This is a genomic window from Anaerosporobacter faecicola, assembly GCF_012070565.1.
GTDB classification, from domain to species: Bacteria; Bacillota; Clostridia; order Lachnospirales; family Lachnospiraceae; genus Anaerosporobacter; species Anaerosporobacter faecicola.
In genome coordinates, this window is the sequence record NZ_JAAQRO010000034.1 from 1 (window position 1) to 57,671 (window position 57,671).

At 37.3% G+C, this 57,671-nt stretch carries 46 protein-coding genes and 1 tRNA gene (1 of these 47 running past the window's edge); 32 read left to right on the top strand and 15 right to left on the bottom strand.

What is annotated here, in order from left to right; all coding sequences use genetic code 11:
- Nucleotides 1-145: 145 nt before the first annotated feature.
- The 8 genes from HBB17_RS15100 (at nucleotide 146) to HBB17_RS15135 (ending at nucleotide 12,844) form a co-directional block, all read left to right on the top strand.
- Nucleotides 146-1,045 carry a LysR family transcriptional regulator gene (locus HBB17_RS15100; protein ID WP_167958348.1) on the top strand — a complete coding sequence of 300 codons (900 nt, stop codon included), beginning with the start codon at nucleotides 146-148 and terminating at the stop codon, nucleotides 1,043-1,045.
- A 127-nt stretch (nucleotides 1,046-1,172) separates the two neighbouring features.
- On the top strand, nucleotides 1,173-2,390 hold the full coding sequence (locus HBB17_RS15105) for a peptidylprolyl isomerase (protein WP_167958349.1): 1,218 nt from the start codon (nucleotides 1,173-1,175) through the stop codon (nucleotides 2,388-2,390).
- A 534-nt stretch (nucleotides 2,391-2,924) separates the two neighbouring features.
- Nucleotides 2,925-6,683, top strand: a complete 3,759-nt coding sequence (locus HBB17_RS15110; RefSeq protein WP_167958350.1) for a phosphoribosylformylglycinamidine synthase — start codon at nucleotides 2,925-2,927, stop codon at nucleotides 6,681-6,683.
- A 226-nt stretch (nucleotides 6,684-6,909) separates the two neighbouring features.
- Nucleotides 6,910-7,869 carry a D-alanyl-D-alanine carboxypeptidase family protein gene (locus tag HBB17_RS15115; protein WP_167958351.1) on the top strand — a complete coding sequence of 320 codons (960 nt, stop codon included), beginning with the start codon at nucleotides 6,910-6,912 and terminating at the stop codon, nucleotides 7,867-7,869.
- Between the two features lie 386 nt (nucleotides 7,870-8,255).
- Entirely contained in the window at nucleotides 8,256-9,110 is an 855-nt protein-coding gene (locus tag HBB17_RS15120; protein ID WP_167958352.1) for an AraC family transcriptional regulator, read from the top strand.
- Between the two features lie 30 nt (nucleotides 9,111-9,140).
- Entirely contained in the window at nucleotides 9,141-9,893 is a 753-nt protein-coding gene (locus HBB17_RS15125; RefSeq protein ID WP_167958353.1) for a nitroreductase family protein, read from the top strand.
- A gap of 311 nt (nucleotides 9,894-10,204) precedes the next feature.
- Nucleotides 10,205-10,792 carry a hypothetical protein gene (locus tag HBB17_RS15130; RefSeq protein WP_167958354.1) on the top strand — a complete coding sequence of 196 codons (588 nt, stop codon included), beginning with the start codon at nucleotides 10,205-10,207 and terminating at the stop codon, nucleotides 10,790-10,792.
- Nucleotides 10,793-10,801: 9 nt separating this feature from the next.
- Nucleotides 10,802-12,844 carry a methyl-accepting chemotaxis protein gene (locus HBB17_RS15135; protein WP_167958355.1) on the top strand — a complete coding sequence of 681 codons (2,043 nt, stop codon included), beginning with the start codon at nucleotides 10,802-10,804 and terminating at the stop codon, nucleotides 12,842-12,844.
- Nucleotides 12,845-13,056: 212 nt separating this feature from the next.
- On the opposite strand, the gene HBB17_RS15140 is transcribed toward HBB17_RS15135, so the two are convergent.
- Nucleotides 13,057-14,364, bottom strand: a complete 1,308-nt coding sequence (locus HBB17_RS15140; protein ID WP_167958356.1) for an LCP family protein — start codon at nucleotides 14,362-14,364, stop codon at nucleotides 13,057-13,059.
- 397 nt (nucleotides 14,365-14,761) lie between these two features.
- Here HBB17_RS15140 and HBB17_RS15145 point away from each other — a divergent pair, with 397 nt between their 5' ends.
- The 3 genes from HBB17_RS15145 to HBB17_RS15155 all read left to right on the top strand — a co-directional run bounded on the left by HBB17_RS15145 (nucleotide 14,762) and on the right by HBB17_RS15155 (nucleotide 17,807).
- Entirely contained in the window at nucleotides 14,762-15,343 is a 582-nt protein-coding gene (locus HBB17_RS15145; RefSeq protein WP_167958357.1) for a helix-turn-helix domain-containing protein, read from the top strand.
- Nucleotides 15,344-15,475: 132 nt separating this feature from the next.
- Complete coding sequence (locus HBB17_RS15150; RefSeq protein WP_167958358.1) at nucleotides 15,476-16,309, top strand: AraC family transcriptional regulator; 834 nt, start codon at nucleotides 15,476-15,478, stop codon at nucleotides 16,307-16,309.
- A 169-nt stretch (nucleotides 16,310-16,478) separates the two neighbouring features.
- Nucleotides 16,479-17,807 carry an MATE family efflux transporter gene (locus HBB17_RS15155; RefSeq protein ID WP_167958359.1) on the top strand — a complete coding sequence of 443 codons (1,329 nt, stop codon included), beginning with the start codon at nucleotides 16,479-16,481 and terminating at the stop codon, nucleotides 17,805-17,807.
- 68 nt (nucleotides 17,808-17,875) lie between these two features.
- On the opposite strand, the gene HBB17_RS15160 is transcribed toward HBB17_RS15155, so the two are convergent.
- Nucleotides 17,876-18,637 (bottom strand): MerR family transcriptional regulator, encoded by a 762-nt coding sequence (locus HBB17_RS15160; RefSeq protein ID WP_167958360.1) that lies wholly within the window; start codon nucleotides 18,635-18,637, stop codon nucleotides 17,876-17,878.
- Between the two features lie 285 nt (nucleotides 18,638-18,922).
- Here HBB17_RS15160 and HBB17_RS15165 point away from each other — a divergent pair, with 285 nt between their 5' ends.
- On the top strand, nucleotides 18,923-19,510 hold the full coding sequence (locus HBB17_RS15165) for a hypothetical protein (RefSeq protein WP_167958361.1): 588 nt from the start codon (nucleotides 18,923-18,925) through the stop codon (nucleotides 19,508-19,510).
- A gap of 138 nt (nucleotides 19,511-19,648) precedes the next feature.
- Here HBB17_RS15165 and HBB17_RS15170 read toward each other — a convergent pair whose 3' ends face one another.
- The 3 genes from HBB17_RS15170 to HBB17_RS15180 form a co-directional block, all read right to left on the bottom strand.
- Complete coding sequence (locus HBB17_RS15170) at nucleotides 19,649-20,365, bottom strand: sulfite exporter TauE/SafE family protein (protein WP_167958362.1); 717 nt, start codon at nucleotides 20,363-20,365, stop codon at nucleotides 19,649-19,651.
- A 204-nt stretch (nucleotides 20,366-20,569) separates the two neighbouring features.
- Nucleotides 20,570-21,724, bottom strand: coding sequence for a tyrosine/phenylalanine carboxypeptidase domain-containing protein (locus tag HBB17_RS15175; RefSeq protein ID WP_167958363.1), 1,155 nt, complete (start codon nucleotides 21,722-21,724; stop codon nucleotides 20,570-20,572).
- Nucleotides 21,675-22,493, bottom strand: coding sequence for a hypothetical protein (locus tag HBB17_RS15180; RefSeq protein ID WP_167958364.1), 819 nt, complete (start codon nucleotides 22,491-22,493; stop codon nucleotides 21,675-21,677). Before HBB17_RS15180 ends, HBB17_RS15175 begins: the two co-directional genes overlap by 50 nt.
- Nucleotides 22,494-22,836: 343 nt before the next feature.
- Here HBB17_RS15180 and HBB17_RS15185 point away from each other — a divergent pair, with 343 nt between their 5' ends.
- On the top strand, nucleotides 22,837-23,385 hold the full coding sequence (locus HBB17_RS15185; RefSeq protein ID WP_167958365.1) for a LemA family protein: 549 nt from the start codon (nucleotides 22,837-22,839) through the stop codon (nucleotides 23,383-23,385).
- Nucleotides 23,385-25,796 (top strand): DUF2207 family protein, encoded by a 2,412-nt coding sequence (locus HBB17_RS15190; protein ID WP_167958366.1) that lies wholly within the window; start codon nucleotides 23,385-23,387, stop codon nucleotides 25,794-25,796. Before HBB17_RS15185 ends, HBB17_RS15190 begins: the two co-directional genes overlap by 1 nt.
- Nucleotides 25,797-25,923: 127 nt before the next feature.
- On the opposite strand, the gene HBB17_RS15195 is transcribed toward HBB17_RS15190, so the two are convergent.
- Nucleotides 25,924-26,736 (bottom strand): class I SAM-dependent methyltransferase, encoded by an 813-nt coding sequence (locus tag HBB17_RS15195; RefSeq protein ID WP_167958367.1) that lies wholly within the window; start codon nucleotides 26,734-26,736, stop codon nucleotides 25,924-25,926.
- A 291-nt stretch (nucleotides 26,737-27,027) separates the two neighbouring features.
- On the bottom strand, nucleotides 27,028-27,483 hold the full coding sequence (locus HBB17_RS15200; protein WP_167958368.1) for a GNAT family N-acetyltransferase: 456 nt from the start codon (nucleotides 27,481-27,483) through the stop codon (nucleotides 27,028-27,030).
- Nucleotides 27,484-28,122: 639 nt separating this feature from the next.
- Between HBB17_RS15200 and HBB17_RS15205 the strand changes: the two genes are divergently transcribed.
- Nucleotides 28,123-28,563, top strand: a complete 441-nt coding sequence (locus HBB17_RS15205; RefSeq protein WP_167958369.1) for a GNAT family N-acetyltransferase — start codon at nucleotides 28,123-28,125, stop codon at nucleotides 28,561-28,563.
- 157 nt (nucleotides 28,564-28,720) lie between these two features.
- Here the strand turns inward: HBB17_RS15205 and HBB17_RS15210 are convergent, their stop codons facing one another.
- The 5 genes from HBB17_RS15210 to HBB17_RS15230 form a co-directional block, all read right to left on the bottom strand.
- Nucleotides 28,721-29,449: a metallophosphoesterase family protein gene (locus tag HBB17_RS15210; RefSeq protein ID WP_167958370.1), complete on the bottom strand. Its 729-nt coding sequence runs from the start codon at nucleotides 29,447-29,449 to the stop codon at nucleotides 28,721-28,723.
- 78 nt (nucleotides 29,450-29,527) lie between these two features.
- The gene (locus tag HBB17_RS15215) at nucleotides 29,528-30,013 is read right to left on the bottom strand and encodes a CPBP family intramembrane glutamic endopeptidase (protein WP_167958371.1); all 486 of its coding nucleotides are present in this window, start codon (nucleotides 30,011-30,013) and stop codon (nucleotides 29,528-29,530) included.
- A 486-nt stretch (nucleotides 30,014-30,499) separates the two neighbouring features.
- Nucleotides 30,500-30,571: transfer RNA gene (locus HBB17_RS15220), tRNA-Gly, on the bottom strand.
- A 280-nt stretch (nucleotides 30,572-30,851) separates the two neighbouring features.
- Nucleotides 30,852-31,559 carry an ABC transporter ATP-binding protein gene (locus tag HBB17_RS15225; RefSeq protein WP_167958372.1) on the bottom strand — a complete coding sequence of 236 codons (708 nt, stop codon included), beginning with the start codon at nucleotides 31,557-31,559 and terminating at the stop codon, nucleotides 30,852-30,854.
- 28 nt (nucleotides 31,560-31,587) lie between these two features.
- Nucleotides 31,588-34,092, bottom strand: a complete 2,505-nt coding sequence (locus tag HBB17_RS15230; RefSeq protein WP_167958373.1) for an ABC transporter permease — start codon at nucleotides 34,090-34,092, stop codon at nucleotides 31,588-31,590.
- Nucleotides 34,093-34,666: 574 nt separating this feature from the next.
- Between HBB17_RS15230 and HBB17_RS15235 the strand changes: the two genes are divergently transcribed.
- The 3 genes from HBB17_RS15235 (at nucleotide 34,667) to HBB17_RS15245 (ending at nucleotide 38,080) form a co-directional block, all read left to right on the top strand.
- The gene (locus HBB17_RS15235) at nucleotides 34,667-35,962 is read left to right on the top strand and encodes an MFS transporter (RefSeq protein WP_167958374.1); all 1,296 of its coding nucleotides are present in this window, start codon (nucleotides 34,667-34,669) and stop codon (nucleotides 35,960-35,962) included.
- A gap of 229 nt (nucleotides 35,963-36,191) precedes the next feature.
- On the top strand, nucleotides 36,192-36,860 hold the full coding sequence (locus tag HBB17_RS15240; protein ID WP_167958375.1) for a flavodoxin family protein: 669 nt from the start codon (nucleotides 36,192-36,194) through the stop codon (nucleotides 36,858-36,860).
- A gap of 167 nt (nucleotides 36,861-37,027) precedes the next feature.
- Nucleotides 37,028-38,080 (top strand): BtrH N-terminal domain-containing protein, encoded by a 1,053-nt coding sequence (locus tag HBB17_RS15245; protein ID WP_167958376.1) that lies wholly within the window; start codon nucleotides 37,028-37,030, stop codon nucleotides 38,078-38,080.
- Between the two features lie 372 nt (nucleotides 38,081-38,452).
- Here HBB17_RS15245 and HBB17_RS15250 read toward each other — a convergent pair whose 3' ends face one another.
- The gene (locus tag HBB17_RS15250) at nucleotides 38,453-38,920 is read right to left on the bottom strand and encodes a VOC family protein (protein ID WP_167958377.1); all 468 of its coding nucleotides are present in this window, start codon (nucleotides 38,918-38,920) and stop codon (nucleotides 38,453-38,455) included.
- A gap of 272 nt (nucleotides 38,921-39,192) precedes the next feature.
- On the opposite strand from HBB17_RS15250, the gene HBB17_RS15255 reads away from it, so the two are divergent.
- The 7 genes from HBB17_RS15255 (at nucleotide 39,193) to HBB17_RS15285 (ending at nucleotide 47,551) form a co-directional block, all read left to right on the top strand.
- Entirely contained in the window at nucleotides 39,193-40,209 is a 1,017-nt protein-coding gene (locus HBB17_RS15255) for a glycoside hydrolase family 25 protein (protein ID WP_238483768.1), read from the top strand.
- 111 nt (nucleotides 40,210-40,320) lie between these two features.
- Nucleotides 40,321-42,459 carry a VWA domain-containing protein gene (locus HBB17_RS15260; RefSeq protein WP_167958412.1) on the top strand — a complete coding sequence of 713 codons (2,139 nt, stop codon included), beginning with the start codon at nucleotides 40,321-40,323 and terminating at the stop codon, nucleotides 42,457-42,459.
- A 75-nt stretch (nucleotides 42,460-42,534) separates the two neighbouring features.
- Nucleotides 42,535-44,880 carry an excinuclease ABC subunit UvrA gene (locus HBB17_RS15265; protein WP_167958378.1) on the top strand — a complete coding sequence of 782 codons (2,346 nt, stop codon included), beginning with the start codon at nucleotides 42,535-42,537 and terminating at the stop codon, nucleotides 44,878-44,880.
- Nucleotides 44,874-45,818 (top strand): serine hydrolase domain-containing protein, encoded by a 945-nt coding sequence (locus tag HBB17_RS15270; RefSeq protein ID WP_167958379.1) that lies wholly within the window; start codon nucleotides 44,874-44,876, stop codon nucleotides 45,816-45,818. Before HBB17_RS15265 ends, HBB17_RS15270 begins: the two co-directional genes overlap by 7 nt.
- Nucleotides 45,819-45,859: 41 nt before the next feature.
- The gene (locus tag HBB17_RS15275) at nucleotides 45,860-46,657 is read left to right on the top strand and encodes a GNAT family N-acetyltransferase (protein ID WP_167958380.1); all 798 of its coding nucleotides are present in this window, start codon (nucleotides 45,860-45,862) and stop codon (nucleotides 46,655-46,657) included.
- A 54-nt stretch (nucleotides 46,658-46,711) separates the two neighbouring features.
- Nucleotides 46,712-47,302, top strand: a complete 591-nt coding sequence (locus HBB17_RS15280; RefSeq protein WP_167958381.1) for a DJ-1/PfpI family protein — start codon at nucleotides 46,712-46,714, stop codon at nucleotides 47,300-47,302.
- Between the two features lie 54 nt (nucleotides 47,303-47,356).
- Nucleotides 47,357-47,551 (top strand): hypothetical protein, encoded by a 195-nt coding sequence (locus tag HBB17_RS15285; RefSeq protein WP_167958382.1) that lies wholly within the window; start codon nucleotides 47,357-47,359, stop codon nucleotides 47,549-47,551.
- An 83-nt stretch (nucleotides 47,552-47,634) separates the two neighbouring features.
- Here the strand turns inward: HBB17_RS15285 and HBB17_RS15290 are convergent, their stop codons facing one another.
- Entirely contained in the window at nucleotides 47,635-48,471 is an 837-nt protein-coding gene (locus HBB17_RS15290; protein WP_167958383.1) for a helix-turn-helix domain-containing protein, read from the bottom strand.
- A 334-nt stretch (nucleotides 48,472-48,805) separates the two neighbouring features.
- Between HBB17_RS15290 and HBB17_RS15295 the strand changes: the two genes are divergently transcribed.
- From HBB17_RS15295 to HBB17_RS15325, 7 genes are all read left to right on the top strand, one after another.
- On the top strand, nucleotides 48,806-51,208 hold the full coding sequence (locus HBB17_RS15295; protein ID WP_167958384.1) for a glycoside hydrolase family 3 protein: 2,403 nt from the start codon (nucleotides 48,806-48,808) through the stop codon (nucleotides 51,206-51,208).
- Between the two features lie 554 nt (nucleotides 51,209-51,762).
- On the top strand, nucleotides 51,763-52,332 hold the full coding sequence (locus HBB17_RS15300; RefSeq protein WP_167958385.1) for a TetR/AcrR family transcriptional regulator: 570 nt from the start codon (nucleotides 51,763-51,765) through the stop codon (nucleotides 52,330-52,332).
- Between the two features lie 173 nt (nucleotides 52,333-52,505).
- On the top strand, nucleotides 52,506-53,156 hold the full coding sequence (locus tag HBB17_RS15305) for a nitroreductase family protein (RefSeq protein ID WP_167958386.1): 651 nt from the start codon (nucleotides 52,506-52,508) through the stop codon (nucleotides 53,154-53,156).
- A gap of 190 nt (nucleotides 53,157-53,346) precedes the next feature.
- Complete coding sequence (locus tag HBB17_RS15310) at nucleotides 53,347-54,135, top strand: ABC transporter ATP-binding protein (protein ID WP_167958387.1); 789 nt, start codon at nucleotides 53,347-53,349, stop codon at nucleotides 54,133-54,135.
- A gap of 27 nt (nucleotides 54,136-54,162) precedes the next feature.
- On the top strand, nucleotides 54,163-54,966 hold the full coding sequence (locus HBB17_RS15315) for an ABC transporter permease (RefSeq protein ID WP_167958388.1): 804 nt from the start codon (nucleotides 54,163-54,165) through the stop codon (nucleotides 54,964-54,966).
- Nucleotides 54,967-54,970: 4 nt separating this feature from the next.
- Entirely contained in the window at nucleotides 54,971-55,768 is a 798-nt protein-coding gene (locus HBB17_RS15320) for an ABC transporter permease (RefSeq protein WP_167958389.1), read from the top strand.
- An 83-nt stretch (nucleotides 55,769-55,851) separates the two neighbouring features.
- Entirely contained in the window at nucleotides 55,852-56,625 is a 774-nt protein-coding gene (locus tag HBB17_RS15325; RefSeq protein WP_167958390.1) for a nucleotidyltransferase domain-containing protein, read from the top strand.
- A 212-nt stretch (nucleotides 56,626-56,837) separates the two neighbouring features.
- Here the strand turns inward: HBB17_RS15325 and HBB17_RS15330 are convergent, their stop codons facing one another.
- Nucleotides 56,838-57,671 carry the 3' portion of a trans-sulfuration enzyme family protein gene (locus HBB17_RS15330; protein ID WP_167958391.1) on the bottom strand. 348 nt of this gene lie beyond the right edge of the window, so the window shows 834 of its 1,182 coding nt (coding positions 349-1,182); its start codon lies off the right edge, out of view — the gene reads right to left on this strand; it ends in the stop codon at nucleotides 56,838-56,840.

The window sequence follows — 57,671 nt, forward strand, 5'->3', positions numbered from 1 at the left end:
AGGAGTCATATGTTAACGTTAGAAATACCGAAGGGATTTCTAACGTCTATTGTAAAAGATGGAAGAATAAAAAAGAAATTCCGAAGGAATTTCAAGGACTTACACGAAGTGGAAGTCCGAACTCCGACAGAAAGGTAAATGTGATATGGATATTAATTACGAATTATATAAAGTCTTTTATTTTGTGGGTAAAACATTAAGCTTTTCAGAAGCTTCCAAGGAATTGTTCATCTCTCAATCTGCAGTTAGCCAATCAATCAAGGTATTGGAAAAGAGATTGAACCAGACGTTGTTTATTCGGAGTACGAAACGTGTTAAATTAACAAAGGAAGGCGAGATGCTTTTTAAGCATATAGAACCAGCGATTAATTTAATTAGCCGAGGGGAAAGTCAGATTATGGAGGCTGGAACTTTGAACGGGGGACAACTTCGAATCGGTGCCAGTGATACAATCTGTCGATATTATCTTGTTCCATTTCTAAATGATTTTCATCAGAAATATCCGAAAGTGCATATTAAGGTTACAAATGGGACATCGTTGCAATGCGTGGAGCTACTAGAAACCAATCAAGTGGATCTAATCGTTGTGAATTCACCAAATAGCCGTTTGAATAGCATTAATAATGTAACAGAAGTAGGGACATTTCGCGATGTATTTATCGCCAATAAGAATTATTTTCCTACGGTGGACCGTGAGATGACATTGACCGATCTGAGAAATTACCCAATTCTTATGTTGGACAAACATTCTACCACAAGTGAATTCCTTCATAGTTTGTTCTTGCAACAATCCATTGATTTAGCGCCTGCAATTGAACTAAACAGCAATGATTTATTGATTGACATGGCAAGGATTGGATTAGGAGTAGCATTTGTACCAGATTATTGTGTGAATAATCTGAAACATCAAGACAATGATGATATGATCATACTCAATATGAAAGAAGAATTGCCAATGAGAAAATTGGTTGCAGCGTATAGTAATCAAATACCATTGACGGCAGCATCCCAGTATTTTTTGGATCAATTAGCAGGTCAGGAATAAAAAGTGTAGATTTTGTGAATTTCGGTAATCAACTTGACGAAAGAGTTAAAGTTATATAGAATGTTCTTTGAACTAACATAAGAAACAGAAAGTTGTTTCATTAATAAGATCATATGGAGGAAATAAAGTGAATAAGTTAAAGAAGGTAATGTCTCTAGTACTTATGGTTATACTTGTATGTAGTATGGCCCTTACTGGATGTAGTAAGAAAAAATCAGATTCAAACAATACAAATGAAAGTACAGTTGATACAAGCATAAAATATAAAAAAGAGGATTTAGCGTTAACCATTGATGATGAGAAATTAACAATGGCAGACATGCTTTACTATATCTATTCTTATGAATCACAGATCAGCTATATGGATCAGATGTATCAGTACTATTTCGGAACAGGATACTGGGATATGGAAATCGAAGAAGGTAAAACAATCCGTGATGACTCCAAAGAACAAGCTATGGACACAGCAATTCGTTATGAAGTGTTATACCGTGAAGCCATTAAGAAAGATTATAAATTAACAGATGACGAAATCAAAGAAATTGAAACGAATACTGCTTCTATCATGGAACAAATGTCAGAGGAAGATAAAAAGTTAACAGGATTTACAGAAGAATCTGTTAATGAAATCCAAAAGAAATGGGCAATCACTGACAAATACTATGGTGATTTAATTGATTCCTTTGATATTGATGATGATGCAATCAAAGCAGGTATTGATAAAGAACAGTACAAAGAATACAGTACAGAGTATATCTATGTAACAACTGTATCAAAAGACGAAGAAGGTAACGCAACTCCATTATCTGATGATGAAGTAAAAGCTGCGAAAGAAAAGATTGATGCAATCTATGAAAAAGTAAAAGATAGCAAGAACTTAGAAGATGGTATTGAAGATGGGGATACAAGTGTAGATTACACGGATCTTTCTTTCTTACCAAATGATGAGAATGAACAAACAAACAAGACCTATATGGAAGAAGCCATGAAGCTTAAAAATGGTGAGATAAGTGGTGTTGTTGAAACAGATGAAGGATATTATATTATTAAGATGGTAGATGACAGTGCAACAACAAGCTATGATGAAGCAGTTGATACTGCAATTCAAGAAGCTGAAGAAGCACGTTTTGAAGAAGAGTTCAAGACAATTAAAGCTGCTTACAAAGTAGAAGTGAATGATAAGATCTGGGATAAAGTTGTTATGGGAAATAACACAATCTTACCTACAACAGAAGAAACTACAACAGAAGATGCAGGAACAAGTGATATATCCTTATCACCTGATACTGCTTTAGATGATGGAGAAGAAGCAGATACAACTACAGAGGAATCTGGAACAAACTAGTTAGATGAAATTTTGTAATGAGATCCTGTAAGTTGAATGGAGCGTATAATGGATTATAATATCACGTTCCTTTTGTAGACAGGAGATAGAAGAGAACTCTCTATAGGTGGTAGAATTTGAGAACAGAATTCTACACCATATAGGGGGTTCTTTTTCATATAGTTGCTCATCAAACTAAATCCTGTATTACATGAGATAAGCTAATGCTTGTGCAAATTAACGAAAGAAAGTTTTACTAAGGGCTTTTGACACCCTAATCATAATAGGAAAGTCCTCCAACTTACCTATTGTATAACCCTCCGTGGGGATGCGCACTCACACATGAGGTAGATGTCAGCAGAAGCTGCTGTGCTCGGCGCGGAGAACAAAGTGTAAATATTTTAGCTGATAAATGAGTTTTTCTATAAGGAAACCTAATTAGTAAATTGAATTATATTAATTTTATTTATAAAACACGGTATGGTATAATGAGTTTAACGGTAACGATTGCAGAATACTGTAGGATACAGTTAGATCAGAAAGGTTAGGTAAGCGATGAGTAACGTAAAGAGAATCTATGTTGAAAAGAAAGCACCATACGCAGTCAGAGCAAAAGAATTAAAAGAAGAGATTAAGAGTTATCTTGGAATTAAGGGATTAACAGAAGTTCGTGTATTAATCCGTTATGATATTGAGAATTTATCAGAAAAGACATATAACAAAGCATTAGGAATTGTATTTTCAGAGCCACCAGTGGATTACTTATATGAAGAAGAATTTGAGAAAAATGCAGAAGATAAAGTATTTTCTGTTGAATATCTGCCAGGACAATTCGATCAAAGAGCAGATTCTGCAGAACAATGCGTGAAGTTATTAAATGAAAAAGAAGAACCAATCATACGTTCTGCTACTACATATGTATTATCAGGAACGATTACGGAAGAGGAATTTGATCGAATCAAAGCATACTGTATCAATCCAGTAGATTCAAGAGAGAATAACGGAGCAAAACCAGAAACGTTAGTAGCGAAGTTTGATGAACCAGCAGATGTGATTATATTTGATGGTTTTGCAACGATGGAAGAAGATAAATTAAATGAATTATATAGCTCACTAAATCTAGCGATGACATTTAAGGATTTCCTTCATATTCAAAAGTATTTTAGAAAGGAAGAAAAAAGAGATCCTTCTATGACAGAAATCCGTGTATTGGATACGTACTGGTCCGATCACTGTCGTCATACAACATTCCTTACGGAATTAAAGGATGTAGAATTTGAAGATGGCTACTATAAAGCACCAATCGTAGCTTCTTATAACCAATATACAAAGGATCGTGCAGTCATCTATAAAGGAAGAGATGATAAGTACATTTCTTTAATGGATATTGCGTTATTAGCAATGAAAAAGCTTCGTGCAGATGGCAAATTAGAAGATATGGAAGTATCTGATGAAATCAACGCTTGTTCTATTATCGTACCAGTTGAAATCGATGGTAAGGAAGAAGAATGGTTGGTATTCTTTAAGAATGAAACACATAACCACCCAACAGAGATTGAACCTTTTGGTGGAGCAGCAACTTGTCTTGGTGGAGCAATTCGTGATCCATTATCAGGAAGAGGATATGTATACCAAGCAATGCGTGTAACAGGTGCAGCAGATCCAACCGTATCTTTAAAGGAAACATTAGAAGGAAAACTTGCACAGAGAAAGATCGTTACAGGTGCTGCTAAAGGATATAGCTCTTATGGAAACCAGATCGGATTAGCAACAGGACTTGTTGACGAAGTATATCATCCAAATTACGTTGCAAAGAGAATGGAGATTGGTGCTGTTATGGGTGCTGCTCCAAGAAGAAATGTAATTCGTGAGAATTCTGATCCAGGTGATATTATCATCTTATTAGGTGGAAGAACAGGACGTGATGGTTGTGGTGGAGCAACAGGTTCTTCTAAGGCACATACAACAAGCTCTATTGATACTTGTGGTGCGGAAGTTCAAAAAGGAAATGCTCCTACCGAAAGAAAGATTCAACGTCTATTCCGCCGTGAAGAAGTAAGTAGCATTATTAAAAAATGTAATGACTTTGGTGCAGGTGGTGTTTCTGTAGCAATCGGTGAATTAGCAGATGGATTACACATCTTTATGGATAAAGTACCTAAGAAATATGCTGGTCTTGATGGAACAGAATTATCAATCTCCGAATCACAGGAAAGAATGGCAGTTGTAGTAGATAAAAAAGATGTCGACAAGATGTTAGCATTTGCAGCAGAAGAAAACTTAGAAGCAGTAGAAGTTGCAGTTGTTACAGAAGAACCAAGACTTGTTATGATCTGGAGAGACAAAGAAATCGTTAATATCAGCCGTGCATTCCTCGATACCAATGGTGCGCATCAGGAAGCAAAAGCAATTGTTACCATGCCTTCCAAAGAGGATAACTTCTTACAAAAAGAAGTAACGGTAACGAATATGAAAGAAACATGGTTAAATCTTCTTCATGATCTTAATGTATGTTCGAAAAAAGGTCTTGTTGAGATGTTCGACAGTTCCATTGGTGCTGCAACAGTAACCATGCCTTATGGTGGTAAATACCAGTTAACGCCAATTCAAACGATGATCGCCAAACTTCCTGTATTAAAAGGAAAATGTGATACGGTAACAATGATGAGCTATGGATTTGATCCATATCTATCAAGCTGGAGTCCATACCATGGTTCTATCTACGCAATTATATCTTCCGTTGCTAAGATTGTTGCATGTGGTGGTGATTACTCCAAGATTCGTTTCACATTCCAAGAGTATTTCAGAAGATTAGGAACAGATCCAAAACGTTGGGGCGAACCAATGGCAGCTTTATTAGGTGCATATGAAGCGCAGATGAAACTTGGATTACCTTCCATCGGTGGTAAAGATAGTATGTCTGGTACATTTAATGATATTGATGTACCTCCAACATTAGTTTCCTTTGCAGTAGATGTAGCAAAACAACAAGATATCATTACTCCTGAATTCAAGAAAGCAGGAAGCAAGATCGTAAAATTCAATATAGCAAAAGATGAATATGATCTTCCTGTATTCGAACAAGTAATGGAATTATATACACAGATTACAAAGTTAGCAAATCAAAAAGTATTATTATCTGCTTATGCATTGGGATGCGGCGGTGTGTTAGAAGCAGTAAGTAAGATGGCATTCGGTAACAAATTAGGCGTTACTTTATGCGATCGTGTGAAAGCAGCAGATTACTGCAAGTCAGAATATGGTTGTATCGTTGCAGAAGTTGCAGAACAAGATTTAGACAAAATCACAGCTGTATATGAAGTAATTGGAGAAGTTACAGAGCAAGCAGCATTCCAATATGGTGACACCGTAATCACAATGGAAGAAGCACTTGCATCTTGGACAGATACATTAGAAAAAGTATTCCCAACCGTATCCGAAGGAGAAAATGGTTCCTTAGAAACAAAATTATATGATGCGAAGACAATCTATACAGCAAAGAGTAAGATTGCTAGACCACAAGTATTCGTTCCTGTATTCCCAGGTACAAACTGTGAATATGATGTAACCAAAGCATTTGAAAAAGCAGGTGCAGATGTATCAACGGTTGTATTTAGAAACTTAAGTGAAAAGGATATTACAGAATCTGTTCAAGCCTTCACAGAAGAAATCAAGAAAGCACAAATCATCATGTTCCCAGGCGGATTCAGTGCAGGAGATGAACCAGATGGTTCTGCCAAATTCATTGCCTCTGTATTCCGTAATGAAGCAATCAAGGAAGTGACGAATGATCTGTTAAAACAAAGAGATGGTCTTGTACTTGGTATCTGCAATGGTTTCCAAGCATTGATCAAATTAGGATTGGTACCTTATGGTGAAATCACAGATATTACAGAAGATACACCAACCCTTACAACAAATCGAATCGGACGTCACATTAGCAAATCCGTCTACACAAAGGTTGTTACAAACAAGTCCCCATGGTTAATGCAAGCAGAACTTGGTGGCGTATATACCATTCCTGCTTCTCATGGAGAAGGAAGATTTGTTGCAAATAAGGAGTGGTTACAGAAATTATTTGCAAATGGTCAGGTTGCAACACAATACGTTGATGTCAATGGAAATCCATCCATGAATGAAGACTTTAATCCAAATGGATCTTACTGTGCAATCGAAGGAATCACAAGCCCAGATGGTCGTGTTCTTGGTAAGATGGCACATTCAGAACGTATCGGTGATGGCGTTGCTATGAATATCTTTGGTAACCAAAATCAGATGATTTTTGAATCTGGCGTTGCTTACTTTACAAAATAATAGAAAGAGTAGAGCTGTTGCAAACACATAAGAGGTTTGCAGCAGTTTCTTTTATAGAGGTTCGGGTGTCAAAAGCCCTTATTTATTTTGAGGTCCGTTAATTTGCACAATTTAAGTTTGTCTTACATGTAATACAGGACATAGTTCACTTCGGGCACGTTCGCGCCCCGCTGAAGTTCGGCTTTTGACACCCGAACCATAGAGAAAGAAAAGAGGAGTTCTACCGATGATAAATCATAAGAAATCATATAGGCGTATCTATGTGTGGATTTGTTGTTTGCTAGTACTTGTACTTCCATTCAGGGTAGTACAGGCGGCAGGCTTAAAAGCACCTTCTGATTTGTCCAGTCATCATGCGTATGCGGTTATTGATGGAAAATCAGGAGAGTTACTTCTTGGAGATGAGGAGAATGAGAAAGTCTATCCTGCAAGTACAACCAAGATCATGACCACAATCGCTATATTGGAACAGAAAGGCGTAAATCTGAATAAGAAGATTAAGATTACATCTTCAATGCTAAAACAAGTACCTTCCTGCCTGGCACAGTATGGTTTGAAAGCAGGTCAGGTATATACTTTGAATACGTTGCTCCATATGACGTTGATCGCTTCTCATGGGGACGCGGTAATTTGTGCAGCCATTGCCACATTTGGTTCGGTCGATAAGTGTTTGGACGCAATGAATGATAAAGTAAAGGAATTAGGATTAACGAAGACACATTTTGATAATCCTGCAGGGTTAGATATAGGAGATGGATATAATGAAAATTATACCACTGCTTATGAAATGGCACTGATCACGCAATATGCCATGAAGAATAGTACAATAAAAACGATTGTAGAGAAAGCAACCTATAAGGTAAAACAAGCAAATGGAAAAGCAGGAAAGAAGATTGAAAATACCAATCGCTTTTATTCAGAAGTTTCTTACCCAGAGGACTTATATACCATCATTGGAACGAAAACAGGAACAACCAATGCAGCCGGGTATGTATTTTCAGCAACGGCGGTGGATGCTCAGGGGCATGAGGTAATCTGTGTCTATATGGGAAAAAAGAGCATGGAGAAAACATTTCTTGATATTCGAGCTTTATTGAATACTGTTTTTTATGCCCAAGAGGATGGAATCCTATCGTTAGCAGAGAAAAAAGGGGAGAAAGAATGGATTACCTATAAATCAAATTAAATAGTTTCTTCTGTTGCAGTAAGAAGCATGTATTGTTAAAAAGAAACAAGGGAATGGAAAAGACGAAAGAATATTTGGTTGAAATGTTAGAAAAAATGAAAAAAGAAAAATAATACAGAAAAACTTTCGTCTTTTTTGTTATAAAAGAGATAAAAATAGGAAGAAAGATTTACATGCTGATTCCATATAAGCATGCTATAATATTTTTAATTAAGATTCGTATCTGTTTGTACAAACAGAAGAATATGACGTGCAAAGAGAAGCTTAATATACGAGCATAAGGAAAGAGTCAGAAGTTGATTCTTTTTTTGTTGCTTTTTTCTATTAGGAAACTTTTCTTTTGATAGGGTGGAATTGAAAGAAGAATGGAGGTGTTTGTGTTGCAGATGGAAATCGATTTTCCTTGTGAAACATTAAATCCAACCGTATATTTTGTGTGCAAACAAAAAAGAATAAAAGAGTGTATCTATCATGATCATGATTTCCCGCAGATCAGTGTGATTCTGTCAGGTAAAGGAAAATATCTGATTCAAGGAGAAGAATATGCAGTAGAAGCTGGAGATATTCTTTTTCTTGATGCGAAGACAAAGCATCATAATATTGTAACGGATGTCAAGAATCCAATGGTGGAATTCTTTGTGGGATTTTCGGATATACAATTCTATGATATGCCGGAGAATTCCATTGAATTTGGTGTAAACCCGAAGATTATGCATATGAAAACGCATATGAAGCAAGAGGTGAATAAGATTTGCTATGAGATGTTGGCAGAATACCAATCGGGTCAACCTGGAAAAGAATTCATGATGAAGGCGTATATGTCTCAGTTGTTGATTCAAATTGTACGTGGTTTACTTGTAAAAGTGAAAAAAATGGAAGATACCTCTTATGAAACGTATAATCGGAGTTATGCAGTACGGCGTATTATCAACTATTTGAATGAGAATTATGAACAGCGGATTTCTTTGGAGCAAATTGCGCATAATATGTACCTTAGCCCTGTATACATATCTAAGATCTTCAAAGAAGAAACTGGAGAGTCTCCAATCAACTACCTGATCAAGATACGGTTGGAGAGAGCCAAAGAATTTTTGCAGACAAGCAATGGTAGTAGTATTAAGAACATAGCAAAGCAAGTTGGTTATGATGATGTGTATCATTTTAGTAAATTATTTAAGAAATATTATGGAATATCTCCGCTGTATTATAAGAAGAATATTAGAGAAAAGATGAATGCATAGGTAGGAAGGAGTTATGGAACCAAAATGGATATGTACGAAGCTATATGGAAAAGAAAATCAATTTATCATTATTCAATGGAGGCACTTGATGAACAAATGCTTCGGAATATTCGTACATTTTTAGAACACCAGATTTTATTGCAGGAAAATTGGAAAGTAGAGTACGGCTTACTAAGCCGATGGGATGAGAATAAGACAGCGAAAAATGATCTTGGGGTAGAAGCACCGTATTACCTTGTTATCTATGAAAAAGAGGAAAAGGAATATTATCTGAATGGTGGTTACTTGCTTGGACAATTGGCTCTTTATCTCACTACCAAAAACATTGGTAGCTGCTTGATCAATATGAACTTTGGAAAGCGCAACAAAGAGTCAAAAAAGATTATTGCTGCTTTGGCATTTGGTAAGCCAAAGACAGGTTCTTTGTTAGACTTTCATAAACCGAAAAGGATTGGAATTGATTACTTATGTGTATTCAAAGAAGAAGTAAATCAAGACATTAAGCTGATTATGAAAGCAGCAAGTGTAGCACCATCTTGTATGAATAGCCAACCATGGCGCTTTGTTGTCTATCATAATCGCATTCATATATTCCTAAAGAAAGATCGTGTCATTCGAAAATGGTTCCATTCGGAGCAGATGATCGATATTGGATTCATGCTTTCCAACTTATTGATGGAAGCAGAGAATCTATGGCTTACAACAACGATACAGCGTATGGACGTCGTATCTGAAAAACAGGTGAAGAATTATGTATATGTATTGAGTGTTGTTGTAGAATAGAAGTTTAGGATTAATTCGAATAGAATTCTATACTTGTATGAATATAGTAAGGAAGAGAAAACCTAATGATCATATTGATTATTAGGTTTTTTTTGCATGCAAATTAACACATCGTTATTAAGGGGAGTCTCTATAGGGAACTTTCATACAGCGTTAAGAAATTCCGCATGATAGAACTTGTAGCTAAATTTTGTATACTAAAAAGATAACGTGTATTTTGAAAAAAAGTTATTGTATTCTTATTGATAATTCGGTATCATATTAAAGTATCAATTGAAACTATAAAACATATTAGATGAAAGGAAGTTAGAATGAACAAAAGAAATATAATGGTGGGATTCTTAGGTGTTGTACTACTTTCCAATGTATTCGTTGGATGTAGTAATAATAAGATCTCACAAGACTCGATGGGGGAGACAAATTACTATTCAGTATCAATTGATGGGGACAAGTTTTATTATTCTGCAGAAGATGAAAATGTTGTAGAAATATCGAAAAATGCGAGTGAATTCATCACTGTAGCGGTAAAGAAAGATTATACAAATCCGGAAGTGATGAAAGAGTATGATTATTATACGAAAGAAGTTAAGGAAGCATATTTATCAGATGGAAGACCTGAAATTGCATTAGAATCGCTCCAAAATTATCAATTGAAGGTTGAAGTCAATGAGGTTACACTTCAAAAAATTGAGTTTTATACTTTGAACGGACAAAAGACAGCTTCGGTTACGATTGATTATATAAGTACCATCACGAATTCTACACCAGAATATTTGGAAAGTTTGGCGATACAGGCAAATACCAAATATAAACGTACGATGACCATAGTTATGGTGCATGAAGAGGAACTATGGAAAGTATCTACGTATTCTCTAACTGCTAGAGAAGAAGTGCAATAAGGAGATTTGATGATGAGTAAAAGAAACAAACAAAAGGATATGAGCAACCCAAATAAGAACATCTATAAAAGAAACAGTAAGTGGACAATGCAAATTAAAATAGTATCATTAATTCTGGCATTGCTTATTGTCATTGCAACTACAATAAGTAGCTTGGTTTATTTGCAATCAAAAGCTATTATAACCAGTTTTTTAACATCAAGCGTTGATGATAAGATTGCAATAATAGATAATAAACTGAATTCATTAACGGAAACTACAGAGAAGTTGGCGGATATTATATTGAATTCAGGCAAATTGAAGTCTACCATAACAGCGGAACAAGAACAAGAATTATATACTTATTTTGAACAATTTTTGAATGTATATCCGGAAATTGTAAATTTGATTTTTAGTAGAGCTGACTGTGTATATATATATCCATTGAATGCAAGTGTATCAAATCAAGTACCATCTCAAGCCTCCTGGTACACAGATCGATTAAGTGAGCCAACGGAATCAAACTGGAAAGAACCATACATTGATGCTGCGACAAATCAGTGGATTGTAACCTATTACAAAAGAGTAGTTGAGAATGGACAAATTATTGGATTTATAGAAATCGATATATCATTAACACATATTATAGAACTTATAAACTCTGTTAAGTTAGGTGAACAGGGATATCTTTTTGTAACGAACTATGATGGAGTCATTGCCATACATAATATCGAAGAATTAATTGGTAAAGATATTCCTGATGAAGAATTACGAAAGAAAGTGAGTGAATCTGCTGACGGGCAATTTGCTTATGAATCTGTTAAAGAATCAAAATATGTTAAGTTTAAAACACTGAATAACGCAATTGAGTGGAAGGCAATCTCAATCATGCCGGAAAAACATTTATATAGTGTAACTTCAAGTCTACTATTAAAGATCATTCTATACATTTCAATCGTGTCTATATTTACTATTCTAATAAGTATTATTATTGTTTCAAGAATAGTAAGAAATGTTAAGAAATTAAATACTTGTATTAATTATCTAGGACAAGGAGATTTGACTGTACAATGTGATGTGAAGACAAGTGATGAGATTGGAGAGATGGGAACAGTATTTAACCATTCGGTTCATAAAATGAATACCCTTATTAAGAATACCCAGTTGTCTTGTCATGATATGTTGGCTGAGTTTAAAAAGATGGATGTCATAGCCAAAGAGAGTGCAGATGCAACACATCATATTACAGAATCTATTGCTGAAATGTCTATGGGAGCACAAGAACAAGCGAGCGAAACGGAGCATATTGTTCGTGAATTTGATGAAGTATCTTCTGCTATGCAAGAAATCTCAGAATCAATCGTTACATTAAATAAGCAAGTGGAATATACACAAACAACAAATGAAGGTGGATTACAAGTTGTTAAGAATCTTCTTTTAGCTACAGAAGAGACAAATCAGTCAACAGATAAAGTACGTAATTCCATTCATGCAATTTCTAATACGTCTGTTGAAATTGATGCGATTGTACAAGTAATTAATGAAATAGCAGACGAAACAAACTTACTCGCTTTAAATGCTAGTATTGAAGCAGCTAGAGCAGGAGAAAGTGGTAAAGGTTTTGCGGTAGTCGCAGATCAAGTAAGAAAATTAGCTGAAAATTCTGCTACTTCTGCAAATGATATCAAGTTATTAATCGATACCATTAAAACACAATCTAAAACAGCAGTTGCAGAAATGGAACTTGCGAAAGAAAATTCGATTATACAAAATGAGGCTGTTGCTGAAACAGAAAAAACGTTTGATACCTTGTATACTTCGGTAGAGACTCTTGGAAAAGACATAAACAAGATTGGTGATTTGAATAATCATATGATTTCTTTAAAGGGAGAAATGGAAGATATCATTTCGAACTTGGCAGATAAGGCAGAAAAGAATTCAGAAGTAACACAGGAAATATCCTCTACTACAGAAGAACAATTAGCGATTATTTTGAACTTGGAAGATGCATCACAAACTTTAACAGCTTTAGCGAAGCAAGTTGAAGACGAGATGAATCAATTTACAACGTAAGATAAGAATAGAGTGATAAACCAATTCTGTCATTAATAAAAGATGGATAAGGCAAGCAACGAGCCAAAGTCCAAGTTTACTTGAGACCTTGGCGACTGCCGCCATAACTATGATAAACTCGCAAAGCGTGTTTATCATAGTTGTGTGCCTAGCGACACACATTGATAATGGTAGTAAGTCAAACGTATTGTTTCATACGCATGTATAGTTAATTAGTAGCGAATTGAAGTATGAATGGTACTTAAATTGACTTGGGCTTCTTCTGGTGTGTCACCATAGATCGTTTGATAGAGATCTAAGATGTTGGCATCCCAATCAAGTACGATTGGCCAAGTGGTACCATTATATACTTTAGGAGATTCATAGGCACCGTCGATTGGTAGGGATTTCATATTGATTTGCGAAATCCGATAGTCAACAACGGCATTGAGTAAGGTCTCTATCTGCGCTGTGGTCAGATTTGTTGTAATATAACTTAAACAAGTGTCGGTTGTTTGAAACAACTTAATGATATTCTGGTCTTTATATTCTTGGAAAATAGCATCCAAGACACGACGTTGACGTAAAGTACGTCCAAAATCATTATTCACTCCATCATAGGTAGGTACTTTTCTTACACGACAATAACCGAGTGCTTGGTTACCATTGAGAAGGTTGATTCCTTCTTTTACATTACGATACGCTTTGTTAGAAATGTAATTCGTTGTATTGAGGTAATGTGCTTCTTTTGCGCCTAATTGAATCTCAACACCGCCTAGGATATCAACAACGTTTTCGAAATCTTCAAAATTAACAGAAGCATATCCGTCAAGATGGATCTTATAATTTTCTTCAATGGTATCTCTTAGTAGTTCGATGTCACCATGGGCATAGGCTGCATTTAGTTTCGTTTCTTTCCAACCAGGAACCATGACATAGGAGTCACGCATAAGGGAGGTAAGATGAATGGATCGTGTTTTGGTATTAACGGAAGCAATCATCATAGTATCTGTATTCCTTGCATTCCCAATCTCTTCAATACCAATTAATAATACATTGGTTACATAGTCTTCTTGTCTACCAACGGGATTCCTTGTATTCCATGCGTAATTTCGATCTTCTTCGAATTCTTTTGTCTCCGTATTATCCGTGGTAGCTGCTTTCGTTGTTACAGCAGGAGCAGAAGCTTTTTGTACGGAATCAGAAATATAGTTGGCAAGAATCTTTGTTACAAGGTGATTTCCTGGTTTGGTGAAAACGAGAAAACAGGCGAAAAGAATTAGACAGCTAAAAAATCCACCAAAAATTTTAAGTCCCAGATGTCGTTTCTTCTTGACGCCTTCTTCTTCAAACTCATCATTCGTATCATAGTAAGGGTATTCGTTTTGATTCCATTCGTTTGAATTCGTTCCATCAAGCTGTTCATTCACTTGCTGGCTTAAGGAACTCATAATATCATAGGAATCCTCGTCAAAATCTAAATCGGTCTGTATCTTAATTTCTTGAAGATTATTGGAATCTTCGTTATTCTTTGTATTCATAATTAATTATTCTCCTAATATGAGAGATGGTATGGTATCACGAAATCTCTCTGCATCTGACTTGTTTTGCGATTCTATACTATTTAACCACAAAATCAAAGAAAAAGCACTATAAACTATTAGAAAAAATTATAAAATATTCTTATGAAAATCTTATGAAATCCTTAAGTTTGCTTATTGATATCTTTTTTTGGTATTTCATAGTGAACCAGAAAGTTGTTTTAGAGGAAAATAGGAAATGAAAAGGAGATTTCATTGATTGTATAGAAAATGCTACAAACTCTACGAAACGTGGATTGTTTTTTTTGTTAATTAACCATAAGATAAGAAAAAGGGGAAAGTCACCTTATGAATTGTTATGGTATAATGTATTAAAAACAGTCAGGAGGAAAACGATATGGATTGTGCAAAGGTAGGAAGTTTGATCCTGCAACTTAGAAAAGAAAAAGGCTATACACAGAAAAAACTAGCGGAGTGTATGAACCTTAGTGATAAGACGATTTCCAAATGGGAACGGGGACTTGGTTGCCCAGATGTGTCATTGCTTCAGGAACTAGCAGATGCACTTGGTGTTCCTATTGAGCAGATCTTATCTGGTGAACTTGACGAGAATGAATTAAGTGGAGGCAATATGAAACGAATACGATTTTACCGATGCCCTAGCTGTGGCAATATTATGACCACAACTGCAGATGCAGAGATCAGCTGTTGTGGAAGAAAACAAGTACCTATGAACATACAACCAATGGATGAAGACCATAGAATTCAGATTGAAACGTTAGATGATGAATTCTATATCTCCTTTTCTCATGAGATGACGAAGGAACATTATCTGGTATTCCTTGCTTATGTAACTTGTGATCAGGTATTTCTGAAAAAGTTTTATCCAGAACAAGGGAATGAACTGCATATACCAAGAATGCGTGGTGGTTGTTTCTATGTGTGTTGCAGTCAACATGGATTGTGGAGAGTGAAATAGAAGATGAACTTGTATTTTGCATGGTTTTGTACATAAAAAGAAAGAAGATATTGTGCATATCCATGTATATACGGTGAAATGTTTAGATGGTATAACATATAAGAGTACTATTTTACAAAGAGGTGAGATAATATGATCATGAATGAAATGGTAAATCGGGCCATTACCTATATCATCCAGCATATTGGTGAAAATCTTACAATCGATGATGTAGCAGAGCATTGCCATTTTTCAAAATACTATTTCTCAAGGGTTTTCAAGGAAGAAACGGGAGAGAGCATCTATTCCTTTATCAAGCGAGCAAAGATGGATCAAAGTGCCTTCCGTCTTAAGGTAGACCGAGACCGAAAAGTAACGGATATCGGCTATGATTATGGGTATAGTCCCTCCAATTATAGTTCGGTGTTTCGACAACAGCACAATGTGTCTCCTGCAGTATTTCGAAGAGGGATTGAAGAACGTTCTTGGTCTCACCCATTTTATCCGAAGGCAGCAGTTGAGCGAGAAACATTTGAGGAATGTAATAAGAAAGTGTCAATCGTTACAATAGAAGATCAGTTTGTTATCTATGAGAGGAAGATTGGAAATTACTATGATCTAGGGAAGGAATGGTCTGCATTCCTCACGAAGTATCAGGCATATCAAACAGAACAATCCATGCTAATTGAAAGAACCTTTGATGACCCATCGATTACCGATGTGGACAAATGTCTCTACGATATCTGTATGAGTGTGGGGAAAGATTGTACGCTTGAGAATACCTGTGTAATACAGGGAGGAAAATTCGCGGTATATCATTTTAAAGGATATCCAAGGCAAATCTATACGGCTTATCAAATGATGTTTCAGGTGTGGTTGCCACAAAGCAAGCATCGAATCGATAAACGATACGGATTTGAGCAGTATCTGGAAGTGAATTGCGATGATATGTATATGGTTTCGGATATCTATATCCCGATTGAATGAAAGTACAAGCTATAAGACAGCAAGAATTCAGAAGATTAATTTTACACTCTTTTCTATAATGAAACCTGTTCACAAATGAAAGCATTCTGATCTGGTATTCGTGATGCGACGAATAGATGAATGATGTGGAATCGCTTGCAGATGAGTTTCTTGAGAAAGGGGTAGTAGAATGGATTTAGAAAAAATACGAATGAATAAGGTGAAGATGATCTTACAGTTTTCCATACCGTCCATCATTGCGATGGTATTGACATCTTTGATCACGATTGCTGATGGATACTTTACTGGAAATTATGTAGGGAAAGAAGGAATTGCAGCCATCAATCTAGGCTTGCCAATCGTGTATCTGTATCTTGGACTTGGACTGATGGTTTCCATTGGTGGTTCTGTAATCGCAGGAATGGCACTTGGCGCTGGGAATAAAGAAAAGTGCAATGCCGTATTCAGTCAGACAATGCTGACCACGGTAGTGATCTCCTGTCTTGTTAGTGTTGTTGTATTCGTGTTGTTTCAGCCACTAATGGATATCTTTCGTGCAAAAGGAGAGGTAGCAACATATTTTCGTCAATACTATAGCATCATATTAATTGAAATGCCACTAACGGTTATCATGAATTCCTTTGGTATGTTTATCCGAGGGGAGGGAAACCCAGAGTATTTTATGAAGATCAGTGTAGGAAATGTAATTGGAAATGTTGTATTGGATTACGTCTTTTCCAGTTGGTTGCATCTTGGAATTCGTGGAATTGCTTTAGGTTCACTAATCTCCGTCAGTATATGTATCCTTTGTATCCTACAGTATTTTCTACGTCGCTCAAAGGTATACAAGTTTAGAAAGTTTACATTTTCAAAAGAAGTATTTATAAGTACATTGTTGAACGGAAGTTCAGAATTCATAGGAGAGATGTCCATGTGTATTACCATGTTCGCATATAATTATGTGATCATGAAGGACATTGGTGTCGACGGAGTGACGGCATTTACGATTGTTGGATATGTTTCATACATGTTTAGCATGATCTTAATCGGGTTTGGACAAGGATCAAGTCCATTGATCAGTTTTGTGTATGGGGCAAAAGAGAAGGAATTGGCTAAGGAGATTCGAAAGCAGACGAACAAATTCGTCTTTGGCGCAGGCATTGTAGTAATTATACTTATGCTATTGACTTCTGGCGTATATAGTAGAGTATTTGTTAAGAATGAAGAAATACAAGAAATGGTACAATCAGGGATCTGGATCTTTATCTTATCCTTCCTGTTTTCTGGAATTAATACGATAACATCCTTCTACTTTACCTCAATTGGTAAAGCGAAAGAGTCGGCAATCATTTCTTCCCTACGGGGCTTGATTCTGTTGTTGATCTGTATTCTTATTCTACCAAGCTTGTTTGGAATGACAGGTGTGTGGTTAGTAGCACCTGTTACAGAATTCTTGACAGTGATCTGTAGTCTAGGGTTTCTTCATAGAGAAACATCCGTTACTGCTATAATGGAATAGTTGTTTTGGTAATCGTTCTCCTATCTCATGGATTTTCAAGGGATAGGAGAACGATTTGTCTTACGATATTATCTGCAATAAATCGCAATCGCATCACGTAGAAATGTGGTACATCCAACGGCGATTCGGTCATAGTATGCGGTAAATTTTGGATTGATCACATAGCTCTCTGCTAATGCCTTGTGGGCTTCCTTCGTGTAGGTACCGTCTTTCCAATACATACAAAGCCATTGTCGATGAAGATCACACGCTTTTTGTGCGACTTCACTTGCTGGATCACCAAGTTCAAATGCGGCTTTCAGTGTTTCATTGATTAGATTGCTTAATTCTTCTGTTTTGCTCCATTGTTCTTTGCTCATTCCTTTTATTTTGGCATAAGAAGCTTCAATCTGCTCATCACCAAAGCGTTCACGGATTTCTTTGCCGTAGGATTGTTCGTTTTGGTCAATCAAATTTTGCTTGAAGCCTTCGAATTTTTCTGCATCATTCATTGTTGTTTCCCCTTTCCAGGTTTGAATTGTTTTCTTTATGTTATGGATTAAGGCTTCTAATTGAACTTTTCGTTGTAAGAGTAGGAGTAGTTGATCTTCCAATTCTTTTTCCTTATTCAGATCAGGGGTTGCAAGGATTTCTTGAATCTTTTTTAGTGAAAGACCTAGCTCACGATAGAAAAGAATCTGTTGTAATTTATCGACTTCTTCAGAACGATAGATTCGATAGCCATTACCAGCAATACGCATGGGTTGCAATAAGCCAATCTCATCATAATAATGAAGAGTTCGTATACTGACGCCCGACATCTGTGCTAATTCTTTGACAGTGTATTCCATGATAATCCTCCTTTCGAAAGGTGTATCTGCAAGCTTTTATTTTGCAATGCGCAATGCAATCACCCTTTTCTAGAATTATAGAATAGGTCGAAGAATGCGTCAATATAAATGCTTTGGCGTATTTTGTCCAGGTCCTAAAACCATGTATAATAGAAAGAGTATCTATTATTTGTCGAAATACTTCTTATGGTGTATAATGGAAAAAATATAACCCTTGCAATAATACGATGTAAGTATGTCGAGCGGAGAGGGTAATATGTCATAATTTGCAGGAGGTATTCGAGTATGCCATGTCCAGAAAAATTCATGGAATCCCTAATAAAGTTTCAGGTAGATGAGGAGGTTATCGCGCAGATTAACGAAGGATTTGAAGGAATTGTAAGTAAAACACCAAAGAAAATAAAAGCGCAATACTTTAAACGTGCCATTGACATCATGACGGAACAAGTAGAACCACAGAAAATGCAAGAGCTATTGGAGTGGAATGCTTGTTGCAAAAGTGGGGCAAGAGAGAAAGCTTCCAAAGCATTTGCAAAAGAACAGGTACACAGTAGCTTAGCAGAACGATTGGAAAAAATCAAGGATGTACCTTATATGGGGAATCCTGTTTTGAATGCAGATGGAACCATTACGGTAAATGCTTTAAGCTGGTCAGATGGGGAGCACTATTTGTGCGCCTGCTCAAATTTTAGTGGCCTAAAGCGAGATTACAGGGTATCAAAGAATTATTGCTATTGTTGTGCAGGACATTTCAAATATCATTATGAGATCATGTTAGGTGTGAAGCTGAAAACAGTAGAGATCATCTCTTCACCATTAGATAGTGATGGGAAAAATCCATGTGTGATTCGGTATGCAATCGTAGGGGAGTAATATTCGGCCTCCTGCCTCAGCTCAGGCTGGCTTGGCCTCCGTGCCGCGCCTTCCTAGTTGTATCGTACACATTAAGAACTGCTAAGATGCTACGCTACTGTTTCTTAGTCATACTGCACCAAATGATAAACCTTGCAGTTATATATTATTAATAAGTAAAGCGACGCCGGATAGTATTAGTAGGATTATTACGAGTCTCTTTACTGTTTTTTCTTGCATATGTTTGCTGCATACCATTCCTGCTCCTAATCCTAGTAGCATGAAAGGGATTAAGCTGGCTGCTTGTCGGATTACATGTAAGGTTAGGATACCCCAGATCGTATACAATACAATGCGAAATGTATTCTCTATAAGGAATACGATGCAGATATTGGCTTTAAAGGAATGGCTATCATCGGTGACACGGTTTATGTATGCACCAAGTAGTGCACCAATACCATATAGCCCACATAAGAGTCCGGATAATATGCCAATGATTCCAAGTAATAGCTTAGATTGTTTCACTTTCTTCGTGTGAATTTCTCGTAGAAGCATCTCAATCCCAATCAGTATGATAATGATGCCAAAGATCGTCTTAATAACAGAGGTATCTACATTTTTCAGAAAGAAGACTCCAGGAATACTTCCAAGAAGGACGAATACTGCTACAGGTACGCAGATCTTCCATTGAATTGATTTTCGTTCCTTCCATGCTAAGATTGCATTTGTAGGATAACCTAAGAGCAACTCAACAGGAGAGATATTTACGTTATTGTTATGAAAGCTTAGTATGGTGGTAAATACTAAAGTATTAGCAAATCCACATAGTCCTTTAACAAAAAATGCGCATAGGGTTGCAATGATCCAAGTTATCATGGTTTATCCTCCAAGTGTATTGTATCTTCAGGGGTAATGGAAGTGAGGCCACTTCGAATTACACCCATTTTTAAAGCAATTATGTACTCGTTGTTATCTAAATTTTCACTTAGTATAGCATTTACAAGCGGTTATGACAAGATATCCCAAAGAAAATCGTCAGAGCCCATACCTAGAGGTACTCTGACGATAGAATAATTATTACTATAAGGTAGGAAGTATAATATTATTTTTATTAATTTCCTGTTGGATAATAGGTCTCAATATATTGAGATCCTTAACAGCAATACGTCCATAATATAATTGTGAATACACGGAGGAATCCGCTTGTACTGCCTGCTTAATTGTATAATACCCTTGCAAATAAATAAAATCTTTATTAAAACCACCACCAGCTTGGGTATCACATAAGCCTACTTTAATTCTACTTGCTATGTAAATTGCCTGTTGTAAGCCAACATAATCCTTTATCATCATAACTAATTCATATAGTGATTGATCATTCATACTAAGTGTACATAAGTATCTAGCTGCATATGTCTTTAGCATATGTAGATTCAGTGCATTTGCCCGTTCCTCATTATAGATGGCTAAACCTTCTTCTGTATCCATAGAACAGCTTGTACCATCTGAAAATATTGAATTACCACGTAGCTTGCCATTTTCGTAGCGGAGCACATGGGTTAAAATCTCATGCGCACATAATCGTTTCATATCATTTTCACTAAATGTATAATTGGAGTTGATCCATATTTTCTCTTGACCAACCATAACTTTTGAACCAATACGGTCTGTTATGATAACATCCCAATAACCTAGTGTATATTTTTGAAGTGTCTCTTCAAATTTTTGCTTTAAATCATTTGCGGTATAATTTGCTTTTTCTTGTTTGGTTTCGAGGTTCAGAATACGAAAACATTCCTCGCGTAAGGTTTCATCGGGTAATCCATATACTTTCTGACTTGCCTGGGTAAATTCCTTCGCATTCCCTATCTTACGATACAGATCCACTTCATATTGTTTTTGAATACATAGTTGTTTGTACAGATTTCCGATGACAGTATCCTCAAATTGAAGAGTATTAAGGATTTTACTCATATATTCAAAATCCAAAGTATCCGTGTTAGCATAGGTATATACAGGATTATATACAGTACCTTTTATTATGGCATTCTCTAATTTTTTGTTTTCTTCTGCTAAATTAATTGGTGTTATTAGTGAAAAACCTAATCTAGAATCAATATAATTAAGTACACGTTTTATGTCCAGATCCATACGAATATCACTTACCTTTCCTTGATCGAAGTTTCTAAGGTTTATAGACAAAACTAAGTTTATAATCGTCTCTGCTAATTTCAAAAAATGAAGGCAGACAATCTTTGTAGTTCTTATCATTTGTAAATAATACATAACCAGCGTCACCGATAAAATAGGTTAAACAATAGATATAATCATCATTCATTAGTAAATCAACGCCTTGTCCACATCCAGATAGAAAACCACTGTAATTCAGAGAGGTATCTTCATAAGATACACCATATTGTATTACAGTAAGTACTTCATCGTAGTTTTCTTGGCCAAGAAGAGTCTTCAATTTTTCTTGTATCTCTTTTGTTGGGAGAATCTCATGAATGATATTAGCATTTGTATAGACGGGTTCTGATTTTGTATATTCACCATCCATATATACATGATTACCTAATAAAAGTGAACTATTCGAGCCGCTAATTAATGTTACATTGAGGCAATTTTGATCAAGAATAAACTGTACGATTGCGGATTCTTCATTATCAATTTCGGTTGTAGATTCAAAAATCGCACAGTTTGATTCTGTGATAGTAGCCGTACCATCGATCGTTCCAGTATTTCCGCCAAATGATCCATTGAAAGTAAAATCAAAAGAGTTTGCTGTTTGATTTTCGATGATAATATCCGCAGCTGTTCCCATTGTTGTATCAGTTCTGTGCCATTCACCAATAAAATCATTAATTAAATTGTTAGCAGCAGGGGCAGAAGACGGGGGATCACTTTGTTGTAAACATGTATTATGTTTTATTAAAACACTACAAATGATAAGAACACTTGTTGCTAAAAAGCTAAAGAATACTATTTTTTTTGTAATTCTCATTATTGCACCTTCTTCACATACTTATTTATGTTTTATTAATATCCACGTAAGAAATTAGAGAACTTTTATTTCAATCCCTACAACTTCCCATCTTGTTTCAAAGAAATCATGGCATACGTTCATTTCATGTTTCATGAAATCCACCAACCGTATTCCTTGTAATAAATATTTCTATCAGTATAGCATCTGCATGTAGATATGACAACATATTACTATCACTAGAGGCCCCGCTGAACCAACGACTTTATTTCATGATTTAATCCACTAATATCATGTTATTATATGGCACTATATGGCATTATATGGTATAGTAGTATGTAATTTAATTGAAAGGAGACCAACTATGACAATTGGTATTATTATTGCAGTTATCGTATTATTTATTTTATGGTTCATTCTTTCCTACAATGGATTTGTAAAACAAAAAGCATTCGTTGAGGAAGCCTTTTCTGGAATGGACGTATATCTTCAAAAGAGGTATGACCTGATTCCGAACCTGGTAGCATGTGTTAAAAGCTACATGATACACGAACAGGATACCTTAGAGAAAGTAATCAATCTTCGGAATCAATCCATTACCCAACAGAATCCATCAAGCAAGATCCAGGTTGAGAATGAGCTGTCTAACCAGTTATCCAAACTGTTTGCGCTTGCCGAATCTTATCCCGACTTAAAAGCAAACCAACAATTTTTCTCCCTTCAGACGGATCTGACGAGAATTGAAACGGATATTGCACAAGCTCGTAAATACTATAACGGCGCTGTTAAAAAATTCAATATCAGAGTTAATACCATTCCAAGTAATATCGTTGCTTCTCTCTGTCATTTTTCCAAGTTTCCGTACTTTGAAACGCAAGAAGCAGAACGAAACAGTGTAAAGGTGGAATTCTAATGAAACATAATATTGACCGGCATAGAACGTTTTGGATCCTGTTTCGCATCGTTTTCCTTCTATTTTTATTACCATCTAAAGTGTGCCAGGCAGAAGAAGATGACGGTTTTTACATCGAACATATGGAGGTTCATGTCACAGCGAATACCGATCGTACTTATGATATAGTAGAAACGATTGATGTAAACTTTACGGATAAACGGCATGGAATCATACGAAATATTCCTACCACAAGCGCAATGGAACGTGAGATTCGTATTGAAGATGTCAATGTAATGGGGGCACCATTTGTGTATGATGGAGTTGGTACCATAAAAATTGGAGATCCTGATAAAACAATTACCGGGAAACAACAATATGTCATCTCTTATACCATCTGGCAATATGCTGATTCAGTAACGGGTGCGGATTACCTCTATCTGAATCTTATTGGTACCGAATGGACCACCTACATAGAAAGTTTTGATGCGCAAATTATACTTCCCGATAAAACAACTGTTCAGAAATGTACACTGACTGGTGGTATATATGGAAGTAAAGAATCGGATATGGCATCTTTCACAACGGATAATAATATTATCAACGTAGAAGGCACACGTAAATTACAATCTGGTGAAGGGGTTACCATTCAGGTCGAGATGCCAGAAGGTACTTTTTGTGATGCAAAGGTCTGGACTCCGGATATCATTATTCATAACATAACAGCAGATTATCAGTTGGATGACCATGGTATCTTATCAGTCAACAAACGTTATGATGTCACCCTTTTGAATGACTCGGTTTTGCCCCTTAGCATTGAGGAATCAGTTAGTGATACTTCTATTAAACTAATTGAAGCAACCGTTACTCTGCCTGATAAGAATACGAAAAAACTCACAGACTTAAACACCTACTTAAATTTTGACTCTTATCAGGGGCAAAGGATTCAATTTAATGTACAGTATAGGATCGCATTCGATGTACCGATTGGAAATTCCAGTGCTACGCTACATGCCCATTTGTTTGACTACTATACGAACCAGTTGCTAGAGAACATATCCGTTTCCTTCCGCACTCCATTTGCAATAGATAATACCTCTTTGAATCGTTCGTCCTATGATTCCAGTGATGGCAGCTACTCAGCGGATACATTGAATTTGAACATGGATAAAACTTCAGGAGAACTGACATTTTCAGATCCTTCGAATAATGCAAGGAATGTATATCTACATCTGAATATGGATCAGACCTGTTTCGTACGTGACATTACGATCTTTGATTGGCTTATTCCTATCATAGCACTCCTATTGGTAATTGTTCTTATATTTGTTTATCAACATCAAAAACCGTCGTTTAATCCGGTTCCATGTTATTATCCTCCAGAAGACCGAAATCCAGCAGAAATCGCCTATATTTTGAATAACAAATGTTTAGCAAATGACATTATTTCGTTAATTTATTACTGGGCATCCAAGGGACTCCTTCAGATAAAATTTAATAAAAAATCACATTTTACACTTACTTATCAAAAGGATATGGACAATCAATTCCGTCCTTATGAGAGAAAACTGTTTGGACATCTATGGAAAAATAAAAAACGTACTACAACAACGGATTCCGACTTGGCTAAAAAGTTTTATGTACATATAAACCATGCAATCACAAGTGTGGAGAAGCAATTTAAAGCGAGGGAACTTCAGTTTGATCCTAAATCCGTTCGAATCTCGAAATGGATTGGTCTGGGATTACCCGGAATTATTTTAATCCTGTTAGTGATTGCAGATAGCAGCCGGGGATTTGGCCGCATAGGACCTATTGTAGGTGCAGGATTTGCTTTACCAACCATCATATTCTATTACAAAATCATTACAGCTTATCGAATCCGAAAATATAAAAAATATAGCCTGTGCCGTAGCGTACTTAAAATTCTTCTTACAACTTGTTTCCTTACGTTCTACTCACTGTTGTATATTAATGAGCAGGTTCTTACTCCGACAAGCTGTAATATTACCTTTATCTGTTTGATCATGATTGCTTGTATGGGACCTTTTTTTAAGAATTATTCTCCAAAACGACATGCATTATTGGAGCAAGTTGTCGGGTTTCGGATGTTCCTGATGACAGCAGAGAAAGAACGCTTGAAGATCTTGCTAGATGAGAATCCGGACTACTACTATGATATTCTTCCCTATGCGCAAGTACTGGGTGTAACCAAACAATGGATCCATCGATTTGAAGGACTGGCGATACAACCTTCAACATGGATGCATGATAATAGAAATGATTTAAACGATTATATGACGTTGAATACTCTGACCCATACAATGAAAAGTAGCATGACCTCATCTCCAGTATCAAGTAGTTCTAACGGTTCTTACGATGGTGGAAGCTCTGGCGGAGGTTCTGGTGGTGGAGGAGGAAGCAGTTGGTAAGCAACTTGCTTTTGAAACCCTAACCATTATGTAATACAAGCAAAAGTCGGCAACCTTAGATCTATTCTAAGGTTACCGACTTTAATAATTACGGGACGGGGAATGTGACCTCTGCGAGTAGTAAGTATTAATTCTTGATTACTTGCTTACGGTAACGATAGATATCACCGCCTAAAGTACTCTTGTGATAGAGATATTCAAACCCTCTGTTTAGCATTTCTTCATCAGGTTTTTCTCTGATTCGATCATCTTCGCCCATACAGTCCAGTATGTAGCCATTCGGTTTTGTTACTCTCTGCATTTCAGCAATTTCCGCTTCATAATTATCACCCACTACGTGAGCAGACATAACGATATCAAACGTGTTATCTTCATAAGGAATATGTTCCACTGTACCATCAACGACAACTACATTGGATATGTGCTCCTTGTTAATCTTATCCCGCATATATTCACGAAGCATATCGGTTGGTTCAGAAGCATATACTTTTCGTGCTAATTTGGCAGCAGCAAATGCTAATCGACCAGTACCACTTCCAATATCTAATACCAGTTTATTATTGAAATCGACTAATTCTAATAGATATTCTTCTTTCCAGTTATAGATGTAATTACAGTTTTTAATCATATTACTAGGGTCAGTATAGATAATAGAAGTATCTGTTGCCTGAACGACAAATTCTTCTGCATCTTTCCTTTGCTTTGCGTCAGCATTTATTGGGGCTGAATTAACAAGTTGTTCCACTCTTTCCTGAACTTCAGGAGCTTTTTTCATACAATACCAAGCAACATATGGTTTTGATGCTAGGGCTAATGATAGATTCTCGGCGAATTCAGGCCAAACATTACTTGTATTAATGATCATTCGAATTAACCATCGATCCATTAACAAAAAGCTATCTAGTGTATATTGGGTTTTATCAATAAAATTAAATGACATAAATGTCCTCCATTTCTGTAAGTGAGGCTAATTTTTTGTCTCCCTCCATGCAATAAGTGTTCTTTTGGATTTCAATGCGAACTTCATATCATATCACCCTTTCTTTTGATTAATAGTACATGACGTGCAATTCAATAGTAGTAGTAGGAAAGGAAGAAGCGTGAATTAACTTCTAGATAATTCCTAGTTACTATTATAACTTTTTGATAATTGGAATTCAATATACTCCAATTGCAAACAAAATCTGTTGAGATATCGATTGTATACATTATATTTACAATGAACAGAACGTTACTGTGTACAGATCAGTAGTGCCATTTCCACTTCTGCAAGTGTGCTTGAGAGTGTATGTTTTTGTCCAGTTAGTCGAAAACCATACTTTGCATATAACGAGTACGCTTTTTGATTATTGTCAAGAATCCAAAGTCGCGGCGTTTCCGAACATTGTCCAATCGCAAATAACAACAATTCGGTTCCATATCCTTTATGCTGTTCAGTTGGTAGTATATATAGATTCTCGATAAGTGTATTCTCTTTGATTGAAACAATACCAACAGGCTTTTCTTTTATTAACATATATAGTTTTTTTCCATCGTTCATTTCATTTTCTAGATACTCTTTTTGATGAGAAATGGTATGCTGCTTTATGAATTCATCGCTACAAAACCCAGTATGAGAATCTTGCCATGCCTTGGAGTGTATTTCCGCAGCAGCTAGTAATGTTGTTGCATTAACTTCGATTATCATTATAGGATACCTCCACTTAATTAGGAATGTTTTGATTTTACAATTCCAGTATAGCTATCTTCTTATGTATTTGCTCATTATACCATTCTGTTATTACTTAGGCAAATATTGTATTTTTGTATTACATGTTAGTTAGTCAAAATTAAATTATGCAACCACCTTGTTTTGCAGCTTACAAAATTCTTAAACATTCCGTGCATCAGTAAGGGTCAAAATCTACTTTTGACCCTTACATCATATTATGATATAAACATATATTGACGACATTATGTATACATGGTATGATTTAAAAAATTATTGGAGGATTTTATATGTTAACTGTAATTGTAATTGAGCAAAGTGCAATTGCTTAATCTTATGGAATCTAGGATAGGGTATAGGCATGACCATGTGGTTATGTTTATTCTTTTCAATCATATTAATTAACCTGTTTTAAATGGAATTGGTTAATGAATATAGAGACCATGGTAACGTATCTGTAGACAACCATGGTCTCTATATAATTTACGCAATGCCAACGATTTTAAGGATATGTACATAGGAAGAAGCGCAATTGTGTGGCGTGATTTTAGGAAGTAGAGAGGAATTCTATATAGAGTGAAGCGATAGAAAAATCAAAATAGAAAAAGGAGAATCGTTATGGAATTTAATAAAATAGTAGAGAATAAAAAGGTGTATATGGATCTGCTCTTATTAGCGGATGAACAAGAAGATATGATCGATCAATATCTGGAGCGTGGCGAAATGTATGTGTTAGATGATAACGGTGTAAAAGCTGAATGTGTAGTAACAAAGGAAGCAGAAGGGATATATGAGATAAAAAACATTGCTGTAACACCTGATTGTCAACGAATGGGTTATGGGAAACGCCTAATAGAATATGTGCTTGCGAATTATCCAGAAGGAAAGGAGATGCTTGTTGGAACAGGAGATGTTCCTTCTGCGCTTTCTTTTTATACATCTTGTGGATTTAAAGAATCACATAGAAAAAAGAACTTTTTTGTAGATAATTATAATCACCTAATGTTTGAAGATGGGATACAACTTGTTGATATGGTTTATCTGAAAAAAAAGTTATAAATGCAGAACTTATCTTAAAACTTTTACCAGTGTACTTTAGTTCTACATGGACTGAAGCGGAGAGTAGACCTTCGAAACATAATCACATCTTACTAATGGGAAAGAAAAGGCTTTAGCCATTATGAGTGATGTGCAGACAATAGGGTGCATATTTTCATTATTCAATACCATAAAAATATTTTAAGATCATATCATAATCAGGATACTTTTGCGCTTCTATATCCGCAATAACCGTATTAACATCATAATTAATTTGCAAATGTTTGATATCTACCACACCCGAATTAATCTCAACAATTCCTGCTCTAGCCACATCTTTATCCTTTGAGGGACAGCCTAACGATCCACAGTTGACATACCATTTATTATTGCTATTAACGATAGAACATGTATGGTTGTGTCCGAAAAGTATAAGATCGGCATCAATATTCGAAAACATTTTATCCAAATCTTCTGCGGTAGGGTTTGGAGTATAGTTTACATATATATTATCTGAATTAAGACAATAATGAGAGACATAAATTCTTATTCCACAAATCTCAAGAAATTGTGAATAGGGCAAACTATCCAAAAAAGACTTGCTTTCCTTGCTTAGTAGATTGTGCTCCCACTTATGAAGCTCGATCTCACCCCAATCCATGTGCTCGTCATTAGGTACTGTAGTTGGCATGCTTTCAAGATAATACCGTTCATGATTTCCTCTTACGCAAGCGAATAGATTATCTAAATTCATCATCGTAGTAACGGTTTCTTCTGGTCTTGGGCCAATCCCTATCATGTCACCGCAACATATGATTCCATCTATATGAAGGTCTTTGAATTTTGCTAAGATTGCCTCTAAAGCAATTACATTGTTATGTATATCTGTGATAACACCGATTTTCATTGTTTGCTTCCTTCCCTATATTTAACTTTTATGTTCGTTTTTATATTTTGTAGGATAAATAGATTTTCTCACGCAAACCTATCGGAATAAATTACCGCCCCAATCCAGAAGCCCGTGGAACACAATTGCACCTGCAAGGGAATTATATTTACGATATAATGCGTTCATCACAAAATGCAAAAAAATTATAACAATCAAGTTGACCAGATTAATTTGCATACCGTTAACAGGCATTTGAAAGGGTAGATGCATCGTATTAAACAAAAAGCCTATCACTAGAACTGCTAAATTGTCATTCTTGATTATACCATACATCCTCGTCTGAATGTAGACTCTGAAAATGACTTTTTCTGATAAAGAAATAATAATAAAGTAGTAAAATAAGTTATATATTGCTTGATTAACCGAAATAATTTTACCGCCTTCTAGGATGTTCGGAAGAATATTCATAAAAAAAGAGAAGATAATACCAAGAACCGTTCCGGTCGCCAACGCCTTACCAATATTTTTCAAGGTAAGGCCTATAGAGACCAATTTCTGCTTGCGCACCAATACCAATATCATACAAGCAACAATCAGTAATAAGTTTACAGGAATACCTATATAAATCTGCTTCCGATAACCAACAATCTCAACAAGATTAAAGTAGTGAGCAGCCAAGCGCGAGACGGCGCACAAGGTCCAGTGGACCTTGGTCCTGCGCAGACCGAAACGGAGTGTAGACCGCACAAGGTCCAGTGGACCTTGGTCCTGCGCGGACCGAAACGGAGTGTAGACATTCGAACTTCGAGTCCAGGATAGGACAGAAAGCGCGAGACGGCGCACAAGGTCCAGTGGACCTCGGCCCAGCGCGGACCGAAACGGAGTGTAGACATTCGAACTTCGAGTCCAGGATAGGACAGAAAGCGCGAGACGGCGCTCGAGGTCCAGTGGACCTCGGCCCAGCGCGGACCGAAACGGAGTGTAGACATTCGAACTTCGAGTCCAGGATTGGACTCGAAAATAAAAGTAGGATATCCTTTACGGATATCCTACTTTTATTCATTTGAGAGCGCGAGACGGGATTCGAACCCGCGACCCTCGCCTTGGCAAGGCGATACTCCACCACTGAGCCACTCGCGCATATGTGATTGAAACACTGACAAAAGCTATTATATCGAATAGAAGGAGAAATGTCAAACATTTATTCAGTAAAACGTAATCTACAAGAAATATAAGAAATGTAAGAAAGGAAAACAACTAGAGCTATTTAAGAAACACAAGGAATCACGGTGTGTTTCCTGCTGTGTTGTATCTACAAATTGAAATTAGAAGCAGAAATAAAAAAACGATGCGTCCGAATGCAAACATTCATGGCATCGTTTTTTATACTTGATTGGCGCTACAATAACTTTACTACAATCTACGCTGTAATACTTTCTTCCTCACAAACATCAATGTGTTCAACAATCTGACCATCAACGAGACGAACAATGCTTGTTCCGTACTTTGCAGATTTTGCAGAGTGGGTAACCTGTACGAGGGTCTTATTGTATTTGAGGTTGATGGTTTGGAAGAGTTGCATGATTTCTTTTCCTGTTTTGGAATCTAAGTTACCAATTGGCTCATCAAGGAAAATGATATCAGGATCAAAGACAAGAGCTCTTGCGATTGCAACACGTTGTTGCTGTCCACCAGATAATTCTCTTGGTGTAAGCTTACGTTTGTCGGTTAAACCGATGGTTTCAAGAATATCAGTAAGTGCTGCTTCGTACTTTTTAGGATTTTCTCCATCAAGTATGATTGGGAGGAGAATATTATCTTCAACACTTAAGTTTGGTACAAGGTTATAGAATTGGAATACAAATCCGATCTTACTTCTTCTAAGTTTGCTCATTTGTTTTTGTTTTACTTTACTTAAATCGGTATCTTCTAACATGACGCTTCCGCTTGTAGGTGCATCAAGTCCGCCCAGTAAATAGAGAAGAGTGGATTTACCACTTCCCGATGGACCCATGATGGAGACGAATTCTCCTTGATGGATAGAAAGATTGATATCTTTTAGTACATGTGTTTCTTCTTTTCCGTTAATGAATTTCTTATTCAAATTAATTGCTTCGATCACTTTCATGGTTTATACCTCACTTTTCTATAATGAATTACTCATATTTTAATTCTTGAACGATAGATAATTTTCTACTCTTAAATATGGTAGGAATCGTAGCCATTAATACGACTACTAAGGATACCAAATATACAATTGGAAGAGAGGAATACGCTAAGGATATATCAAAGGAATACCCGATGGTCTCCATGATCTTACCAAGAAGAGGAATACCAATTGTACTGTAGGCGATTGCAATCAACATACCCCAAGTTACGCAAGTAAAGGATTCAATCAACAGGATTCTTCTTCGTAAGGAATTCTCCATACCAACAGAAGATAGTACAGCGAATTCTGTTTTTCTCTGTATAAAACTAATGGAAACATTATTAATGATTCCTAATGCTGCAATAACGATTGCTAAGTAAGAGAAGATACTTAAGCCATCCATCATGAACCTGTTTTGTTTCATGTTATTATCACACATTTTCGTTTTTGTAATGTAAGTGGCTCCAATGGAGCGGACGATTGGTTTTAATTTAGGTAGGAATGTATCCATATCAATGTCAGTACGGAAGGTAATGTAATTTGCAGAAGGTACATTAAATTGGTTTTCAATGGTATCATGACTTACATAGCCAACCATTCCGTTATTGTAGAGACGAGCGTCGATAATTGCATCAATGGTAAGTTCTCTACGTACGCCATTACATTCTACAAAGACGGTGTCTCCAATCTTTTTCCCAGTTCCTTTTACTTGGGATTTGGTTAAGATGATACCATTCGGATCCGAGCGGAATGTTTCAAAATTCTTCTTGTATTTTTCATCATCAAGATGAAGGTAACCATTGTACGCAATATAGGAATCCAGGTCAATTCCGTGTAGATACATGACGGTTTGACTTTCCGTATCGTCTTCATTTAGGTAAAGAAAACCGTATTCGGAATAGATAACATTCATATCTTCTTTCTTCACACCGATGTCAACTAATTGGTCGATTAATTGGTCGGCAACGGAAATTGTATCATTTTCACGGATATTAGATATATTGCTAATCTCAACATCGCAATTCAGGTTTGCATATGCATCGATTACAACGTCACACAAACTGTCTGCAGCAGAGGTGATTGATAATATTGATAGTATGGAAATGACGATTAATGTAATATTGTTTAATAAAATCTTTGAAGTACGTAAATTATTAGCTGCAAAGAATAAGGATTTATTCTTTCCACGGAATAGCTTACTAAACAAACCGGATAACAGATCAATCACCTTTGGATAAGCTAAGATCGTACCAAGCAGTGATAATACGAGTAACACAGGAGATGCTTTTGTTACCAGTTTACCACCGAACAGGTAGAAGAGGATACTTGAACCCAATAGGATGCAACCGATGATGAACTTTTTATAGCCAACATGCATAGAAACACGTACATCATTAAGGATTACTTCTTTTACTTGTAACTTTCCAATCTTACGTACAGGAAGATAAGAAGATACAAGAGAAAGGATAATGGAGAAGATCGTTCCGATAATTAGGTAACTAGGTTTTATATTTACTTTCTCATAGATACCATAGGCTTTCAATGGTGACATGAAACGAGTAATTAAGGTCAATGCCAGAACACCAAGACCATTTCCTAGGATCGCCCCAAGTATTCCATAGAGTAAACTTTCCAGTCGTAAGATGAATTTGATCTTGCCTACGGTAGCTCCCTGGCTTAGGAATGTACCAATGGTTGTTAAACGTTCTGTAATAATCAATTTGAACGTACTATAGATGATGATGGAACTCATTGCTACTACTATAATTAGCATGGCATACAGGGCACTACTAAAGCTGCCAAACTGATCTTTTATTTCGTCTTCATCGAATAATTCGGAAGCGTTAAGAGACGCATTTGCTTTGTTAAATGCTTCCGTTGCTTTATCGATATCGCCATCTTTGGAACAAGCGGTTACATTATTGTAAAGACCTTCTACATCGAATTCTTTTGCCATATAGTCGTATGGGACCATCATGGAGAAGGATTCTGGTTTATCATTATAGAAGAAACCGTCGGGAGCAGTTAATGCTACAACCGTTAGTTTTTTGGAGACACCAGCGATGATCAATTCAATGGAATCACCCACAACCAGGTTTCGTTCTTCGGCGATACGTTCAGAGATGATACAAGAATCATTGACGAAATCTTTTTTGTTACCGGATAAGAGAAGATCATCTGGAACCATGGAAACATCTCTTGCACTAATGGAAATATTTCTCGTAGTCTCATCGTCCGTATCAACGTTGTCGATCAACATAGCATTTACTAGAATCTCTTTTAACAGGCTATCTGGTTCAATTCCTTCTGGGGATAGATCGTCACAAGAAAAGAAGGATAATTGCTTATCTGTTGGTTTAATGGATAGATCTTTCTCTTCAAAGGTTACGATGGTAGGTCGTAAGATGGAATCCAGAATAACATTGACTAGACCAGTGCTTGTTACCACCAAGCTAGCACTCATTGCGATTGCAATTAATAATAAGATAAACCGTCCCTTTTTCTCTGTCATACATTTTAGGACATACTTCAAAAATATTTTCATTGCTTTACTCCTTTGTTTTATTTCTGTATCTTCATAAATCTTAATCGTTAATGGAGCAAATCACTAGTGTAAAATGTCATCAAATGATAGACAAAAAATCGGAAAATATATTACAATTGTTAGGGGATGTGACAAATGTAATATAAAATACTGGTTTGGGTAGTTCGTAGTGGTACATTTACGCAAGGTTTTTGGCATTACAATAGCGAAAAGCGGCCTATAGAAGAAAAGAGAAATACAGAAATTGTGAAAAGGTGAGAGATAAGGTATAATCAATGTATGACTATGTAATTTTTCATAGAATGAGAAGAATACATTTCCAAGTGGAGATGTAACAGAGAGGAAGAGGAAGATGCTTTGTAGACGAATAATACTCTTGATTGATGTACTCTGTGTAGGTTCTAAGATGGACGAGTAAGATCAGTAAGATATACGTATGGGAAAGATACGGATTGCATGATCTGACTTACACAGAGTTTGACTACGTCCTTCATTGGAACTAGATCATTATAAGAAATAACGAATAATGGAGGAGTAACCAATGAAAACAATACATAATAAATCATTTTTACTTTTTTGGCTTAGCGGTTCGGTGTCACAATTAGGTAGTGGCATGTCCGTCTATGCGTTGATTATATGGGCATATGAACAGACCCATTCGGCAATGACAGTTTCTTTCATGTCCTTTTGCTCGTATTTACCCTATATCTTAATTAGTGTGTTCGCAGGAGCATATATTGACCAGCATTCGAAAAAGAAGATTATGCTGATCACGGATTTTATTGCAGCGTTGGGAAGTTTGACAATGTTCTTCTTATTATCTACCGATCAGTTGCAGATTTGGCATATCTATCTAATCAATACGGTAATTGGATTTGCGAATTCCTTTCAATCACCAGCGCAGTCGGTTGCTGTGGGGATTCTTGTACCAGAATCCGATTATGGAAAAGCAAGCGGAATGAACTCCTTTTCTAGCAATCTGTTAACGGTAATCACACCAATGTTAGGAGCAAGCTTGATGGCTGTCATCGGGATTGAAGGTGTTTTAGGGATTGATGTATTAACCTTTTTGTTTGCAGAAAGTGTCCTTCTCTTCTTTATTAAGATTCCAGAGAAATTACAGAAAGAAGAGGAGAAGAAGTCTAGCATATTCGAGGGGTGTAAAGAAGGATTCCAATTCCTGTATGGGCACAAAGGAATCTTCTATATTGTAGTAAGTATGGCTTGTATGAACTTTTTTTCAAGACTGACATATGAGAATATTCTATCTCCGATGCTTCTTGCTCGTAGTGGTGAGAGTAAACAGGTTCTAGGCTTTGTTACTGCTATAATTGGGTTTGGCGGTGTTTTGGGTGGATTATTCGTCTCTCTGCGAAAAAGGTCGGGAAAGGTAATCAAAGAAATCTATCTAATGGCAGCATTTTCTTTCCTGGCTGGTGATTTGCTCATGGGTTGTGGAAGGAATGTAATTGTCTGGAGCATTGCAGCGTTGGCTGCTAGTGTACCGATTCCGTTCATAACAGCAGCACAGAATGTTATTCTGTACAAGATCATTCCTAGACAGATGCAGGGAAGAATCTTCGCTGTTCGTAATGCCATTCAGTTTTGTACAATTCCAATTGGAATCTTGCTTGGTGGTTTTTTGGCAGATTATGTGTTCGAACCAATTCTTGCAAGGAAAGGAACTGTAGCAACCCTTTTGCTAGATCTTCTTGGGAATACGCCAGGTTGCGGTATGGCTTGTATGTTTGTTATGACGGGTGTTTTAGGAAGTGTTACGAGTTTGATTTGGTATCGCAATAAGGAGATTCGTAAACTGGATAAGGAATCGGAATAATGATCAAAAACTCTACGGAGCGTTTCTTGTGTGAAGCGCTCCGTTTTGTTATTCTGTCCTAGAAGGATCAAATCCCTATGCTGCATTACAGCGACGCTGGTAAAATAAAACTGGTAACAATTACGGAGCAGGGGATTCGGCAGCTAACTTGGTGGAAGCATACTTCGCTTCGCTACAGCACGTCTTTTATACGGATATGGAAAAGGAAGAAAGAAAAGGAGGAAAGAGTATGAATATTCTTGTAATGAATGGCTCTCCAAGGGGAGAACAGAGCAATACCTTAAAATTAACCCGCGCATTCCTAGATGGCATGAAAGAACAAGCAGAGATCGTACATACTATTCAGGAGGAAATCAGACCTTGTCTAGGTTGTTATGGGTGTTGGAATAAGACGCCTGGAAAATGTGTGCAGAAGGATGCGATGGCAAGCATACTAGAGAAAATTACGCAAGCAGATCTTATTATATGGTCTACACCATTATATAGTTACGGTGTACCATCTACCTGTAAAGCGGTAATTGATCGATTGCTTCCGTTGTCCTGTCAGGAACAGTATGAAGGGGAGCAAGGCAAGACGCAACATAAGAGTCGATTAACCAGGGAAATACCAATGGTGCTTATTACAGGTTGTGGGTTCCCGGAACGAGAGAATAACTATGAAGGGATGCTGTTTCAATTCGAACGATGCTTTGGTGCAAACTTACCGAAAATTGTTTGCGTAGAAGAACCATTGCTATCTGTTGAAGAAGCAAAACCCATCGCGTCACAGTACCTTGCTTATGTAAAACAAGCAGGGGAACAGTATAAGCAAAATGGCTTTATTGATGAGGAACTACAACAAAAACTGGATCAACCAATGATCCCTCCACAAGTATATCGGGAAGCAACAAAAAAATAATTTATTTTCCTCTTGACCCTCGTATAGTGCGAGGGTTTATTGTTTTGACATAAGGTTAAGTTGTCATAAGCCATTTTGATTCTTATTCATTATGCTGTCAGTATGGGAAGTTGACGACCTAATTGATATAGGAAACTGTGATAATTGTTAAAAATGGAGGGAATTTGATGAGAAAAATTATTGCGTTGAAGCATCATTTATGTAGTGGTTGTTGTATGTGGAGTGGTATAGAGGACGTATATGAACAAATAACGGGAGAACAGGTTCCGGAAGGGTTCTTCTTCGGGATGTCTTGTTTTGGAGAAAATACATATATAAAGCTACCCGATGAAAATCAAGCAAGAATGTTCAGTGTGGGAGATGGACGAACAAGAAAAGTCTATGATAAGCTGAAAGACCTGATTGGTCTATCCTATCGTATATCGGAAGGAGGGACTGTTTCTTATGCACTGAAAACAATCAAGAAAGAGATTAATGAGGAACGCCCTGTTATACTTGGACCGCTTGATATGTACCACTTACCTTATGTAAAGATGTATCACAAAGATCACATCCCGATGCATTATGTTCTAATGGTAGGATATGATGAGGAGAAAAATTGTGTCTATATCTACGATTGTGATCGAATCGATCTCTTGGAACTTCCAATCGATGAACTAATAAAGGCTTGGAATATTGAGAAAAATGCGGTCGGAGACAAGAATGGTTTCATTCGTTTTACGTTGTCGGAGAACCCAATGTCGGTGGAGCAGATCATGGATATCTCAATGAAACGGAAGGCAGAGGAACAATTAAGGGAAAAACCAATCATTCTTGGAATGACGGCATTTGATAAAATCGCTAGTGAATTTCCAAATTGGGAGAAAGAATTAGGGAAAGACCTATATCGTAAAACATTAATGGGATTAACCGAGTTCTTTGGAAAAGTTCCTAAATTACCGAATCGTTTATTAGGAGTAGGGGCTGAGGAGAAAGATATTCCTTATCAGGCGCACTGTGATTGTTTGGGTAATGTCTTATTAGAAATGGGAAATCGTTATCAAAGAAAGGATTGGACGCAGGCAAGTACATATTTCCTAGAAAGTGGCGTATTATTTGAACGGATCACCGATTGTGTGGTTCGGTATTTGTGTGACAACGAAGATACGTTGTCAGAAGTTCCAGAACTGTTCTTGCAGATCAAAGAGAAGGAAGAAGCTGCGTATCGGTTGCTTTTGTAAAAGCTCATTGTAGCGTACGTAGTGTACTTGTGCTATATGCGTTAGAATGCAAAACTCTGGTTAATATTCAATTGCTTCCCTACTAGGGTACAATGACACGAATCACGCTACGCACCTAAAAACTTCTAAATGTGTACACTAGGTTTTTCAAGTGATAAAAAACCGCCATCGATTCGGCATCCTGCCTCAGCTCAGGCTGGTTCGGCCTCCTTGCCTCACCTTCCTAGTTTGTCTAGTACACATTAAGAAGTTCTAAGATGCTTCGCTACCGCTTCTTTGTCATTGTACCCCAGCAGGGAAGCAAATTTTATATATTGAGAGTTTTGCAAGTCTAGTTTATTGTTCAACAAACAGGAATTTCCTAGCAACGTCTTATAACGTTTCTTTACAATGTTCCACAAATGGAATTGGATACATTGTCATCTTTGATGTTTCTTCTATACTATGTCCTTGCTTTAATAAGTTCTTAACAACCGTTTCCATGGATTCACCAATCTCTATGATGTGGAAATCAGGATCATAGATCCGAACAGCACGTTGGTGCCAAGGGTGCATTCTTGATGGGTGTACATAATGGATATCCGAACGTTTTGACAACATCTCTAGGTATTGATCATAATCTTCTACTTCAAAGTAAAGTTCCATATTATTGGATTTTTCAAGAACCTGTTCAGTTGGCAATTCCATTAATTCTGCAAATCCTTGTTGAATCGCAAATCCACCACTAAAGGTAACGTTTGTTCCGAAATCCATAACAACTTCTTGTTCAAATAAATCATGATAAAACTTTTTTGAGACCGCAACATCTTTTACGGCTAATAAAGTACATTGATATTTCATATTAAATCCTCCTAATTAGTTGACATAATGTATTTGCCTAGTTATACAAGCAAATAATAGGATGCAAGGGTCAAAATATGTATATTCATTTCTCTTTTCACCTTACATCATCATAATATAATCAGTATAGGAAATCAAACAGGACAACAGTCTGTCATGTTTGTAAATTAAACTACAAATAATACTGTAAATTATGCTAAATTACGGTATAATTTATGAGTGAAGACATTATCGATTTATAGAGAATGCATAGAAACAAAAGGAGATACTGTATGAAAAAAAGAAACGTGAAGTGGGCTTCTGGCATTATTGCCTGTGGGGTATGTATCCTTACGTTATCGGGATGCAAACCGAATGCTAATGAGGATCCGAATACGAAAAACATCGTAGAGCAGGAGAACAATATGGAAGCAGAGGCAGAAACCGTCAAGCAAGATTCCAATACAGAAGCGACAGGGGAGGCTGGTACGGAAACGGAAACCACAAGTGATATGGAGCAAGCTGATACGGAAGTACTGGAGGAAGAGGAGAACACAGAGCCTACTACCTTACATTTTGTTGATGCATGGGGAGAATGGCACGATACGGAGATTAATCCTAATTTGAATAAACATGCGTATGATTGGACATGCCTCAAGAATGATGGACAGAATATATCCTATGAAGGGGATGAACGGTATACTATAAGGAAAGGAATTGATGTATCCTATCACCAGGGAGAGATTGATTGGAAAAAAGTAAAAGCAGACGGGTATGAATTTGCAATCATACGTGTAGCTTTTCGAGGATATGGGGAATCGGGAAGTCTGAATCTGGATAAGTGCTTTCACACGTATGTAAAGCAGGCGCATGAAGCAGGACTTGATGTGGGAGTTTATATATTCTCTCAAGCAATTAATGAAGAAGAAGCCAGTGAGGAAGCAGATTTTGTAATCGAAGCATTGCAAGGGATTACGCTAGAACTTCCCGTAGTATTCGATCCGGAGCTTATTAGAGATAGTGTAGCTAGAACAGATGACGTAACAGGAGAACAATTCACTGCGAATACCATTACCTTCTGTGAAAAAGTAAAGCAAGCTGGCTATGAGCCGATGATCTATAGCAATATGGTTTGGGAAGCAGAGTTATTCGATTTAGAGCAATTACAGGAGTATCCAATCTGGTATGCAGATTATGAATTGACACCGCAAACGCCATATGCATTCCAGTTTTGGCAGTATTCGGAAAGTGGTAAAGTTGATGGAATAGAAGGAAATGTGGATCTAGACGTTCAATTCATTCCGCAATAACTCTTTGAGAGGACTTATTAGCAATATACAAAGTTATAAGTCTGAGATACGTAAGACAAGATCCGAAAGAAAAGATCCGTAAGAAAAGATCCGTAAGATAGGAGGAATACTATGTTTTGTAGCAAATGTGGAACAGAAAACAACCAGGATTCGAGGTTTTGTAGAAATTGTGGAGCACCATTGACGCGTATTGTTGTGGACGCAGAACAAGAACAGCAGATCGGACAGGAGCAGCAAGCAGGACAAGAACAACAGGTAGTACAGAATCAATGGTCGTCACAGTACCAACAAACAGTACAAAACCAAGTGCAACAGCAACCAGTCCTGAATACACAATCAAGTGCACAACCAAAACCACAAAAGAGTAAGAAAGCACAAATTATTGCCATTGTGACTGCTCTTGTACTTGTGGCAGGAGGTGGAATTGGCTGGAAGTTTTACAATGACCATCAGGAACAAGTGGAACAGGACAAACAAGACAAATGGGATACTTATGTGGAAAAGGTAAATGACTGGCTGGAAGAGATGGAGACCAGAAAGTTAAATTATCTTGTTTCAGAGGATGACGAAGCACAATATCAGGAATTATGTAATGCCATTTTAGAAGCAATTGATTTACATAAGTCTACAGAGACAATCGACAAGCAGAAGGAAGAAGTGGAAAGCTTCATGCAATCATTAGAAGACTCTAGTGTAGAACAGATTGATTGTAAGAAAGCGGAATTAGAAGCGATAGAAATTGAATTTGCTTTAGACAGTGATCTTGAAGCAATTGATACATATAAAACGAATGTACAGAATTATCTAGATGAAAAGAATTATGTTGAGGCATGGAGGGTACTTGAACAATGGGAAAATACCATAAGCTTAGCCAACAGCAATTTTGATAGTTATAATGTTACCGTTCGACAATATGACTTATCCGATTACCCGAATATGAAGATGTATGTAGAGGTAACGGATCAAGACGGTAACTTTGTGGATAACCTTGGTTCGAATGCTTTCTTTGTAAATGAAGGAAGAAGCCTAGACGAAGAATTGAACCGCACAACCCTAACCAGTGCCGCCAAATTAAATCAGAATGAAGGAATCAGTATTGGCCTTGTGGCCGATGTCAGTGGAAGTATGGCAGACTTCATGGGAGAAACACAAGAGGCAATGATCAAATTCGTGGATTCTATGCAGTTTGATAAGGGGGATGAAATGGAGATCACCGCATTTAATGAAGAAGCTTATATCTGTCAAAGCTTTACCAATGATGCATCACAGGTAACGAATTCCATCAATTCCATGGTAGCAGGTGGAGAGACACGTCTATATGATACGCTGATTAATGAGATTGCACGTATTCAGTCTTGTGACAATGCAAAATGTGTAATCGGATTTACGGATGGAATTGATAATCTAAGCGTGTACACACCAGAGGATGTAATCGATGCAGCCGTATCCAATCATATCCCATTGTTTCTGATTGGTATTGGTTCTTCCTGTGATTCAGATACACTACAATATATTGCGGAATCAACAGGAGGCATATATCAGAACATTTATGATGTAGAATCCCTTTCGGATATCTATAATTCCATCTATACGGAACAAAAGAATGTGTATTTACTGGAATATACCGTTAGTGAGGAAGATGATTTTATCGCACCTTGTTATACCGATATCTATGTACGTAACGAAGATGGAAATGGTGGTTGCCTCAATAGCTTCTCCTTTGAACCAATGGATTATTTCCGTATCATGTATAACAAATTCCTTGTAGCAGGAATTGACTGCCAGACAAAAGGAGAACGAAATTTGCTAGACTCAGGACTAATCATAACCACTGAGGATGCCTATAAGAATGAGAAATGCATCGCCCATCAGTCCCAAGCAGCCATCAATTCAGGTGGAGTAGGCTCCAAAGATTCCAGTATATTCGAAGTACTAGTGGGATATGATGTGACAAATGTTGTGAAAGAAGGAGACCGCTATGTTGTGTATGGAATGTCCTCCTATGATATCAGTAAGGAACGAAAGATTTCCAAGGCAAATAAAGCTGAGAAGAAATATGTGGAAGAATATTATGGCGATGTGGATAAAGATACGATGTTTTGGTTCGAAGAGAACATTGTAAATTATGAAAAACTGACCATGATTAAAGATACCGATGGAAAATGGAAGTTCTATACAAGAGAATATGAACGAGAAGATGGCGGAGATGCTATCTATGTAAATGAAGTGTACCAAGCAGTAGAAGAATAACAGGTAGGAATCCCGTGTGCGAATACGACTTGATTAAACGCCATGTATTCCTACAAACTTAAAGAGGGGAACGGAATGAAGAAAAACATAACGATTCAAAATGCAAGGATCCATAATCTACAGGGAGTGAATGTATCCATACCAAAGAACAAAATGACGGTGATCACTGGAGTATCGGGGAGCGGCAAATCCAGTCTGGCATTTGATACGCTGTATGAGGAAGGGAAGAAGCGATATCTTACGTTTTCTGGGACACAATTCATGGTGGAACAGGAGCAGAGTTTCGATCGGATCGATGGATTATCGCCAACGGTTGCAGTAGAACAACGTGTGATTCGGCAATCAAATCCCAGAAGTACCGTGGGAACAAGGATTAAGTTGGAGGCAATGTTAGCCGCTCTACTAAGCAACTATGGAGAAAAAGATCCTCGTTACGATGATGGTAAACCGTTGGAGATTGCTATGTTTCAAAAGAATTCTCCCAAAGGCATGTGTATCAAATGCATGGGAGCGGGGTCTATCTATACGGTTGATGAAGACCAGATCTTCCAGGATCCAGAAGTGACTTTGGAGAATCTATTCGGAGGCGAACAGACACATTACTGCCATTTGACCTATCATTTTGAAAAAGCATATGGCGTACGTTCCAATCGAACACTGGATTCATTGAGTGAAGAAGAAATGATGCTATTCAAGTATGGAGATGGAGGAAAGAAACGTTTTCTAGGCGTTGTTCCCTGGTTGATTCAAAGCTATAATTATCATCGGCAGAAGAATAGAAAGAATTGGATTACAAAATTAGATTGTATACAATACAAGACCTGTCCAAAATGCAAAGGAATGGGAATCAGTGAACAAGCAGCACATACAACATTTGCAGGGAAGAACCTGGTAGAGATGGAACGAATGGACATAGGAGAACTGTATGAATTCTTAAAGCAACAGGAAGGAAACAATACGTTGCTTAGTCAAATTCTTCTTAAATTACAATGCCTGATTGATGTTGGCTTGCACCATCTTTCTCTTTCTAGAAAGATTCCAACCCTATCCGGTGGAGAGATGCAGCGGTTGTTCTTAGCTGCCTATATTATAGCGGAGATGGATTCTATCATCTTTATCTTCGATGAGCCAACGATTGGATTGCATGAGATAGAGAAGAAGAATCTAATCCATATCATTCGGAAATTGGTGGACAGCGGAAATACGGTTGTTGCGGTGGAACATGATGAGAATTTTATGCGTGAAGCGGATTACATCATTGATATGGGGCCGGATGCGGGAATTCATGGCGGACAAAAGATCTATGAAGGCGATTATGCAGGATTTCTCTCATGTAAGGAATCTCGAACCGCTCCATATCTCACAAAGGAACAAGGTTTTAACATTAAGAATACCTATCGGCCAGTGAATCCAAAACAACAACTGCAGATTACCCATGCCAATCTACACAACCTGAAAGATGTCAATGTTACCATACCGCTTGGTGTCATGGTTGGTGTAGCGGGTGTATCGGGAAGTGGAAAATCCAGTTTGATCTCGGATACGTTAGTACCCAAATTAAAGGAAATGTTAAAAACCAAATTTGTCTCTAGTGGTGGAGAGTCCAACGAAAGAGTAGAAGCAACTCTTGAAGGCGTAGAGAAAATCAAACGTTGCTACGTGATCGATCAACGTCCAATTGGAAGAACGAAAACCTCTTGTCCAGCAACCTATATTGGAATCATGGACCGTGTGCGTATCTTATTCGCACAGACAGAAGAGGCTAAAGAGCTTGGCTATACAGCAGGTATGTTCTCGGTGAATTCTGAGGGTGGATGCCCTACCTGCAAAGGAGAAGGGGTCGTACATTATTATGTAGGTTTCGGTAATTTTATGGACGTGACTTGTGAAGATTGTGAAGGAACCGGTTATGTAAAAGAAGCAATGGATGTCACCTTGGATGGAAAAAACATTCGAGAGATTTTACAGATGAGTGTGGATGAAGCCGTTGAATTCTTCAAAGATAAGGATTCAAAGATCGAGGAGATGTTAGCCATTCTACAACGGGTAGGCATGGGATATATTAAACTTGGGCAAGCAACGCCAACAATATCAGGTGGCGAGAGCCAGCGAATCAAACTGGCAAAAGAGCTATCCAAGGGGAGTACGGCAAAAGGAGCCTTGTACATATTAGATGAACCAACGACCGGCTTGTCATTCAGTGATAGTGAAAAATTGCTGTTATTAATGAATGAATTGGTTGATCGAGGAAACTCCGTAATTGTGACGGAACATGATCCCTATATCCTTTCTAATTGCGATCATTTGATTGAGATGGGAATCGGGGGAGGACGTGAAGGTGGCGAGGTCATTGCAACAGGAACACCAAAAGAATTAAAAGAAAATACGAAATCCATCATAGGTAGGTATCTAAAATGTTAAAAGAGGAAATTGATGCATATGTGAATCGAAAACGCTATCGCCAGATCAACAGTATTCTTCTATATGAGAAGGGGGAGATTGTGGCAGAATGTTACTATAATGGATTTACGCCAGAAAGCCGTAATGTGATCCGATCCATTGGAAAAAGTATTACCTCTATACTAGTAGGACTTTGTTTAGACAAGGGGTTCATCAAAAGCTTAGATGATCCCATTGCTAAGTACATTCCGCTGTTTGCTGAAAATCGGCACCCTTATCATAAGCTGATCAAGGTACGTCATCTCCTGACGATGTCATCGGGTATTTACTGGGTTGGAGGTGTTCACTATCATTGTCCACTTCTAAGGCAATTGCGTATGTCCGATAACTGGCTTGCCTATATCGCCGATGTTGCCTGTAGTGATGTTCCAGGTATGCGATATAATTACAAGGAATGGGATGTTCTATTGTTAGCCCATGTGATTGAACAAGCCTGTGGGGAAGACCTCTACGATTTCCTAAATCGGGAATTGTATCAACCTCTGGGGATTGTGAGTGGACGATGGTGGAAAAGTCCTTGTGGGACAACCTATAGTGTTGCGGGAGGCGATAATGAGGCAGAGGAGAGAACTTCGAATCTGTCTGCGAGAGATTTATTAAAGATTGGTCAGTTATTCCTTAATGGAGGTGTCTATGAAGGAAAACAGATTTTATCGAACAACTATATACAGCAGGCAATTACACCTTCCAAAGAAAACCCGGGATATGGATATATGTGGTGGATTGGTGAAGGATGGTATGGATGCCATGGATATGGTGGTCAGAATGTAACGGTTATGCCAGACAAGCAGAAGATCTATGTCATGCAAGCAACACCAACTTTACGAGCAATGGAATATGAAGATATGGTAAGTTATGTCTTGGAAGAGGATATCCATTGGATGGATCGAAGACGGTAGAGCAAAGTTAAAAGAGTTACAATCGAAGGAGGAGAATCAACATGTACGAAACATTATTAGAAGAGAGATGTCCAAGTTATTCCGGTATTCTAGCAGGAACCGCCAAAGGAGATTGCTATTTTAGCAAAGAGGAGCCACCTTTGCTGGCTGTAATCTATTCTTGGTGCGTAGGTGGATATGGTATCTTGGCGGACCGAAGTCAAATTCATGCAGATGCAGAAGGTATCGCAAAAATTAAACAATTTTTATATGGGGAGGTTTTTCCTGCCATTAAGGAAAAAGGATTTGAAGAATTCGAATTTTCTGTAGAAGACGAAGAACTACGAAATGCTGTTTTGGAGGCGCTAAAAGGAGAAAAACTAGAACAAGAGATGGAATACTCCTTTCGAAGAGGGGAGAAACTAGAAGAACAAAGAACATTACCTTCCGAATATCAACTTGTACAAGTGGATGAGCATTTTCTTGCACAAGTGAGAGCGCATCAATACAAACAGGAGGAAATGCTATTACCAAGGGTAAATGCATCCTTTCAATCAGATGAAGATTTTTTAAAGAATAGTCTTGCAATAGCAGTCCTTTATGAAGAAACCATTGTTGGCATTTGTTTTGGAAGTGCAAGATTTCATGAGTACCTTGTAGTTGATATTAAAACCGATAAAAATCATCGCCGCAAAGGAATTGCGACTGCCATGACAACGGCATTTGTTAATGCATGTGTTGATAAGAAATGTGTGGTACAATGGGACTGTGTGGATTCCAATGATGCTTCGAAGGCAGTTGCGAAAGCCTGTGGATTTCAACCATTTAAGGCAAGAAAATTTTATTGGTTTACATTTTAGCAGATATGTCAACGTATTATAGAAGACGGAGTTACGAGGAAGAGGGGAGAGCATATGAAGATTTATTTTATCTTATTTGATGGATTTGAGACATTGGATTTGTTTGGCCCAGTGGAAATCTTAGCGAGACAGGAGAGTCATGAATTGTATTATTGTTCTCTTACAGGAGGAACCATTTACAGTGCGCAAAAGACACCAATCGATACGGTACCATTTAAGGAGATTGAATCAGATGGGGTGATCGTCTTACCGGGTGGAAGAGGAACAAGAAACTTGGTAAACAATGAGGAATTCTTGCTCCATTTAAAAGAGATTAGTAAACAAGCTACGTATTGTCTGTCAATCTGCACAGGATCTGCGTTACTTGGACAAGCTGGAATATTAGATGGAAGACAAGCTACTTCGAATAAATCGGCATTCGATTGGGTTATGTCTACATCAGAGAAGGTGCAATGGCAAAAACAAGCGCGATGGGTGGTGGATGGCAAATTCTACACCTCATCAGGAGTATCTGCGGGTATGGATATGGCACTTGGATTCATGGCAGATCGTTATGGAATAGAAGTAGCAAGAAAGATTGCAAAAGATATCGAATACGTATGGAATGAAGACAGCAAGAACGATCCATTTGCTCGTAAGGATTGATAGAAAGGACAAAAAAGATAGATGTTTATTAAGGAAGATCATACTTTTCAGGATATGAGAAAGAATTCAACCATGCAGTGGTTAGAGGAAGTACAAGCAGGAGAAGACCTTGTGAACAAGCATGGTGCAAAATTAACCATAGAATATATAGAATCTCTGCAACAGGAGATAGCAAAATTACAAGATCAGATTGTGTTGCGAGATGAGTTCTTAAAACGTTTGAAAAAGAAAAATGCCAAAATCGATTAGCAATAAATAATTCCAAAGTGATGTCCTACAACGTTGTATGAAGAACATCCTTTGGATTTTTTGCATCTATGATTAAGAATGGCTTAGGAATGTTTCTGCTTACGAATTGCAGTAGGCGTTGTATGATAGGTTTCTTTGAACAATTGATAGAAGAGTTTATGGTTGGTAAAGCCATGCCGATTCAGTATATCGATAATGGCATCCTCGGTATAGGTAAGGTCATGTACGATATGAGAAATTCGCACAAGATTGACGTACTTCAGAAAGGAGAAACCGATCTGTTTCTTAAAATAGCGGCAGAAATACTCTGGATTCAAGGCAAATATACCAGATACCCCCTGAAGTGTGAGTTGTTCCATATAATGTTCTTCTATGTAAGTAATGATATTTCGCATTCGTTCATTGGCTTTTGTATCCGTAGCAACAGAGATTCCATTCTGCCTTGTAGAAAACTGCGTATAAAGTGTATAGAGAAACGTTTGTAACCATTGACAGAACAAAAAGGGATAGCCATCTTCCTTCTGTTCATAGACATCTTTCATGGAATGAAGAGCATGGAGCAGCTCTTGATATGCTTCATTTTTTTGAAAAGTACGGTTTGGCATGTAGGATTGAAAGGTTATCTGGCTGAGGTCAGGAAGGGCATTTTTCAGGTATTCATAAGGAATCTGTAGTAGAAGAACCTTCGTATTTCCGATACTTTTGGTGTAGTGAATATCGGTAGAATTGATGATCATTAGGTCATTGCTATTCAGCAGGAGATTATTCTGGTTACAGATCACCTGCATCTGTCCCTGCAAGATTAGAATGACTTCGATATGGGTATGCCAATGGTTTGGTACGATGGAGTAACTCGAGTTATAGATGTCAAAATAAACGGGCAATAGTGGCTTGGCTAGGATAATTTCATGTTTAGACATAATCGTTCCTTTCTGATTCTTTCATGGATTGGTGCTTATTCCTTCTACATTTTTTAATCACACATCTGAATTCATTATATGTCAATATTGACCTAATAACAAGTCAGTAATGCTATTGTTATAGTGCATAATTTCGATTAAGATATGAATAGAATGTTTATAACTGGTTAGGGTGTCAAAGGATGTCCTGTATTACATGAGATAAGGTAATATTTGGGGATGTTTGCGAAGAAACAGGTTAGATCTTGACGTCCTAATCCAAGATTATATGAGAATTGGAACGGATTTGGCAAAGTACCCAGATCGAATTCCATGATTATAGGAGGGATTCATAATGGATAAGTGGCAAAGGGTAACATATTTACCTAATCTTCCTTTAGGAGAGAAGGGGGAACGCGTTACTGCATGTAAGGAACATATCGAACGATCGAAGGAAGCTGCAAAAGAGGGGATGGTTCTGTTAAAGAATGAACAGCAGATCTTACCGCTTAAAAAGAATAGCAAGGTTGCTTTATTTGGTAAGGGAACCTTCGATTATGTCAAAGGTGGTGGTGGAAGTGGTGATGTTGTCGTTGCCTATACTACAAACCTATATGAAGGCTTTGCAAGCTTATCAAATCATGTACAGGTGTTTGATGAATTGGCGGACTACTACAAAGGATATGTAGACGAGCAGTATAAAAAAGGAATTCTTCCAGGTTTGCTGGTAGAACCAGAACTTTCCGATGCGTTATGTGAAAGAGCACGTAACTATACAGATGTGGCAATTGTGACAATCTGCCGTTTCTCAGGAGAGGATTGGGACCGCAAGAGTACCTATGACCCTGTAGAGGAAAAGGAAGACGACGAGAATAAGAATATCTTTGAAGATGGTGATTTTTATCTGTCTCATGCAGAAAAAGCGATGATTGATAAAGTGAAACAGTATTTTACCAATATCGTTGTTGTACTAAATGTTGGTGGAATGGTGGATACTTGTTGGTTTAAAGATGATGCAGCAATGAAAGCCGTGTTAATGGCTTGGCAAGGTGGTATTGAAGGTGGGAAAGCAACGGCAGAAGTATTGTGTGGAATCACAAATCCATCAGGAAAATTAGCGGATACCTTTGCGAAAACATTGGAGGATTACCCATCGAGTGAACATTTTCATGAATCCAAACAATATGTAGATTATCTAGAAGATGTGTATGTGGGATATCGATATTTTGAAACGATACCAGAAGCGTATGACAAGGTAAATTATGAATTCGGTTATGGACTATCGTACACAACGTTCCAATACAATGTACGAAACTTTGAAGAACAGAATGGTTCCTTCTTGGTAGAGGTAACAGTAACGAATACAGGAAAGATCCCTGGTAAAGAAGTAATACAACTATATGTTGCACCACCACAAGGATTGCTTGGCAAACCAAAGAAGAATCTGATTGCTTTCCAGAAGACAAGATTGTTACAATGTGGGGAAACGCAGACCGTATTCTTAACTTTTGATCGGAAAGACCTCGCATCCTTCGATGATTTGGGCAAGATTCAAAAATCAGCTTATGTATTAGAAAAAGGTAGTTATCAATTCTATGTCGGTACCTCTGTCCGTAATGTGATCCTGATTCCGAAGAATGTGAGTATAACAGAAAATGAAGTTGTAGCGCAATTGCATTCCTACCTTGCACCAACAAGTCTGAAGAAACGAATGCTTGCAGATGGTAGCTATGAAGAATTGCCTACAGGAAATGCAAACGATCCAGATTACAATGAATTAGTACCAATGAAGAAAAAATCAACAGACGGATTAACGCCAGCAACGCGGGCGAGAGAAGGTTTCCTATGTTGGCAATCTGCTTACAAAGAAGGAATTCATCCATTTATAGAAGTGGCAGAAGGAAAAGTATCTCTTGATGACTTCATCGACCAGTTAACGAATGAAGACCTTGCACATCTTCTTGGAGGACAACCGAATACAGGCTTGGCGAATACCTTTGGATTTGGTAATATACCGGAATACGGGGTTCCTAATGTAATGACAGCAGATGGTCCTGCAGGTCTACGTGTTACGAAGGAAAGTGGCGTAAAGACCACCGCATGGCCATGTGCGACAGCGATTGCCTGTTCATGGAATGAAGAACTTGCTTACCTGGTTGGAGAAGCAGGTGCCAAGGAAGTGAAAGAGAATAATATTGGAATCTGGTTAACACCAGCTGTAAATATTCATAGAAGTCCATTATGTGGACGTAACTTTGAATACTATTCGGAAGATCCTTATCTGACAGGAAAGATGGCATCCGCAATGGTACAAGGAATTCAATCGCAACATATTGCAGCAACCGTGAAACACTTTGCCTTGAATAACAAGGAAACAAATCGAAAAGACAGTGATTCTAGAGTGTCAGAACGTGCAGCAAGAGAAATCTATCTCAAAGCATTTGAAATGATCGTAAAAGAAGCAGATCCATGGTGCATCATGACCTCTTATAATATCATCAACGGTCACAGAGCTTCGGAAGATGTTGATCTATTAGAAGGCATTCTTCGTGGAGAATGGAACTTCAAGGGTATGGTCACAACGGATTGGTGGACATTTGGTGAACATTACAAAGAAGTAAAAGCAGGCAATGATATCAAGATGGGATGTGGATTCCCAGAACGTTTACTAGAAGCATTGGATAAGGGAATTCTTACTCGTGAGGAAATGCTACAGTGTGGAAAACGAATCTTAGAATTGCTTCTTAAGATAGATTAATTAGAGGTTACATACATGAACTTCGCACTTGTCGTTTTTCATTAAGTAGGCGTAAGTACATACAATCGACATCGTTTTTACTGTGGGAAGTTTCCGTTATATAATGAAAGAATAGCTTTGGATAAGTTAATAATTAAGGGAAAAAACATTCGAAAGGAATCTTCTAACAAGACCACTTTCGAATGTTTTTTTGTATCTATTTTGGATATAGATTTGCGAAACGAAGTTTGCGAATAGGATTGTATATATCGAGCAAACTTCGCACTTATTTGTGTTGAAAGAGTATGTGATTGTAATATACGCTAAGTAAAATTTTCTTTGTGTGAAGTTTGAATATATAAAATAAAGATAAAGATAAAGATAAAGATAAAGATAAAGATAAAGATAAAAATAAGAATTAGAAAAAGAATTAGAGAAAGAATTAGAAGACTTCTACAAATTAAATGTTTACAAGTGTTAATATTAATGCTATTATATGTTTACAGGTGTTAACATAGAAAATGAAAACAAATTAACTAGCATCAGTTTGTAAGTTATTTTGAGAGAGGAGGATTATGGAGAAAAAGGCATATCATCATGGAAACCTTCAAACAGAATTAATTGAAGAGGGCTTAGCGTTAATCCATGAGCAGGGAATTGGAAGTTTTTCATTGAGAAAATTAGTGAAACGAATTGGAGTGTCACCAACTGCTTGCTATAATCATTTTGCAACAGTGGATGATCTTCTTGGTGAGATGCAGAATTATGTGACTAAGAAGTTTTGTGATACGTTGACAGAAGCCGTTAAGGAGAAAGATTTACGCATGGCAACATTATATATGGGGAAAGCATATGTAAGGTTCTTTTCGGATAATCCACATTATTTTTCCTTCATGTATGATAATGAAAATTATAATATTCGTTTAACAGAAACGGAATTTGATGGAGATTATGAACCTTTTCGTATCTTCAAGGAGATTAGTGAGAAAAGCATGGAGGCAAATCACATACCACAGGAGAAGTACCATGATCGGTTGCTTTTGATGTGGGCAACGGTACACGGACTTGCAGCTATGGCAAACATGAAAGGGTTTCACTACGAAGGAGATTGGGAGAGCCTGGTAGAACGAATCATGTGTGAATAAGGAAAAGAATACTGTTAAATAAATGAATAAATAAAATCGAAAAAAAGATAAAAATCGCATGGGAATAAAACCCAAAATAAAAACTTCATAAATCAAAAATGCAACCCAAAATAGAAACAAAAAATAAAGTCTAAAAATAAAAACAAATATAAAAAACGAAAGGGAGTATACATATGAATATAATGGAGGCAATGGAACAACGTCATGCAGTAAGAAATTATGATCAGAGAAAAATCAGTGAGGTAATCAAAAAACAATTAGTGGAAGAGATTGAACAGTGTAACCAAGAAGGAAAGTTAGCCATTCAATTGGTTACAGAAGATGAGACCGTGTTCAAAGGGCTGAAAGCACATTTTGGAGGATTTCGCGGAGTAAGAAATTACATTGCACTTGTGGGGCCAAAAGGAGATATTGCAGAGGAGCAATTAGGGTATTATGGAGAGCGTATTGTACTGAAAGCACAGCAATTAGGACTTAATTCTTGTTGGGTGGCAGTAACTTATAAGAAAGAGAAATGTAAGATCGTGCTTCAAGAAGAGCAAGATTTATTATGTGTGATTGCCTTAGGATATGGTGTAAAACAAGGAGTTGCTCATAAATCAAAACCAATGGAGGAATTATGCAAGGTGAATGGAACGATGCCTACTTGGTTTATAGATGGAATGAAAGCAGCGATGTTAGCACCAACTGCTATGAATAAGCAAAATTTTTTGATTCTACTTTCCGATGGTAAGCCAGTATTCCAAAAAGGGGAGGGCAAGTATGGCAATATTGATATAGGAATTGTCAAATATCATTTTGAAGTGGGTTCTCAAAAAAAGTGAGTAAATAATCATAACTTGTAATTGCAAATATAGATATAAAAAAATAACTTATTGTGGTTGACATAGACTGCGGAAAGAGGTATAACTAAAGTCCAACTACATATTTTACCTTCGGATTGCTTTGGCAAAATCCAAAGCAAACCAGCCGACTTGGCAAGATATCATTATATAACTACCAGGAGGAAGCACAATGATTACGATGAAAAATGTATGTAAGTCGTACAAAGTAGCAAGAAGAAATGCCGGCTTAAAGCAGGCATGCAAATCCCTGTTTCATCGGGAATATGAAACGATCCATGCTCTCTCGGATGTGAGTTTTACCATTGGAGATGGAGAGATGGTCGGGTACATAGGTCCGAATGGAGCGGGGAAAAGTTCTACCATTAAGATTCTTAGTGGAATATTGACACCAGACAGTGGAACCTGTGATGTGAATGGACGAGTTCCGTGGAAAAACCGCATGCAACACGTGAAGAATATCGGCGTTGTATTTGGTCAAAAATCACAGTTATGGTGGGATGTTCCCGTCATCGATTCCTTTGAATTATTAAGGGATATCTATTCTATACCAGAAGAATTGTATCACACCAATTTAGAAGAACTACAGGAATTATTAGATCTGAAACAACTCCTTCGTACACCAACAAGGCAGTTATCCCTAGGGCAACGTATGCGTTGTGAAATTGCCGCCTCTCTATTACATAGTCCCGACCTATTATTCCTTGATGAACCAACCATTGGTCTTGATGCAGTTTCTAAACTAGCCGTTCGCGAATTCATTTTGAAAAGGAATGAGACACATAAGACAACGGTAATCCTTACTACCCATGATATGCAAGATATTGAAGCATTGACCAAACGGATCATACTAATTGGAAAAGGACAGATTTTATTGGATGGCTCTTTGGGGGACATCAAAGAAGGCAATGCAACCATTGATGAGACGGTAGCGCAGTTATACCGTTCCTATAACATATAGGAACTGCGGGAAAGGAGAATAGATGCAATGAAAAAATATCTATCGTTTTTCCGAATTCGATTCCTAATGGGGGTGCAGTATCGGGCAGCAGCATTAGCAGGAGTGGTGACGCAATTTGTCTGGGGCGGAATGGAGATTTTGATCTTTAAAGCATTTTATGAAGCAAATGCAGAAGCATTTCCAATGACATTTCAAGCAACAACCTCTTATATCTGGCTACAACAAGCATTTCTTGCCTTCTTTATGGCCTGGATGATGGAATCGGAAATCTTTGACTCCATTGTAAATGGAAATATTGCCTATGAATTATGCAGACCAGTACGAATCTATTCCATGTGGTTTGCAAGAAGTGTGGCAAATCGATTATCAAAAGGCGTGTTGCGGTGTTTCCCCATCCTGATTTTCGCCGCATTCTTACCTGCACCTTATGGAATGGCAGCACCAGAAAGTATAAGCAGTTTTCTCTGGTTTCTGTTAACAATGGTATTAGGTTTACTCGTGACCGTGTCCTTTTGTATGTTGATTTATGTATTGACCTTTTTTACCATATCACCTCAAGGATTACGAATATTCTTCGTATCGATGGTAGAATTCTTTGCAGGATCGGTTATTCCATTACCATTTTTCCCAGATAAGATTCGTACGATTATGGAGCTCTTACCCTTTGCAGCCATGCAAAATGTTCCACTTCGTATCTATAGCGGAGATTTAGCAGGAACGTATCTCATAAAACCCATTGTATTGCAAGTCATTTGGTTAATCCTGTTAACGGTGTTTGGGTATTTCCTATGTCGATATGCAGAGAAACGTGTGAGCTTACAGGGAGGTTGAGAGAATGGAAAAGAAGAAATGTGGATTACAGTTATACATACATTACATCTCCATCAACGTAAGAAGCATGATGCAGTACAAATCATCTTTCGTGCTAACGGTGATTGGACAATTTTTGGTGTCATTTAATGTATTTTTAGGAATTTATTTTATGTTTCAGCGATTTCATCAGGTGAAAGGGTATACCTATAGTGAAGTATTATTATGCTTCTCCATTATGTTAATGGAGTTCTCTTTGGCAGAATGTTTTGCAAGAGGATTTGATACCTTCTCTACTATGGTGAAAAAGGGAGAATTTGATCGGGTTATGGTTCGTCCAAGGAATGAAATCCTTCAAGTATTAGGAAGCAAATTCGAATTAACGAGGATTGGTCGAATGCTACAAGCAATTGTCATGTTCATCTATGGAATTGCCTGCAGTGAGATTCAGTGGACAGTAGCCAAAGTTCTTACCATTGTATTCATGCTAGTGGGGGGAATGGCGTTATTTACCGGAATCTTTCTAATCTATGCAGCATTATGTTTTTTTACCTTAGATGGATTGGAATTCATGAATGTTCTGACAGATGGAGCTAGAGAGTATGGAAAATATCCAATTGGAGTCTATGGGAAACGAATGGTACAGATTTGCACCTTTATCGTACCCTATGCATTGGTTCAATATTATCCGTTCCTCTATCTATTAGGCAGACGGACAAGTGGGGTTTACGTTGTTTTACCGTTGTTAGCCATCTTGTTCATGTTTCCTTGTTATGGTTTATGGAGAGTAGGGGTGCGTCATTATAAGTCGTCTGGGTCTTAATTGTATTTGACAAATAGCAGGATAGATCCGTTACCAACAACTATTAATAATAGCTAAAATTCGAATCGGGAGGAAGCAGAACAATGAAAACGTATGAAGCAATTGATCGAATTGGAAAAGCAATCATTGAAGATGGATTATGTGAAGCCATTGTATTAAAAGGGTCCATTGGACGAGGCGACGATGATGCGTACTCGGATATTGATATGTACGTCGTTGTTGCGAAAGAGAAGTATTCGGTTTTTATGGATCGTCGCCTCTCTTATCTTAAGACGTATGGAGAAATCGTCTATTGTACAGAAAATGATTTTGGCGTGAAACAGATGCTAGCAATCTATGAGAATGCCCTACATATCGATCTATATACAACAACAATGGAACAGATTGACCACAATAATCCCGTAAAAGTATATTATGATCCGAAACAACTTTTTGCAGGGTATGAAGTGAAACACCAACCGTATACAGAGGAAGATCTGGTGAAGCTGTTTGATGATTCCCTCTACTATTTTGTTGAGGCAGATTCTGCATATGCAAGGAAGAACTATCCGTGGACCGCCCATATATTATCTGCAGCAATAGCAGGAAGTGTGAAGCTGATGCGCAATCGTTATGACCCAGATTATGCATACCTTGGATTGAAGAAGATTAATGAAATCTTGCCGATGGAAGAATATGAATTAGTGGAAGAAGCATATGCCAATCTGAACAAAGAGGGGTTCCAAAAGGCAAACCAGTGTATCTTAGACATGTTGGAACTTGTTCTTTCGGATATGAAGGAAGAGGTACGGAATGCTTGTAATCTCAAATTCTTTGCGTGGTGTAAGAAGAATGTTAATGTAACGCTGTTTATTTAGCGAGTATAATTTTGATATAAAAAGATAACGAAAGTTTGATGATATTAACGAAGCGGTCTGTTACACGAACGCATAGAAAAATGGAAGAAGAAATTTTGATCGTGGGAAGAACTGATCAAGGTGAGTAAGGGAAGAACTCAAAAAAGAGGGATGTTGCGAAGCAACATCCCTCTGCCTTTTATTGCTATACGTATTGTAAATAGTAGATAGAATTATGCATTAAGTGCACGATCCAGATCACGAATGATATCATCAGCATCTTCAATACCCACTGATAGACGTAATAAGGTATCGGTAATACCAATCTTTTGACGAATCTCTTCTGGAATGGATTCATGTGTCTGGGTTCTCGGATACGTGATCAAGGTTTCCGTTCCACCTAAACTTTCTGCGAAAATCACAAGGTCTACGCCAGATAGAATCTTCTTAACCGTTTCAAAAGAATCCACATTAAAGGATATCATGCTTCCAGAACCAGTGGCTTGGCTACGGTTTACTTCATAACCAGGATGATCTGGAAAACCAATGTAGTTTACATTTTTCACTTTCTTTTGCGTACGTAACCATTCTGCAACTTTAATTCCGTTGGCATTGTGTTGCTTCATACGAAGAGCAAGTGTTTTAATTCCACGAATTAATAACCAGCAATCTTGAGGACCTAAGCAACTACCATGTGTTTTTATTTCTAACCGTAGTTGTTCTGCCAAGTCATCACGATTGGTTACAACAAGTCCAGCTAACGTATCATTGTGTCCGCTAAGGAATTTAGTACCACTATGCACAACGATATCAGCACCTAAAGTAAGCGGTTTTTGGAAGTAAGGGGTAAGGAAGGTATTGTCGACTACCGTTATCGCGTTAATTTCTTTGGCTATGGCAACAACTTCTCGAATGTTGATTACTTTCATCATAGGGTTTGTTGGTGTTTCAACAAAAAGCATTTTCGTGTGTTCGGTAATGGCATCTTTGATATTCTGTGTATCTGTCATATCCACATAGGTAAATGTAATTCCATATGTATGGAAGGTATCTGCGCCAAGTCGATA

Coding starts and splice junctions, on each gene's coding strand:
- HBB17_RS15100 (WP_167958348.1), top strand. CDS start 146: ATGGATATTAATTACGAATTATATAAAGTCTTTTATTTTGTGGGTAAA.
- HBB17_RS15110 (WP_167958350.1), top strand. CDS start 2,925: ATGAGTAACGTAAAGAGAATCTATGTTGAAAAGAAAGCACCATACGCA.
- HBB17_RS15115 (WP_167958351.1), top strand. CDS start 6,910: ATGATAAATCATAAGAAATCATATAGGCGTATCTATGTGTGGATTTGT.
- HBB17_RS15120 (WP_167958352.1), top strand. CDS start 8,256: ATGGAAATCGATTTTCCTTGTGAAACATTAAATCCAACCGTATATTTT.
- HBB17_RS15125 (WP_167958353.1), top strand. CDS start 9,141: ATGTACGAAGCTATATGGAAAAGAAAATCAATTTATCATTATTCAATG.
- HBB17_RS15130 (WP_167958354.1), top strand. CDS start 10,205: ATGAACAAAAGAAATATAATGGTGGGATTCTTAGGTGTTGTACTACTT.
- HBB17_RS15135 (WP_167958355.1), top strand. CDS start 10,802: ATGATGAGTAAAAGAAACAAACAAAAGGATATGAGCAACCCAAATAAG.
- HBB17_RS15140 (WP_167958356.1), bottom strand. CDS start 14,364: ATGAATACAAAGAATAACGAAGATTCCAATAATCTTCAAGAAATTAAG.
- HBB17_RS15145 (WP_167958357.1), top strand. CDS start 14,762: ATGGATTGTGCAAAGGTAGGAAGTTTGATCCTGCAACTTAGAAAAGAA.
- HBB17_RS15150 (WP_167958358.1), top strand. CDS start 15,476: ATGATCATGAATGAAATGGTAAATCGGGCCATTACCTATATCATCCAG.
- HBB17_RS15155 (WP_167958359.1), top strand. CDS start 16,479: ATGGATTTAGAAAAAATACGAATGAATAAGGTGAAGATGATCTTACAG.
- HBB17_RS15160 (WP_167958360.1), bottom strand. CDS start 18,637: ATGGAATACACTGTCAAAGAATTAGCACAGATGTCGGGCGTCAGTATA.
- HBB17_RS15165 (WP_167958361.1), top strand. CDS start 18,923: ATGCCATGTCCAGAAAAATTCATGGAATCCCTAATAAAGTTTCAGGTA.
- HBB17_RS15170 (WP_167958362.1), bottom strand. CDS start 20,365: ATGATAACTTGGATCATTGCAACCCTATGCGCATTTTTTGTTAAAGGA.
- HBB17_RS15180 (WP_167958364.1), bottom strand. CDS start 22,493: ATGAGAATTACAAAAAAAATAGTATTCTTTAGCTTTTTAGCAACAAGT.
- HBB17_RS15185 (WP_167958365.1), top strand. CDS start 22,837: ATGACAATTGGTATTATTATTGCAGTTATCGTATTATTTATTTTATGG.
- HBB17_RS15190 (WP_167958366.1), top strand. CDS start 23,385: ATGAAACATAATATTGACCGGCATAGAACGTTTTGGATCCTGTTTCGC.
- HBB17_RS15195 (WP_167958367.1), bottom strand. CDS start 26,736: ATGTCATTTAATTTTATTGATAAAACCCAATATACACTAGATAGCTTT.
- HBB17_RS15200 (WP_167958368.1), bottom strand. CDS start 27,483: ATGATAATCGAAGTTAATGCAACAACATTACTAGCTGCTGCGGAAATA.
- HBB17_RS15205 (WP_167958369.1), top strand. CDS start 28,123: ATGGAATTTAATAAAATAGTAGAGAATAAAAAGGTGTATATGGATCTG.
- HBB17_RS15210 (WP_167958370.1), bottom strand. CDS start 29,449: ATGAAAATCGGTGTTATCACAGATATACATAACAATGTAATTGCTTTA.
- HBB17_RS15215 (WP_167958371.1), bottom strand. CDS start 30,013: ATGATATTGGTATTGGTGCGCAAGCAGAAATTGGTCTCTATAGGCCTT.
- HBB17_RS15225 (WP_167958372.1), bottom strand. CDS start 31,559: ATGAAAGTGATCGAAGCAATTAATTTGAATAAGAAATTCATTAACGGA.
- HBB17_RS15230 (WP_167958373.1), bottom strand. CDS start 34,092: ATGACAGAGAAAAAGGGACGGTTTATCTTATTATTAATTGCAATCGCA.
- HBB17_RS15235 (WP_167958374.1), top strand. CDS start 34,667: ATGAAAACAATACATAATAAATCATTTTTACTTTTTTGGCTTAGCGGT.
- HBB17_RS15240 (WP_167958375.1), top strand. CDS start 36,192: ATGAATATTCTTGTAATGAATGGCTCTCCAAGGGGAGAACAGAGCAAT.
- HBB17_RS15245 (WP_167958376.1), top strand. CDS start 37,028: ATGAGAAAAATTATTGCGTTGAAGCATCATTTATGTAGTGGTTGTTGT.
- HBB17_RS15250 (WP_167958377.1), bottom strand. CDS start 38,920: ATGAAATATCAATGTACTTTATTAGCCGTAAAAGATGTTGCGGTCTCA.
- HBB17_RS15255 (WP_238483768.1), top strand. CDS start 39,193: ATGAAAAAAAGAAACGTGAAGTGGGCTTCTGGCATTATTGCCTGTGGG.
- HBB17_RS15260 (WP_167958412.1), top strand. CDS start 40,321: ATGTTTTGTAGCAAATGTGGAACAGAAAACAACCAGGATTCGAGGTTT.
- HBB17_RS15265 (WP_167958378.1), top strand. CDS start 42,535: ATGAAGAAAAACATAACGATTCAAAATGCAAGGATCCATAATCTACAG.
- HBB17_RS15270 (WP_167958379.1), top strand. CDS start 44,874: ATGTTAAAAGAGGAAATTGATGCATATGTGAATCGAAAACGCTATCGC.
- HBB17_RS15275 (WP_167958380.1), top strand. CDS start 45,860: ATGTACGAAACATTATTAGAAGAGAGATGTCCAAGTTATTCCGGTATT.
- HBB17_RS15280 (WP_167958381.1), top strand. CDS start 46,712: ATGAAGATTTATTTTATCTTATTTGATGGATTTGAGACATTGGATTTG.
- HBB17_RS15285 (WP_167958382.1), top strand. CDS start 47,357: ATGAGAAAGAATTCAACCATGCAGTGGTTAGAGGAAGTACAAGCAGGA.
- HBB17_RS15290 (WP_167958383.1), bottom strand. CDS start 48,471: ATGTCTAAACATGAAATTATCCTAGCCAAGCCACTATTGCCCGTTTAT.
- HBB17_RS15295 (WP_167958384.1), top strand. CDS start 48,806: ATGGATAAGTGGCAAAGGGTAACATATTTACCTAATCTTCCTTTAGGA.
- HBB17_RS15300 (WP_167958385.1), top strand. CDS start 51,763: ATGGAGAAAAAGGCATATCATCATGGAAACCTTCAAACAGAATTAATT.
- HBB17_RS15305 (WP_167958386.1), top strand. CDS start 52,506: ATGAATATAATGGAGGCAATGGAACAACGTCATGCAGTAAGAAATTAT.
- HBB17_RS15310 (WP_167958387.1), top strand. CDS start 53,347: ATGATTACGATGAAAAATGTATGTAAGTCGTACAAAGTAGCAAGAAGA.
- HBB17_RS15315 (WP_167958388.1), top strand. CDS start 54,163: ATGAAAAAATATCTATCGTTTTTCCGAATTCGATTCCTAATGGGGGTG.
- HBB17_RS15320 (WP_167958389.1), top strand. CDS start 54,971: ATGGAAAAGAAGAAATGTGGATTACAGTTATACATACATTACATCTCC.
- HBB17_RS15325 (WP_167958390.1), top strand. CDS start 55,852: ATGAAAACGTATGAAGCAATTGATCGAATTGGAAAAGCAATCATTGAA.